The organism is Bradyrhizobium sp. 2TAF36 (assembly GCF_052114925.1).
Classification (GTDB): Bacteria; Pseudomonadota; Alphaproteobacteria; order Rhizobiales; family Xanthobacteraceae; genus Bradyrhizobium; species Bradyrhizobium barranii.
Genome location: NZ_JBFRFR010000001.1, coordinates 1 through 56,581 on the forward strand (window position 1 = coordinate 1; position 56,581 = coordinate 56,581).

General features: G+C 63.2%; 52 protein-coding genes (1 of these 52 cut by a window edge). 31 read left to right on the forward strand and 21 right to left on the reverse strand.

The genetic code is table 11. The features are described from left to right. Together AB4Z51_RS00005 and AB4Z51_RS00010 are read right to left on the reverse strand one after the other, a co-directional pair. Nucleotides 1–3,070 (reverse strand): CHAT domain-containing protein (locus AB4Z51_RS00005; protein ID WP_441496754.1); only part of this gene is annotated, 3,070 nt, incomplete at its 3' end. Nucleotides 3,071–5,079: 2,009 nt separating this feature from the next. After that, nucleotides 5,080–6,099, reverse strand: coding sequence for a helix-turn-helix domain-containing protein (locus AB4Z51_RS00010; RefSeq protein WP_441496755.1), 1,020 nt, complete (start codon nucleotides 6,097–6,099; stop codon nucleotides 5,080–5,082). A gap of 300 nt (nucleotides 6,100–6,399) precedes the next feature. Between AB4Z51_RS00010 and AB4Z51_RS00015 the strand changes: the two genes are divergently transcribed. The 11 genes from AB4Z51_RS00015 to AB4Z51_RS00065 all read left to right on the forward strand — a co-directional run bounded on the left by AB4Z51_RS00015 (nucleotide 6,400) and on the right by AB4Z51_RS00065 (nucleotide 17,210). Next, entirely contained in the window at nucleotides 6,400–6,933 is a 534-nt protein-coding gene (locus AB4Z51_RS00015) for a PaaI family thioesterase (protein WP_441496756.1), read from the forward strand. A gap of 157 nt (nucleotides 6,934–7,090) precedes the next feature. Beyond that, nucleotides 7,091–7,951, forward strand: a complete 861-nt coding sequence (locus tag AB4Z51_RS00020; RefSeq protein WP_441496757.1) for an SDR family oxidoreductase — start codon at nucleotides 7,091–7,093, stop codon at nucleotides 7,949–7,951. A gap of 141 nt (nucleotides 7,952–8,092) precedes the next feature. Next, a complete protein-coding gene (locus tag AB4Z51_RS00025) occupies nucleotides 8,093–8,515 on the forward strand; it encodes a tautomerase family protein (protein WP_441496758.1) in 423 nt (140 codons plus the stop codon). A 183-nt stretch (nucleotides 8,516–8,698) separates the two neighbouring features. Next, the gene (locus tag AB4Z51_RS00030) at nucleotides 8,699–9,025 is read left to right on the forward strand and encodes a hypothetical protein (RefSeq protein WP_071908529.1); all 327 of its coding nucleotides are present in this window, start codon (nucleotides 8,699–8,701) and stop codon (nucleotides 9,023–9,025) included. A gap of 170 nt (nucleotides 9,026–9,195) precedes the next feature. Further along, complete coding sequence (locus tag AB4Z51_RS00035; protein WP_441496759.1) at nucleotides 9,196–10,548, forward strand: nucleotide disphospho-sugar-binding domain-containing protein; 1,353 nt, start codon at nucleotides 9,196–9,198, stop codon at nucleotides 10,546–10,548. A gap of 131 nt (nucleotides 10,549–10,679) precedes the next feature. Next, nucleotides 10,680–11,888: a multidrug effflux MFS transporter gene (locus AB4Z51_RS00040; RefSeq protein WP_441496760.1), complete on the forward strand. Its 1,209-nt coding sequence runs from the start codon at nucleotides 10,680–10,682 to the stop codon at nucleotides 11,886–11,888. A 322-nt stretch (nucleotides 11,889–12,210) separates the two neighbouring features. Beyond that, entirely contained in the window at nucleotides 12,211–12,369 is a 159-nt protein-coding gene (locus AB4Z51_RS00045) for a hypothetical protein (RefSeq protein ID WP_441496761.1), read from the forward strand. 23 nt (nucleotides 12,370–12,392) lie between these two features. Next, on the forward strand, nucleotides 12,393–13,616 hold the full coding sequence (locus AB4Z51_RS00050) for a cytochrome P450 (protein WP_441496762.1): 1,224 nt from the start codon (nucleotides 12,393–12,395) through the stop codon (nucleotides 13,614–13,616). Nucleotides 13,617–13,663: 47 nt separating this feature from the next. Next, nucleotides 13,664–14,815, forward strand: a complete 1,152-nt coding sequence (locus tag AB4Z51_RS00055; protein ID WP_441496763.1) for an HAD family hydrolase — start codon at nucleotides 13,664–13,666, stop codon at nucleotides 14,813–14,815. 402 nt (nucleotides 14,816–15,217) lie between these two features. Beyond that, nucleotides 15,218–16,951: a long-chain-fatty-acid--CoA ligase gene (locus tag AB4Z51_RS00060; RefSeq protein WP_439033868.1), complete on the forward strand. Its 1,734-nt coding sequence runs from the start codon at nucleotides 15,218–15,220 to the stop codon at nucleotides 16,949–16,951. Further along, nucleotides 16,884–17,210: a hypothetical protein gene (locus tag AB4Z51_RS00065; protein WP_439033869.1), complete on the forward strand. Its 327-nt coding sequence runs from the start codon at nucleotides 16,884–16,886 to the stop codon at nucleotides 17,208–17,210. Before AB4Z51_RS00060 ends, AB4Z51_RS00065 begins: the two co-directional genes overlap by 68 nt. Nucleotides 17,211–17,305: 95 nt before the next feature. On the opposite strand, the gene AB4Z51_RS00070 is transcribed toward AB4Z51_RS00065, so the two are convergent. Continuing rightward, entirely contained in the window at nucleotides 17,306–17,866 is a 561-nt protein-coding gene (locus AB4Z51_RS00070; RefSeq protein WP_354180251.1) for a TetR/AcrR family transcriptional regulator, read from the reverse strand. Between the two features lie 100 nt (nucleotides 17,867–17,966). Between AB4Z51_RS00070 and AB4Z51_RS00075 the strand changes: the two genes are divergently transcribed. From AB4Z51_RS00075 to AB4Z51_RS00085, 3 genes are all read left to right on the forward strand, one after another. After that, nucleotides 17,967–19,376 (forward strand): amidase, encoded by a 1,410-nt coding sequence (locus tag AB4Z51_RS00075; RefSeq protein WP_441496764.1) that lies wholly within the window; start codon nucleotides 17,967–17,969, stop codon nucleotides 19,374–19,376. Nucleotides 19,377–19,604: 228 nt separating this feature from the next. Further along, entirely contained in the window at nucleotides 19,605–20,570 is a 966-nt protein-coding gene (locus tag AB4Z51_RS00080; protein ID WP_441496765.1) for a LysR family transcriptional regulator, read from the forward strand. 186 nt (nucleotides 20,571–20,756) lie between these two features. After that, nucleotides 20,757–21,191 (forward strand): cupin domain-containing protein, encoded by a 435-nt coding sequence (locus tag AB4Z51_RS00085; RefSeq protein WP_439033872.1) that lies wholly within the window; start codon nucleotides 20,757–20,759, stop codon nucleotides 21,189–21,191. Nucleotides 21,192–21,238: 47 nt separating this feature from the next. On the opposite strand, the gene AB4Z51_RS00090 is transcribed toward AB4Z51_RS00085, so the two are convergent. Next, complete coding sequence (locus AB4Z51_RS00090) at nucleotides 21,239–22,189, reverse strand: LysR family transcriptional regulator (protein WP_439033873.1); 951 nt, start codon at nucleotides 22,187–22,189, stop codon at nucleotides 21,239–21,241. Between the two features lie 98 nt (nucleotides 22,190–22,287). Here AB4Z51_RS00090 and AB4Z51_RS00095 point away from each other — a divergent pair, with 98 nt between their 5' ends. Then, a complete protein-coding gene (locus AB4Z51_RS00095) occupies nucleotides 22,288–23,469 on the forward strand; it encodes an MFS transporter (protein WP_439033874.1) in 1,182 nt (393 codons plus the stop codon). A 10-nt stretch (nucleotides 23,470–23,479) separates the two neighbouring features. After that, nucleotides 23,480–24,514 carry an aldo/keto reductase gene (locus AB4Z51_RS00100; protein WP_439033875.1) on the forward strand — a complete coding sequence of 345 codons (1,035 nt, stop codon included), beginning with the start codon at nucleotides 23,480–23,482 and terminating at the stop codon, nucleotides 24,512–24,514. A gap of 7 nt (nucleotides 24,515–24,521) precedes the next feature. Here the strand turns inward: AB4Z51_RS00100 and AB4Z51_RS00105 are convergent, their stop codons facing one another. Both AB4Z51_RS00105 and AB4Z51_RS00110 read right to left on the reverse strand, forming a co-directional pair. Then, nucleotides 24,522–26,132 (reverse strand): amidohydrolase family protein, encoded by a 1,611-nt coding sequence (locus AB4Z51_RS00105; protein ID WP_441496766.1) that lies wholly within the window; start codon nucleotides 26,130–26,132, stop codon nucleotides 24,522–24,524. Next, the gene (locus AB4Z51_RS00110) at nucleotides 26,129–26,947 is read right to left on the reverse strand and encodes a uracil-DNA glycosylase (protein ID WP_354246814.1); all 819 of its coding nucleotides are present in this window, start codon (nucleotides 26,945–26,947) and stop codon (nucleotides 26,129–26,131) included. Before AB4Z51_RS00110 ends, AB4Z51_RS00105 begins: the two co-directional genes overlap by 4 nt. A 250-nt stretch (nucleotides 26,948–27,197) precedes the next feature. On the opposite strand from AB4Z51_RS00110, the gene AB4Z51_RS00115 reads away from it, so the two are divergent. The 5 genes from AB4Z51_RS00115 (at nucleotide 27,198) to recQ (ending at nucleotide 34,411) form a co-directional block, all read left to right on the forward strand. After that, nucleotides 27,198–28,772 carry an amidase family protein gene (locus AB4Z51_RS00115; protein ID WP_439033877.1) on the forward strand — a complete coding sequence of 525 codons (1,575 nt, stop codon included), beginning with the start codon at nucleotides 27,198–27,200 and terminating at the stop codon, nucleotides 28,770–28,772. A gap of 306 nt (nucleotides 28,773–29,078) precedes the next feature. Beyond that, a complete protein-coding gene (locus tag AB4Z51_RS00120) occupies nucleotides 29,079–30,380 on the forward strand; it encodes an O-acetylhomoserine aminocarboxypropyltransferase/cysteine synthase family protein (protein WP_439033878.1) in 1,302 nt (433 codons plus the stop codon). 12 nt (nucleotides 30,381–30,392) lie between these two features. After that, nucleotides 30,393–31,394, forward strand: coding sequence for a homoserine O-succinyltransferase MetA (metA, locus tag AB4Z51_RS00125; protein ID WP_439033879.1), 1,002 nt, complete (start codon nucleotides 30,393–30,395; stop codon nucleotides 31,392–31,394). Nucleotides 31,395–31,500: 106 nt separating this feature from the next. After that, a complete protein-coding gene (locus tag AB4Z51_RS00130) occupies nucleotides 31,501–32,244 on the forward strand; it encodes a polysaccharide deacetylase family protein (RefSeq protein ID WP_439033880.1) in 744 nt (247 codons plus the stop codon). Nucleotides 32,245–32,545: 301 nt separating this feature from the next. Next, entirely contained in the window at nucleotides 32,546–34,411 is a 1,866-nt protein-coding gene (gene recQ / locus AB4Z51_RS00135) for a DNA helicase RecQ (RefSeq protein ID WP_166346308.1), read from the forward strand. Between the two features lie 104 nt (nucleotides 34,412–34,515). Here the strand turns inward: recQ and AB4Z51_RS00140 are convergent, their stop codons facing one another. Then, nucleotides 34,516–35,529 carry a 1-aminocyclopropane-1-carboxylate deaminase gene (locus AB4Z51_RS00140; RefSeq protein WP_439035695.1) on the reverse strand — a complete coding sequence of 338 codons (1,014 nt, stop codon included), beginning with the start codon at nucleotides 35,527–35,529 and terminating at the stop codon, nucleotides 34,516–34,518. Between the two features lie 163 nt (nucleotides 35,530–35,692). Between AB4Z51_RS00140 and AB4Z51_RS00145 the strand changes: the two genes are divergently transcribed. The 3 genes from AB4Z51_RS00145 to AB4Z51_RS00155 all read left to right on the forward strand — a co-directional run bounded on the left by AB4Z51_RS00145 (nucleotide 35,693) and on the right by AB4Z51_RS00155 (nucleotide 38,097). Then, nucleotides 35,693–36,157: an Lrp/AsnC family transcriptional regulator gene (locus tag AB4Z51_RS00145; protein ID WP_038943290.1), complete on the forward strand. Its 465-nt coding sequence runs from the start codon at nucleotides 35,693–35,695 to the stop codon at nucleotides 36,155–36,157. 106 nt (nucleotides 36,158–36,263) lie between these two features. After that, nucleotides 36,264–37,427, forward strand: a complete 1,164-nt coding sequence (locus AB4Z51_RS00150; RefSeq protein ID WP_439033881.1) for a PLP-dependent cysteine synthase family protein — start codon at nucleotides 36,264–36,266, stop codon at nucleotides 37,425–37,427. 109 nt (nucleotides 37,428–37,536) lie between these two features. Continuing rightward, on the forward strand, nucleotides 37,537–38,097 hold the full coding sequence (locus AB4Z51_RS00155; RefSeq protein ID WP_028149518.1) for a carboxymuconolactone decarboxylase family protein: 561 nt from the start codon (nucleotides 37,537–37,539) through the stop codon (nucleotides 38,095–38,097). Between the two features lie 15 nt (nucleotides 38,098–38,112). Here the strand turns inward: AB4Z51_RS00155 and AB4Z51_RS00160 are convergent, their stop codons facing one another. Together AB4Z51_RS00160 and AB4Z51_RS00165 are read right to left on the reverse strand one after the other, a co-directional pair. Then, nucleotides 38,113–38,316 (reverse strand): diguanylate cyclase domain-containing protein, encoded by a 204-nt coding sequence (locus AB4Z51_RS00160; protein WP_439033882.1) that lies wholly within the window; start codon nucleotides 38,314–38,316, stop codon nucleotides 38,113–38,115. Beyond that, a complete protein-coding gene (locus AB4Z51_RS00165) occupies nucleotides 38,313–38,609 on the reverse strand; it encodes a hypothetical protein (RefSeq protein WP_247314694.1) in 297 nt (98 codons plus the stop codon). The genes AB4Z51_RS00160 and AB4Z51_RS00165 overlap by 4 nt, the downstream gene beginning before the upstream one ends. Nucleotides 38,610–38,790: 181 nt before the next feature. On the opposite strand from AB4Z51_RS00165, the gene AB4Z51_RS00170 reads away from it, so the two are divergent. Then, the gene (locus AB4Z51_RS00170) at nucleotides 38,791–39,039 is read left to right on the forward strand and encodes a hypothetical protein (RefSeq protein WP_028149515.1); all 249 of its coding nucleotides are present in this window, start codon (nucleotides 38,791–38,793) and stop codon (nucleotides 39,037–39,039) included. Nucleotides 39,040–39,137: 98 nt separating this feature from the next. Here AB4Z51_RS00170 and AB4Z51_RS00175 read toward each other — a convergent pair whose 3' ends face one another. Beyond that, entirely contained in the window at nucleotides 39,138–40,073 is a 936-nt protein-coding gene (locus tag AB4Z51_RS00175) for an alpha/beta hydrolase (RefSeq protein WP_439033883.1), read from the reverse strand. Nucleotides 40,074–40,177: 104 nt separating this feature from the next. Here AB4Z51_RS00175 and AB4Z51_RS00180 point away from each other — a divergent pair, with 104 nt between their 5' ends. Continuing rightward, on the forward strand, nucleotides 40,178–41,065 hold the full coding sequence (locus tag AB4Z51_RS00180; RefSeq protein ID WP_441496767.1) for a branched-chain amino acid aminotransferase: 888 nt from the start codon (nucleotides 40,178–40,180) through the stop codon (nucleotides 41,063–41,065). A gap of 18 nt (nucleotides 41,066–41,083) precedes the next feature. Here the strand turns inward: AB4Z51_RS00180 and AB4Z51_RS00185 are convergent, their stop codons facing one another. Next, complete coding sequence (locus AB4Z51_RS00185) at nucleotides 41,084–41,701, reverse strand: class I SAM-dependent methyltransferase (protein WP_441496768.1); 618 nt, start codon at nucleotides 41,699–41,701, stop codon at nucleotides 41,084–41,086. 103 nt (nucleotides 41,702–41,804) lie between these two features. Next, complete coding sequence (gene phaR / locus AB4Z51_RS00190) at nucleotides 41,805–42,404, reverse strand: polyhydroxyalkanoate synthesis repressor PhaR (protein WP_071908507.1); 600 nt, start codon at nucleotides 42,402–42,404, stop codon at nucleotides 41,805–41,807. A 304-nt stretch (nucleotides 42,405–42,708) separates the two neighbouring features. On the opposite strand from phaR, the gene AB4Z51_RS00195 reads away from it, so the two are divergent. The 3 genes from AB4Z51_RS00195 (at nucleotide 42,709) to yddG (ending at nucleotide 45,829) form a co-directional block, all read left to right on the forward strand. After that, the gene (locus AB4Z51_RS00195) at nucleotides 42,709–43,887 is read left to right on the forward strand and encodes an acetyl-CoA C-acetyltransferase (RefSeq protein ID WP_063986017.1); all 1,179 of its coding nucleotides are present in this window, start codon (nucleotides 42,709–42,711) and stop codon (nucleotides 43,885–43,887) included. A 246-nt stretch (nucleotides 43,888–44,133) separates the two neighbouring features. Further along, entirely contained in the window at nucleotides 44,134–44,859 is a 726-nt protein-coding gene (gene phbB / locus AB4Z51_RS00200; protein WP_028149509.1) for an acetoacetyl-CoA reductase, read from the forward strand. A 100-nt stretch (nucleotides 44,860–44,959) separates the two neighbouring features. Continuing rightward, complete coding sequence (gene yddG, locus AB4Z51_RS00205) at nucleotides 44,960–45,829, forward strand: aromatic amino acid exporter YddG (RefSeq protein ID WP_354131693.1); 870 nt, start codon at nucleotides 44,960–44,962, stop codon at nucleotides 45,827–45,829. 51 nt (nucleotides 45,830–45,880) lie between these two features. Here the strand turns inward: yddG and AB4Z51_RS00210 are convergent, their stop codons facing one another. Both AB4Z51_RS00210 and gloB read right to left on the reverse strand, forming a co-directional pair. Then, nucleotides 45,881–46,303: a cupin domain-containing protein gene (locus AB4Z51_RS00210; RefSeq protein ID WP_441496769.1), complete on the reverse strand. Its 423-nt coding sequence runs from the start codon at nucleotides 46,301–46,303 to the stop codon at nucleotides 45,881–45,883. A 23-nt stretch (nucleotides 46,304–46,326) separates the two neighbouring features. Further along, nucleotides 46,327–47,094, reverse strand: coding sequence for a hydroxyacylglutathione hydrolase (gene gloB / locus AB4Z51_RS00215; RefSeq protein ID WP_063980560.1), 768 nt, complete (start codon nucleotides 47,092–47,094; stop codon nucleotides 46,327–46,329). 107 nt (nucleotides 47,095–47,201) lie between these two features. On the opposite strand from gloB, the gene AB4Z51_RS00220 reads away from it, so the two are divergent. Further along, the gene (locus AB4Z51_RS00220; protein WP_014490441.1) at nucleotides 47,202–47,942 is read left to right on the forward strand and encodes a class I SAM-dependent methyltransferase; all 741 of its coding nucleotides are present in this window, start codon (nucleotides 47,202–47,204) and stop codon (nucleotides 47,940–47,942) included. A 57-nt stretch (nucleotides 47,943–47,999) separates the two neighbouring features. On the opposite strand, the gene AB4Z51_RS00225 is transcribed toward AB4Z51_RS00220, so the two are convergent. Beyond that, nucleotides 48,000–48,782 (reverse strand): DUF4167 domain-containing protein, encoded by a 783-nt coding sequence (locus AB4Z51_RS00225; protein ID WP_441496770.1) that lies wholly within the window; start codon nucleotides 48,780–48,782, stop codon nucleotides 48,000–48,002. A 464-nt stretch (nucleotides 48,783–49,246) separates the two neighbouring features. Further along, entirely contained in the window at nucleotides 49,247–50,143 is an 897-nt protein-coding gene (prmC, locus tag AB4Z51_RS00230) for a peptide chain release factor N(5)-glutamine methyltransferase (protein WP_354246769.1), read from the reverse strand. Between the two features lie 97 nt (nucleotides 50,144–50,240). Here prmC and AB4Z51_RS00235 point away from each other — a divergent pair, with 97 nt between their 5' ends. Then, complete coding sequence (locus AB4Z51_RS00235; protein WP_166346284.1) at nucleotides 50,241–50,666, forward strand: HIT family protein; 426 nt, start codon at nucleotides 50,241–50,243, stop codon at nucleotides 50,664–50,666. A gap of 135 nt (nucleotides 50,667–50,801) precedes the next feature. Here the strand turns inward: AB4Z51_RS00235 and AB4Z51_RS00240 are convergent, their stop codons facing one another. From AB4Z51_RS00240 to AB4Z51_RS00260, 5 genes are all read right to left on the reverse strand, one after another. Next, nucleotides 50,802–51,743 (reverse strand): DUF5996 family protein, encoded by a 942-nt coding sequence (locus AB4Z51_RS00240; RefSeq protein WP_441496771.1) that lies wholly within the window; start codon nucleotides 51,741–51,743, stop codon nucleotides 50,802–50,804. A gap of 155 nt (nucleotides 51,744–51,898) precedes the next feature. After that, a complete protein-coding gene (locus tag AB4Z51_RS00245) occupies nucleotides 51,899–52,597 on the reverse strand; it encodes an ABC transporter ATP-binding protein (RefSeq protein ID WP_441496772.1) in 699 nt (232 codons plus the stop codon). After that, nucleotides 52,594–54,438: a branched-chain amino acid ABC transporter ATP-binding protein/permease gene (locus AB4Z51_RS00250; RefSeq protein ID WP_441496773.1), complete on the reverse strand. Its 1,845-nt coding sequence runs from the start codon at nucleotides 54,436–54,438 to the stop codon at nucleotides 52,594–52,596. The genes AB4Z51_RS00245 and AB4Z51_RS00250 overlap by 4 nt, the downstream gene beginning before the upstream one ends. A gap of 11 nt (nucleotides 54,439–54,449) precedes the next feature. Further along, complete coding sequence (locus AB4Z51_RS00255; RefSeq protein WP_014490434.1) at nucleotides 54,450–55,325, reverse strand: branched-chain amino acid ABC transporter permease; 876 nt, start codon at nucleotides 55,323–55,325, stop codon at nucleotides 54,450–54,452. 98 nt (nucleotides 55,326–55,423) lie between these two features. Next, on the reverse strand, nucleotides 55,424–56,581 hold the 3' portion of the coding sequence (locus tag AB4Z51_RS00260; RefSeq protein ID WP_441496774.1) for a substrate-binding protein. It continues 177 nt past the right edge of the window; 1,158 of the gene's 1,335 nt are visible here — the last part of the coding sequence; the start codon falls outside the window, past its right edge; it ends in the stop codon at nucleotides 55,424–55,426.

Genomic DNA, 56,581 nt, shown 5'->3' on the forward strand with positions numbered 1-56,581 from the left:
CACCTGCACCTGTACCCGTGTTACAGGCCGACAAGATGACCCAGTCGGCATCGAGCTTGAGGTTGAGAATCTCCTCCATGGTCAGGAGGCCGTCGCCGCCTTCGCCCGTCACCGTTGGTGACGATAAGGCGAGCGCCGGCTGCGTCAATCCGTTGAGCTCGCCCGGGACGAGACCGTGAGTGGCAAAGGCCAGGATTTTGAAGCCGGAAAGATTCATCGTCTTGACGGTGCTCTCGGTCGCCCTCTCGCCGAGAAACAACACTTTTGAGGGATCCGCCTGCAAGGCCACTGCGATCGATTTCAACTCGTCGGCGGTGTCTGGAAGCCGGGGCAGCAGACCGAGTTCCGCGCTATCGACCCCCTCTAGCTTCGGACTGTTGCGCCGCTTTAGCGGCCCGCCGCGCATGACGCTTCCGCTTGCGTCGGCGACCTGAACCTTGGCCCCACCGTCTTCCGCCTCGGCCTGCTGATCCTTGTTAAAGTAAGGATCGCCGAACGCCACGAGGTCGCCACGGCCGGGCTTGCCCGGCGGCAGCTGGCGCAGCGTGCGCAGGGCCGCCGCCGACGGGACTGTCGACACGGCATGGGTTCGCGCCAGCCATGGAACATTGCGGTAGCCGATGAACAGCGGATCCTCGTCCTCAGCTACCTGTGCGGGCGCCGTCGGCAGCAAGGACAGCGGCAACAGGCCCAGTGCGCCGTTGGTAACAACAATGAGGTTCTTCGCTGGCTTCCACCCGCTTTCAACCGGCTTGAGCAGCAGCTCATACAATTCGTAGCCGAGCTTGAGGTCAAAGGCCGGAATATCGGAGATCATCGCGGCCTGAGGCTCGAGGGCCTCGCGCAGTTTGCGAATCTTCGTTTCGATGTCGCCGATCCTCGCCTTGATAGCTGCGAACGCCACCGGGCCGGACTTCGGCACGGACCAGACGAAGCTGCCGTTCTGACCGAAATAGAAGGACAGCATCGCCTCATTGTCGCCAAGCGTCGCGCGGATCTCGGCGACGCTTGGGGGCTTGGGCGAGACGAGATCGGCGTACGTTGGAAACTTCTGCTTGATCTCTTGTCGTGCCTTGTCGCGCTCCCCACGCAAAGCCACGATCGAAGCCTGAATCTGCCGAACGCCCCTCTCATCACGTTCCGCCGAGGGGAGTGCCAGCACGTTATTGAGCGTGCCCAATTGGGCGTTGACTTGCTTGGTCAGATCCTGCTCTTTGCGCACGAGCTCGGCCAGCGCAGAATCCTTTGCCGCCGCGCGAGCGCTGGACGCCGCAAGCGCCTGCTGCACCGACCGGCCGCGAACGGCGTCGGCAAGACCAAAGGTTTCTTCGCCGATACTGGCGGTTCCGTCAGCCCGCCCGAGCAATAGCAGATAGCTCTCGACGATCGCTTGCAGCCGCTGGCTGCGCGCCGCCACCACACTCGTGTTCTCGTCATCCGCATTTTCGTTGGCGCTCGCCATCAGCACCGGGATGGCCGCCTTGAATTCACGGATCGCGTCGGCATCGCGCCGTGCCCGCATCAAACCGACCGCCAGCGTGCCGCGCGCCGAAGCGGTGTCAAAATGGTTCTCGCCGACGCGGCCGATCTGCTTCTTCACCAATTGCTCGGCAGCAGCGATGCCTGCGTCCAACTGCCCTGAACCGTAGAGCGACATGATGCGCGCCGGATTGAGCTCGAATACCTGGCGGCGCTGCGGCTCCCAATTGGCGATCGCCTTGTCGATCCCGGCAAACATCTCGTTTGCCTCAACGTTCTTGCGCTGCAGGTTCAGGATGCCCGCGAGTTGCGAGAGCAATTGCACGGTCACTTGGGAGTCGTCCGGGATCCCCACCGTCTTGTTGATCTCGAGAGCGACACGGCCTAGCTTCTCGGCTTCATCGTAGCGGCCCTGGTCAACCAGAATGCTGGCCAGCCCACCCACGTAGCGTGGCGTGACCGGATTGTACTTGCCGGTGTCCTTCAGACGCGCAAGCAGTGCCCGGCGGGCGTCGACCTCGGCCTCGGCTAGTCGGCCCTGCCTTGCCTTCATGCGCGCCTGATTTAGCACCAAGTTGTCGACTGCCTGGAGCATAACGGTCTCCGCGGGCGGATTGTCAGACTCCAACACGGCTTTGATGCCGGCACGCCTACGGATCTCCGCGGTGCGATAGGCGGCCTCCGCTTCCGCGAACTGGCCACGCGCCTCGAAGATCATGCCACGGGTGATCTCGATTTCGCCCTCCCAGCTCTGCCCGAAGCGGGCATAGGCGGCGCGCCAAGCTGGAATGCCGCTGGTCCTTGCCTCCTGAATGGCAGTCAAGCTGCGGCGCATATAGGTCTCGGCCTGCGCAATATCGCCCATCTGAATCAGGATCGCTGCAACAGAGCGGTTAGCGTTGAAGACGTAGCCCTTGGCGCCGGGCGCATTCGCCTCGCGCAGGATCTTCTGGCTGATCTCCAGCGCACGCTTAGGATCGCCTGCGGCGGCATATTGCAGCGACTGGAGCTGCATCATCCGCCCCATCATGGCGGGGCTGACAGCGCCGCGGCCGACCTCGACGGCCTTGTCGGCGTCGGCAACGGCTTGGGACAACCTGCCGAGCTGCGCGCGCGCGTTGGCACGGTCGAAATAGAATTGCGCAAGACCCTGGCGCGACTCCTTTCCTGTCGGCGTCGCATCGGCGTCCGACTTCAGGTCCGTGAGCATTTTCTCGTCGGGCCTTTCGCCATCGAGGATCGCGGCGATGTCGGAAATGGTGCGCGGCGGCGCGACGAAATCCTTCGGCAAGGCCGTACCTGGGTCGAGCTTCGGCGCGGCTTCCTTCGGAAGCTCAACAGCGACGTTGGCGCGGCCGTTGGCGGCGTTGAGGGCCGCCATCACACAGGCCCTGACCTGAGGCGTGGCCTTGGCGCGGCAGGCCTCGAGATTGGCGCCGCCCGCTGGTCCACCGCCGGCGCGCATGCAGGCCTGTACGATCGGTCTGCCAATCGTCATCCGGCAGTTCTCGATCGCCGCCTCCTTGGTCAGGGCGGCGGCTGGAGCGGTCGATCCGAGCAGGATTGCAAGTGTCAGCAGCTTCCGCGCCAAGCTAATATTCAGATGGATTTCAGACGGACTCGTGGCGTCTAAGCTCATCTTGAAACACCTTTGGGCAAAATGACTTGATCCAACGAGATAATTCTATCCTTATGGGTTGGGAGAACAAGCGCCATTCATCTGGGCCGGGATATGCCCAGAAGGGTTAGCGGCGGCGGGAGCGAGTTCCCGAGGCTGCGACAGGTTGTCCGGACGTTGGTCGCGCTGGTTCTGGCATGGGCGGCGGATTTTGGGCTCGCGGGATCGAATGCTCTGGGCGACCCGCAGCTCGAGGCTGCCATTGGGGATGCCGAGGCAATCCATCGCGGAGCAACTGGCTCTTCCCGACACGTCAGAGACTGTCGACCGACTTCCATCGCCGCCGCAGATCGCGTCCGGCTAACGTTTGTCGAGATCGAAGTAGTTTTGGGGCGGAAGCTCGCCAGCATCGGCCTACCTGCATTTCACTCACAACGGCGACACTCTGCATGGGGTGCGGTCGGCGGGATGTTTTGGATCGCGCAGGAGAGTGGAACGAGGTCAAAAGTTGCGCGCATTATCAAAACGCTCAGCACCAGCGCTGTCGAGGCGGACATCGCGTGCCGCTACAGACGTAAGGGCGCGCCAGGCCCTCTCCGATCAGTATCTGGCCGACGTCGCGACCGCCGACAGTCAGCGCGCCACAGCCTGCCGTAATTGCAGCGCGAGGTCCCCTCTTCACCGGGCCGGCGCGCGCACGCGAACCGCTGCAGGCGGGCATCGCCACTGGCGATCAGCTGACGCAGCCGGTTAGTTGCGGCCTCGGTCCGCTGCCGCTCCTCCTCGCATCGCGCCTTGTCGCCGCGCTCCGGCGCATCAAAGCCGAGGAGCCGATAGACTTGGCCTTGGTGCCGCACAGTGTCGCCGTCGACGGCGAAGATCGCGATCGGCGAGCTCGGCGAGGTCCAGACATGCCCGCGCCAAGCAGGATCGCAGCAAGTGCAACGGCAGTAGATCCCCAGCGCAAGGGTTTCGGCTTTCTCCGAACGGGACAACGGACATGCCTTACGCGTATACTAGGTGGGCAAGCCCGGCGATTGGTCAGCGGGATTATCTCGACCCCACTTTAGAGGTACCCTAGGCCTCTTGGACTCGAGCGCCGACTTCCCAGTCTTCGAGCTGGGACAACAAGCATGTTTGCATATTTTTTCTATATTGGTTTTCGATCATCGCGGCCAATGCGCGCGGGCGGGAAGGCATCGTATTTCTGGCGCTACTAATCTCGCTGCTGCTCGCGCTGGTGCCGCAACAGAAGAATGTGTCCCAAGCCGCGTCACATCCAATCTCGCGGCCATTTGATGCCGAGAACGTGCACGCTGGCATTCGAGTCGTTACTCCACGGCGATCGAAGCGTGATGCACGGCGCGCGGGTTCGGTTTGCCGACTACTCCAGTGTGCCGTCGCGATCGGGGCCCACTATCGGCCGTACCTCCCTAAGCTGCCAACCGACGCACGAACGGCTAGTTCACAAGTGGAAAACCTAAAGACGCGATGCGTCACCTCGTCGAGATCAGACTAAAGAAAAGAGGGGCTGACCACAGTGCGCATGCCGGCGCCTTTTCCTTTTCGGAGATAGGTCCTCTCGCCCGACCGAGGGCGCCTGAGACGCAGCATTTGAGCAAGTTTCTTTCTAGATTCTCTCCCTCCGCCAGCTCCTATCGAAATGTGAGGTAGATCTCTGTTTTCGACGGTCGACCCCCGGATTGCTTCTGGGCGCGACAGGGGTTGGAAAGCGAGATCCTTTCTGAATTCGGTCGAGAGCCGAGCTTAACTGCGCTTGCCTTTGTTTCTGCACCCTTCACACCAACGAGATACCGCGCAAAAACCCATTGTTACAGCTCGACTACGTGTGCGTCGTAGATCTGGATATTGGGGCGAGTAAATCGGACATCTGCACGATAGCAGTGGTCACCATTTCGGAGAGCGCCGGCAGAACTCGAGCCTGCAATCGCGGGTCGGTGTTGAGCAGCTATATGCTGAGTTTACGGGTCGTCCGGGGACTGAGGCTGGCTCCGAAGCGAATGCGGCGTGCATCCAGCGCGGACCCGTGCGCTGTCGTTACCGGTGGCGCCTGCTCCGACGGCGCCCGGCGCGGTGCCGAAACGCCGGCGGAAGCCGCGCGCAAAATGCGTGTAGTCGCGAAAGCCGCAGGCGTAGGCAATATCGCTGAGAGGCTGACCTGTCTTCATCAACGCGCGGCGTTCGATCAGACGCGCCGCATGATCCAGACGGGCCGAACATATGTGGTGACCGCATGTCGACCCACGGACCGTGAACAGCTTCTGCAAATAGCGCAGCGAAATTCCCGCCTCGGCAGCCACCTCCCGCGGAGAGATGTCCGGATCGGCAAAGCGGTCCTTTATGATGCCGCAGACGCGCATGAACAGCTTGTCGTTGTGACGCGAGCCAAGCGGGGCGGGAGGTGCAAACAGTGCGCCGAGGAGATCGTAGACCACCAGATGCATAAATTGGTCAGTCGACGCGAACGCCGGCTCTGCATCGCTGATCGGGTCAAGAGCGAGTTGACAGAGCAGACGTGACGCTTGCGCCTGCCGAGGACCGCACACGCCACCTTGCGGTTCGAAGCCGAGATGCGACGCCAGCTTCTGGYGTGGCACTTGCACACCAAGCCATCGCGCGCTGTCTTGGGCCCGTGAGATGAATGTCACGGGTTTTGTGGAATCGAGCAGGACGACATCGCCGGCAGTGATATTTACGACTCGGTCGTTGTGAATGATGATCGATTCGCCGGTATCCTGAACTGTGACGAAATAGTACTCCATGTTGTCACGGCGAATATCCAGTTCTGTCCGCTCAAGGCGGGTAGCGCTGCAGGTGAGATCCACTGCAGCGAATCCGAAGACGCGCCGCGTGCGCACCTTGCTGGCGAAGATGTTGGTTTCGCGAGCAGGAGTAAACCATCCCCAATCCTCGCGCATTGCAGATCGGAAACCGTCATAGTCCAATTCTGGAGCGCTGAGAAAATCGTCGTTCGGGCGCATCATCACCTCCACGGGTCTTGGTAAAACGAGTCTTGGCAAGCCTAATCGCACGGTTTGTAATGGCCTGCGCCGAAAACCACGGGCAGACGTTGATCAAGCTAGCGTGGCCCGGGACGAGTCCCGCTCAACTCTGCGTCACGCCAAATCACGCCCCCGAGATCGTGTCAGCATCGCCGCGAGGCGCGCCAGGCGGTGCGCGCCAGTACGGACGATTGGGCGCGATCGTCTCACGACACCTGAGGTCCAGCCGCCTAGATTCCGATCCTGGTAGTCACGCTTTGACGAGAATCGGAGGCAACAATGATTGCAGAAGTTCAGAATACAATGACGCTAACGGGAAACCGGGCTCTTGTGACCGAGCAGGCAACGCAAAACGAGTCCGATCCTGCCTTGGGAGTTGGGCGGCTTGGAATTCCGGTTCCGCTTCATTGTTTGCCCGTGACGGATGCCACCGTTCTTGAGTTGTACGAATATGTTTTCGCGCCTTGGGTGAAAATGCTCGGCCTTCGTGAGTTCAAGGTCTGCCCGGGCATCGTGTCCGCGATGCTTCCACAAAATGATGCGCTCAAATTGTCAAGCTGTGCGGTATGTGGCCAGGCAATTATGGCGGCCATTGACTCGGTTGCATCACTGTCTGTGGGCACGACGGGGCGTATCACCAAAGGCACCATGTATCAGCACACTCACTTCCTGCGTCCAGCCGTCAACGATGACTATCATGTAAGAGCAGAAGTATTGCGCTTTGGCAAAGCGTCGGCCTTCACGGAAACCCGCGTTTCGTTTGCGTCTACGGGAACGTTGGTTGCACACKCCAGCCTGGAATTCGCCTTCTGACTCGCATCCAAGGCTTCATCACCCCAACCCACCGCTCCCGACGTCTGTTCAAGCTCGTTCTCGGACATCCCGGTCGCGGTACCCCGCCAGTTCCTGACCAGCCATACCGGCTGATCATCTCGCATTGACCCGCAACCCTCACCACCGGAGGCAAACCATGACCAGGACTATTCTCATCACCGGCACATCGAGCGGCTTCGGCCGCGAAACCGCGGAAAGGCTGGCGCGCGACGGCTATCGCGTGTTCGCCGCGATGCGCGACATCGCCAGCCGCAATCGCAGCCACGCCGACGCGCTGCGAAGCCAGAAAATAGGCGTCGTGGAACTCGACGTTACCGATGACGGCTCGGTCGATCGCGCCATTGCTTCTATCCTCGCCGAGGCCGGCAAGATCAACGTGCTGGTCAACAACGCCGGCATTGCGTCGGTCGGCGTGACCGAAGCCTTCACGGCGAATCAGGCGAAGGCGATCTTCGACACCAACGTCATCGGGCTCCTCCGCGTTACGCCGGCAGTACTGCCTTCGATGCGTCGGGAGCGCGAAGGCCTCATTATCAACATGGGTTCGGTCCTCGGCCGGGTGACGTTCCCCTTCGTCGGCATCTACGGCGCGAGCAAGATGGCGATCGAAGCTTTGACCGACAGCATTCGGCTGGAGGTCTCCCAACTCGGCGTAGACGTGGTGGAAGTTCAGCCTGGCGCCTACCCGACAAGCCTGTACTCGAGCATCCAGAGGCCTGCCGACGGCGACATCACGAAGTCCTACGGCGAGGTCGGCCAGATTCCCGACGCCATCTACAAGACCTTCACGTCAATGCTGCAGGGAACGGACGCTCCGAAGCCTCACGACATTGCCGAGGCCGTCGCCAAGCTCGTCGGCCAGGCGAAGGGCAGTCGCGCCGCTCGGACGGTGGTGGGCACGTCGTTTGGTGCTGACAAGATCGATGCCGACATCGCGCCCGTCCAGAAGGCCGTCGTCGACGGTCTGGGCCTCGGGCATCTCGAAGAACTCGCGTGATGGAGCGTTCCGGGTCGGCGCCTGCCGTCGACCCGTCCTCACTCGGCAGCACGCTGGCGGGCGCGCCCTGCCCGGAATAGGCCCTCGAAAGAATGAAGAGGCCAGGACGAATATCGCCAAAGCCTAACAAGGAGAACTCAAATGCCTCTGTGGCATATTTACTGTCCGGAGAATGCGTACTCAGCCGAGGACAAGCGCGCGCTTGCGACGCGTATCACGGACCTCTACGCGGATGTCGGCCTGCCTCGGTTCTATGCAAGCGTTGTCTTTCACGAATTGCCAAGGAACTCGTTCCTTGTCGGCGGAAAGGCAACGAACGATTTTGTCAGGATTTGGATTGATCAGTTTGCTCGCGCAACTGCTCCCGAGCGGCGAGCGTGGTGGCTGGAGCGCGTCAACACTACACTCAATGCCTTCGCACGCGAGCGGGGTTATCGCTGGGAGGTCCACATTGACGAAACGCCAATCGATTTCTGGACCATCCAAGGAATGAAGCCGCCTGACCCAGATTCCGAGGCTGAAAAGCACTGGGTCAAAGAGGACCGCCCGTCAGCATATAGCTGAGTGTGGGCGCAGCCTTCAGCGAGCCGATCGCGGCGATGGTTATCAATCCGCCAAGCTTCGGCTGCGCGAACGCCTAAATGCCGAAAGGCGCGGGCGGATGTAATACCGCCCGGCCGGCTCGTCGCAGCGTTCTTCAGCCTCGACGCTTTACAGGTTTTATGTCGCAACCCAAAGGAGATCGCTATGCCGATCCGTAGCATGTTTGTAGCCGCAGCATTCGCCTTGGCCTCTCTGGAGGCCGCCCACGCCGCTAGCCTGCGTCCGATTGATGGTATGAGCATCGACCTCGGCGAAGTGTCCGGTGTCGCCTACTACACCGTCGGGCGCGACGGATTCCATGTTGTCACGACCCTCGCACAGGGCATGGCGGGAACGCCGATCCGTGTTGAGTGTGTTCTTGCACCGGGTCAGCGTGTGGCGTTCTCAACACCGTACCAGGCAGATGCGCTCGAAATCAGCCGGAACGGCGACAGCGTGCTCGTCCGCAAAGTGAAATCGGTCTCGAACTAATTTCCGGCGAATTGGCGCCTTCTCACGATGATTCCAATGCGGAAAGGGGCCGGGTGGACGCAATACCGCCCGGCCGGCCCGCCGCAGTGCTCTTCAGCCTCGACGCTTTACAGGTCTTGCGTCGCAACCCAAAGGAGATCGCTATGTCGACAATCGGACGAGACGATCATATGAAGATTCTCGTCGTCTCGACCCCCGGGACCGGCCATCTCAATCCGCTACTGGCGATCGGCCGTATCTTGATCGCGGAGGGCCACGAACTTGCCTTTTTGACGGGGACCTCCCTGCGTAGTCGTGTCGAACGGTTCGAAGCAAAATTCTATCCGCTCCCCGAAGAGGCGGATCTGACTGCGCAGGATGTCATCACGTCCGACGAGATGAAGGGCGTACCGCCCGGGCCACAATGGTTGCGCACATTAGTCGAGCGCTTCTTCGTCGATACCATTCCCGCTCAGTATAGCGGGGTGCACAAGGTCTTGCGGGAATTCCCTGCCGACATCATTATTGGCGACGATATGTTTTTTGGTGTCCTACCCATGCTGGTAGGACCGCGATCGAAACGCTTGCCTATTGTTCTTTGCGGCACATCCGTCTTGCACTGGCAACGCGAGGACAGAGCGCCGGCTTTTGCGGGTTTGCCGCCCGCGGCCACCCGAGCACACCTCGACGAATATGCTGCCTTCGCGCGAGAACACGACAAGATCGTCGACGGGCCTCTCGGCCTTTGCGTCAATCGGTACCTGAAGGACCTGGGCGTTGGATCGGTGTCCAAGCCTCTCTTCGAATCGGTCGTAGAGCTTGCAGATGCCTATATGCAGTTGACGGTACCGCGTTTTGAATTTCCACGCGATATCCCTTCCTCTGTGACTTTTGTCGGCACCCCTCCGATTATACCCAATCAGGTCCCGCTTCCGGCGTGGGCGCACGAACTGGACGGCTCGCGCAAGGTCGTGCTTGTGACGCAGGGTACGGTGGCAAACCACGATTTCGACCTTCTGATCGCGCCGGCGCTTGCGGGACTCGCGAACGAACCTGACTTGCTTGTGGTCGCCACAGCGGGCGGTCGCGCGGTCGGCGACATTCCTGGCCCAATTCCCGGCAATGCGCGTCTCGCCAGCTATCTGCCGTTCGAGTGGCTTCTGCCCAAGGTCGACGTGCTCGTCACYAACGGTGGATATGGGAGTGTCAACCAGGCGATGAGCTTTGGAATTCCGCTTGTGACCGCAGGGTTGACGGAAGACAAGGCGGACGTGAACGTGCATGTGGCATGGTCCGGTGTCGGAATCAATCTTGCGACCAACAATCCGACACCACAAGCGTTGCGCGAGGCCGTGCGCGTCGTGCTCGACAAACCGGACTATCGTTCAGGTGCCTCAGCTATGGCCGACGAGTTCAAGGCGATTGACACTCGTTCCGAGGTCCTGCGGATCATCAACCAAGTCGCGCAAGGGTCCAATGAGATAAGCGACCCGGGCGGCACCACGGTCGCTAAGCAAGGTCGACGTGTCGCCGCCAATCGGTGACTTGCTTCCGCTCCCGGGAAGGATGGAAGGCTGATTCTTCCGTCCTTCGTCTGGGAGGCGATCGATATCTCCGCGGACACGCGCCGCATCTGACGATGCGCGGGACCAGGAACGTATCGGATATTCAACCCATGCGTATTCAACCCGCATCGTTTGCCTTCACGCTGTTGCTGGGCCTTCTTGCCTCAGTTCCGTATTCGGGCATTGATATGAGCTTACCGGCACTGGCGGCCACTGGCGCCGCTCTCGGCGCGCCGCCCGCGGATGTCGGCTTTACGATGAGTGTTTTCATGCTCAGTCTGGCGACGGCGCCGCTTGTCTATGGGCCGGTATCCGATCGGTACGGTCGTAGGCCCGTCGTGGTATTCGGCGTCACGCTCTTTGTCGTCGGCAGTCTCGCTTGCGCGCTCGCCCAATCATTGCCGGTGCTGCTGGTGTGCCGCTTCAGCCAAGGCTGCGGCGCGGCCAGTACGACGTTGACGTTTGCAATCATCCGCGACCTGTTCGAGGGGGATAATGCGCGTGCGAAGATGGCCAACGTCGTCATTGCCATAAATGTAGTCACATTGATCGCACCGACCGCTGGCGCGGCTCTACTGGGCCTGGGCAGCTGGCGCCTGATTTACACGATTCAGTTCGTGATGGGTCTGGCTTTGTTGATCGCATTGGTCACCGGCTTTGCCGAAAGTGCAAAGATCGATCAGACCAATCGCCTTGCACCATCAATCATTGGCCGCAGCTATCTTCAAGTCCTGACGCATCCGATCTCCTTCGCATACATTCTGGTCGGTGCAGCCGCCGGCGGGACCGTTATGGCTTATGTCACCGGGTCCTCCCTGTTCTTCATCAACAGCATGGGGCTACGGCCTAATCAGTATGGCCTGATTTTCAGTGCATGTTCCGGATCGGTCATGGCCGGGGCTTTCCTCGATCGGCGGCTCGCCGCTTGGAATTTCTCACCAGCTCATGTGCTGATGATGGGCTTGACGGTCTCTGCTGCGGCGTCAGGGCTATTCCTCGCCACGACACTTGTCGGCTGGGTATCGCTACCCCTTGTTGTTTCACTTCTGGTCGCTGTTGCCGTTGCCTTCGGATTGAGCATACCGAACGCCATGAGCGCGACGATGCATCCGTTGCCGCAGATCGCCGGCGCGGTAGGCGCCGTGTCCGGAAGCATTCAGATGATGGCAGGCGCCGTCTCAAGCGGGCTCGTTGCGTGTCTTTACGACGGACGATCAGCGCTATCGATGGCCGCGGTCATGACGCCGTGTTCGCTTCTGGCGCTGGCCTCTTATCTGCTGATTGCCCGTCGCGCCGAGCGTCGCGTTTTCGCAAGTTAGCGTCATGCCCGCGCTGGGCGCGAATATCCCTCAAGTTTAGGCTGCGCCCAGGGCATGCGCAGCAAGTCCACTAAAACCTTCCGAACAAGGCTCTCCACCGCGGTGCGAGGTATTTCGCAAACACGAGGATGGTCTTCATCGAATTTCCCGACTTAGAACCTGAACGATACCGTTCGGTCTGATCAGCCTCAGTACCGCGGCACGGCTCGCCAGGCGGTGCGCGCTAGTACGGACGATTGGGCGCGATCGCTTCACGACACCTGAGGTCCAGCCGCATAGAGTCCGATCTGGCAGTCACGGTTGCAGAGATCGGAGACAAAGAATGCAAGTTTCCAAGCTCAAAAGCTGGGTGTTGGTGCCCTCGACGCGCGCCGGCCCGGACAGCGGCTTTCTGATGGAAAGCCCGATGGCGTCGATCACCTTAGGCGACGATGACTGCCATGCGCGGAGGCTTCGCTCGTTCCAGGCCGATCGGAACTAAACCCTAGCGAAAGGACGAGATCCATGAGTAACGACGAGACTGCGGTGCCAACGGGAATTTCCCTGACCCACTTGGATCCCGTCTTTCGGGAGCGGCCAGACGAATATCTCGATATGCTGAGGTCGCGCGAGCCGGTGCACCAGGACCGGATGTTCGATCGGGTGGTGCTGACCCGTGCGGTCGATGTCGATGCCGTCATGAATAATCGCGATCTGGCCTCCGATCCACGGAAATCCCGCCCGGGTTCGTTCTCTCGGGTGCAACTGAAGGTGGATGAGACATTTCGGCCGCTCATACTGCATATGGATGACCCGGACCATAAGCGCCTGCGCTCCCTGGTCGTCAAGGCGTTCAACCAGGTCGCGGTCGATGCGATGCGCCCGCGTATCACCGAGGTCGCATGCGGCTTGCTGGACGACATCGACGATCCATCCTGCTTCGATATTATGGACGCTTATGCCCGACCGTTGCCGACGATAGCCATCGCGCTGATGTTGGGCGTCGATACCGCCCGCTGCGACGACTTCAAGCAGTGGTCTGACGGCAAACTACAGATGTTCAACCCGCAACGCACGCCGGAGCAGGAGGCCATCCTGGCATCCTGCAATGCTGCTCTCACCGGTTACTTCACTGAGGTGATCCAAAAGCGTCGTAAAGAACGACGGGCCGATCTGATCAGCAGCCTGATCGACGCCGAAGAGGACGGAGAGCAGCTCGACGAAGCGGAGATCACAAACGTTTGCCATAGTTTGCTCTTTGCGGGCAACGTGACGACGACCGATCTTATCGGTAACGCCGTACTAGCCCTGCTGCAGCATCCCGGTGAACTCAGCAAACTGCTCGCTAATCCGAACCTGGTTCGTAGCGCCGTCGAGGAAGTGTTGCGCTATGACACGCCAGTCGTGCAAGGCACTCGGATCGCAACCGAAGCGATGCAGATCGACGGGTGCCCGGTCGCGGCGGGGCAAACGATCAATGCCGTGCTCTACGCAGCGAACCACGACTCAGAGGCGCATCCCGACCCAAAGCGGTTTGACATCGAACGGCCGGATAAGCGTCACATCTCATTTGGCGGCGGCGCCCATTTCTGTCTTGGCGCGCCATTGGCCCGGGCCGAGGCACAGATCGCCCTTTCGATGCTTTTCGAGCGGTTCCCGATGCTCCGCCTGAGTGCCGAGCACCCCTTGGAGCGCCGGACGATGCTGAACTTCAATGGATTAGAAGCGCTTTGGGTGCGCGCGGACTAGCACTGCGTTCCAGTCACCATGACCCTTTGTCCCCCACGGCCGACCTGATGGCGCTTGCGAGCCCCATCAGCAGCAGTGCGGACCGTCGCATTTCGCCGAACATGCTCACACCCGATTTATTTGAACTAGGAATAGCCGACCATGAAAGAACTATTCTGCGCTCCGGCATCGACCGTCGCACCCTGCTCACGACGTTGGCGTTGCTTCCAGCCCTATCCGCGCCGCCCTTATCCGTCTCCGCGTCGGCCCTGACCGTTTCGAGCGGCCCATTGCCATCGTGGAATGAGGGGTCCGCCAAACAGGCGATCCTCGACTTCGTCCGAGACACGACAGACCGGGCAAGTCCGAAGTTCGTGCCTCCCGAGGAACGCATTGCCACTTTTGATCAGGATGGCACGCTTTGGGTGGAGCAGCCGATTTATAGCCAAATGGTGTATTGCCTCGACCGGGTCCCGGTATTGGCCGCGCAAGAGCCGGCGCTAAGGGACGTTGAGCCATTCAAGACGGTGCTCTCGGGAAACCGGGAAGCGATAGCCGGGCTTTCGATGCGAGACCTCGAAAGGATCGTCCTTGCCACGCTCGCCGGCATAACAACTGACGAGTTCGAGGCAGAAGGAAAGAAATGGCTTGCCTCCGCGAAGGACCCACGCTGGAAGCGGCCCTATACCGAACTCGTCTACCAACCGATGCTGGAGGTGATGACCTACCTGCGGGCGAATGGCTTTAAGACCTACATTGTCACAGGCTTCGGTCAGGATTTTGTGCGCCTGTATTCACAGCAGGTCTACGGCATCCCGCCGGAGCAGGTGGTCGGGTCGGCGCTTGCCGTCAAATATGATTATGACAAGGACGGCAAGCCGGTCCTCATTAGTGAACCCAGGCTCATGCTGTATGACAGCGCTGCCGGGAAACCGGAGGGAATTCACTTGATGATTGGTCGGCGTCCGAACGCTTCATTTGGCAACTCGACTGGAGACCAGCAGATGCTGGAATATACGGGTGCCGGGGAGGGCGCGCGACTATCGATGCTTGTACTGCACGACGATGGAATACGTGAGTACGCTTATGGTCCGGCGCAGGGGCTGCCCTATACCAAGATCGGTTCCTTCACCCCCGCGCTCTACGCTGAGGCCAGGAAGAAAAACTGGACCATCATCAGCATGAAGAACGACTGGAAGAATATCTTCTCGTTCCAATAGCTGATGACCGAGTTGGCGGCGCGATGTGGCAGTGAGCGGTGCGTGCCAGTACCGGTGAAAGGGCGCCGGCGGCTCACGACATCCAGCTTCCAGAGTCTTAGCTTCATTCACAGCATCGAATCTAAATCGTGTTTGGAAGACAAATGCCCCTGTCAGTCATATGGCTCGTCACGTCCTTTGCGATCAGGCTGCTAGTCGTTCACTTCAAGCTCGCCATCCTTCTCAGGTCTCGCGCGAAGGCGCGTGTTCGGGGACCGGGCACCCAAGGGCGAGAGGGCGGGCGAGTCGTCCTGGCTGATGAAGACCTCTCGCCAAATGGATACCCGTGCGGACCATCTCCTGCCCGCACGAACAGTCGCTTGCGGCTGAAGTGAAAGCGTTGAAACCGAGGGAACATTCGCCATGCTTGGCTTAATGATGCAAACTCCGTTGCTCCTGTCGTCCATTCTCATGCACGCGGCGCGCTCCTTTCCCGATGTCGAGATCGTCTCCCGAACTCCCGACAGGCCCGATCACATCACGAGCTACAGCGGCCTTCTCGAGCGCAGCTCTCGGCTCGCAAATGCATTGGATTCGATCGGCATTAAGCCAGGCGATCGCGTGGCGACCTTAGCCTGGAATAGCTATCGGCATCTGGAGCTATACTTCGGCATTTCCGGAATGGGAGCCGTTTGCCACACGATCAATCCAAGGCTGTTCGTGGACCAGGTCATATACATCATCAACCATGCCGAAGATGTGGTTGTATTCTTCGATCTGGCTTTTATCGATCTCGTACACTCTTTAATGCCGCAATGTCCGACTGTTGAAGCGTGGATATATCTGGGCGAGGCGGGCGACGCAAAGATCGTGGGAGCCAAAGGCTTCCCATCCTATGAAGGATTTCTCTCCGGGTGCTCGGAAGCTTATGCATGGCCCGAGTTCGACGAGAACACGGCATGCGGACTGTGCTATACGTCGGGAACGACAGGAAACCCAAAGGGTGTGCTGTATAGCCATCGCAGCGCCGTGCTGCATTCCTGCGCCGCAGCGCTCCCAGACGCTTGTCGCATTTCTCTGGATGACACGGTCGCGCTTGTCTCGCCGATGTTCCACGCAATGTCTTGGGGAATGCCGTATTGTGCAACGGCGACGGGTTCGAAGCTGGTGATGGCCGGACAAAACGTCGACGGTGAGAGCCTGCACAGGTTGTTCGAGGACCACGGGGTGACTTTCGCCGGCGGCGTGCCGACGGTCTGGCTGGGCTATGTTCGATACCTGCAAAGCGCCGGCGTGAAGCCGACGACGCTCAATCGCGCGCTGATCGGTGGCACGGCATGTCCGGCCTCCCTGATGGAAACGCTGCAGGACGGATACGGAGTAGAAGTTCTGCATGGCTGGGGCATGACGGAAACCAGCCCGCTCGCGACGATCTCGAAGCCACTGCGCAAGCACACGACCTCGTCGAGAGCTGAACGGCGGTCTCGCCAGGTCAAACAAGGACGTGCGCTTTTCGGGGTCGAGATCGGCATTCGCGATGGCAACAACAGAAAACTCCCCCACGATGGCAAGGCAGTTGGCGACCTCGTGGTTCGGGGGCCCTGGATTGCCCGCACGTATTACAAGATGCCGGAAAGCGAGCGTGCCGATGGTTGGTTTTTCACGGGTGATGTCGTCACGATCGACAGCGACGGTTATATGCAGGTTACGGATCGCTCGAAGGACGTCATCAAGTCCGGAGGCGAATGGATATCGTCTATCGAGCTCGAAAACCTGGCGATGGCCCACCCCGAAATCGTCGAAGCGGCGGTGATTGGTATTGCGCATCCAAAATGGGACGAACGCCCGCTCGTGCTTGCGGTCCGGCGCCAGGGATCGAGGCTCGAGGCGCAAGATCTCCTGACCTTTTACGAGGGCAAGATCGCGAAGTGGTGGATGCCGGACGATGTTCTGTTCGTCGACGAGCTTCCGCACGGGGCGACCGGAAAAGTCCTGAAGACCAAATTGCGCGAGCTTTACGGAAACCGCGATTCCGCCGCGATCAGCCAGACGGGCAACCCGCCCGCCGCCGAAGCCAACGGAGGTTCCTATGTCAGTCCGCAGCTCGCTTCTCGCAGCCGCCGTCACCTTCGCCTCACTCGGGGCCGCACACGCTAACGGCCTGCGGCCGATCGAGGGCCTGCGCATCAATCTCGGCGATGTATCCGGCGTCGCCTACTACACGGTCGAGCCCGATGGATTCCGCGTCGTCACGACTCTTGCACAGGGTGAAGCGGGAACGCCGATCCGCTTTGTGACAGTAYTGGCGCCCGGTCAGCGCGTCGTTGTCTCAACGCCATACCAGGCCCCCGCGCTCGAAGTCAGCCGAAAGGGCGATGAACTGCTCGTCCGCAGGGCGAGCACGTTCTCCAATTGACTGTCAATTGGCACGCAAGCGCCGACGTGAAGAAGCCAAAGATGTCCACGATTCATCTCCACCAGCCGTTTGGGCGGCGCAGGCAGGATCGGCTTTCAAGTCGGGATCAAGCCCGATCCCCGATAGCTTTCGATCAGCGCATCGAACAATTTCAGGTCGGCGCGGCTCCGCGCCATCAGCTGCGCGCCGGCAACGGCCGCGTAGATCGCGCGCGCTTTTGCTTCACGCTTGCTGGCGGGAATTGAAGCCGCAGCGAGCATCCTGGTCAGCCATGCCACGTTGACATCGGCGAAAGCCTGCACCTCGGTTTTGACGGCGTCCGGCAGATCATCATATTCGGCTGCCATGAAGCTACAGAGGCACATGCGATTGTCCTGCTCGAGCGATCGACGAAAAAGTCCCGGATAGGCGCGGAGCGCCTTTCTTGGATCTCCGTTCGCTTTTGAAAGAGCTTCGAGGTTCGCCGCCGTATCCTCCCAGTAGCGTCTCGCCACCGCCGCACCCAGCTCGGCCTTGCCGGGGAAGTGATGATAGATGCTCGCAGCCTTGATGCCGACTTCAGCCCCGATGTCGCGGAAGTTCAACCCGCCATAGCCGTGGGCCTGCGCTGTCCTGCGCGCCGCGGCCAGGATTGCTTCCCTCGCATTTTCGCTCATCGTGATCACCTCAACGTGTCCCTACCAAATGGCAGGTAGGGATTGAAGTCCGTAAATGCGAGGGACATGTCCAGCCTACCAAATGACAGGTAGGATCGATATGACTGATGACATCGTTAGAATGGACGCCACCCGCATCTCCCAGCTCATTGCCCAACGGGAGCTTTCGCCCGTCGAGGTCATGCGGGCGCATCTCGACCGCATCGCGGCGGTCAATCCCAGGCTGAACGCGATCGTGACGCTGGCCGACGGCGCGATCGAAGGCGCCAGGACGGCCGAAGCGGCGGTGATGTCGGGCGCCCAGCTCGGCCCTCTCCATGGCGTTCCGTTCACGGTCAAGGACGGAATCGACACGGCGGGTGTGCTGACACAGCGCGGTTCGCCGATTTTCAGGGGGCGCGTGCCTGATATTGATGCCACCGTCGTGGCCAGGCTGAAGGCCGCCGGCGCCATTCTCATCGCAAAGACGAACCCGCCCGAATTTTCCTATTCGATCGAAACCGACAATCTCCTGACGGGCCAAACCAACAACCCTTGGAACCTCGACTACACGCCGGGCGGATCGAGCGGCGGTGAATCCGCTGCCATCGCGGCGGGCATGTCGCCACTCGGTGTGGGCAGCGATCTCTCGATCTCTTTGCGCGGCCCGGCAGCGCATACCGGTGTCGTCGGATTCAAGGCCACTCACGGTCGAATGCCGATGACAGGCCACTGGCCCCGGGTGCCACGTCGCTTCTGGCATATCGGTCCGATGGCACGTTCGGTTCGCGATGTGGCGCTCGCTTATTCCTTGATGGCAGGACCCGACGGCGCCGACGGCTTCTCGGTCAGCTCGCCCAGCCTCGATACAGGGCTAGGTACGAAATCGACCCGTGAGCTTCGCGTGGGCTGGATGGCCTCTCCGGGCTTCTTCGGACCCATCGATCCGGAAGTGGTCGCGACCGTGAAGGCAGCGGCACATGCGCTGCGCATTGCCGGCTACCACGTCGAACAGGTCCGGTTGCCGGTGGTGGAGCAGACCGATGCCAACAGCGTCCTCTGGCAGCTCCAGCAGATGGAATCCCGGAGCGAGTTCGAGAAGGTCACCGCCGGCCATGAGGCCGAGATCTTCAGGCACGCCAAACTGGTCCTTGATGCACCCGATACGCCGATCGCCGATTTCGTCGCCGCCGAGCAGGCCATAGAGCGCCTTCGCGACAGCTTCGCCGAATACTTCCAGCGGTACGATGTGCTGCTATGTCCGGTGACCCCGTTCCCGGCGACCAAGCATGGTCTCAACGACCTCGTGGTCGATGGTGTGACGGTTTCACCCTTTCACGTCATGAGCGCCACATCACCGTTCAGCTTGACGGGAATGCCCGCTCTATCAATGCGGTTTGGAACGAGCCATGACGGTCTTCCGATCGGCGTGCAAATCGTCTCCTCCTGGCTGGCGGAATCGACGGTGCTCAAGATCGCCTCGCTCCTCGAGGAGGTGAGCCCGGTCCGCAACCTTCATCCGACTATCTGACGATGAAAGGGCGGGATTCATCCCGCCCTCTCCCCTGAGAGCATCCACCATGAAGGATGAGCTGACGATATCGCGGCTTGCTCAATCAACCGACGGTCACGTTCAATTGCGTCGCAAATCCTGGTGCGCTCCGGTCATTGTTCCCGCCCATAGGTTCGCTATCGGTTGCCGCTCCCTTCCCTTATGAAGTTCCCGCGCGCGCCGGACCATCACCGGAAGCAGGACGTCATGAAGGCACACAGCAGCGCTCTCGAAGAGGCCGAGAAGGATGATCAGAATGAACATTCAAGTCTCGCTCACACCGACGCGCAGCCGATCGACTTGAATTCCCTGCAGACATTCGTCGCTGTCGTGCGCGCCGGCGGATTTGCGGCGGCAGCCCGCGAAACCAACACGCCGAGGTCGTCCGTCAGCTTGCGCATCCGCAGCCTGGAGGCGGCGCTCGGTGCGCGGCTCTTCAAGAGGTCCACGCGCGCTTTTGCCCTCACGGCCGCAGGACGAGAACTCTACCAGCGTTCGGCTGGCGCGCTTGCCCTGCTTGTCAACGCGCTCCGGGGGGTAAGCGGTGCTGACGACCCATATGCCGGCGAAATCCGCATCACGCTGCCGGCCGACTTTCYGGTCAGGATCGTGGCAGCCGCGATCGGGGATTTCAGAAACGAACACCCCAATGTGCGCTTTGAGGTGTCGCTCACGAACGACGTGCTCGATCTCATCTCCCAGGATATTGATATTGCGCTCCGCATCGGAGCGGCCAAWCCTCAGGAAGCCCTGATCAAGGGCGCAATCGACATGAAGTTTGGTCTTTATGCGAGCGCAGACTATGTGAGCAGTCACGGGATCCCCGTCGATATTCGCGACGCGTCGACCTTGATCGGGCCATCGAGGCGTGAATTGCTGCGCCTTCTATCCCGCTCCTTGCCGGGCGGGGCGACGTGGCCCGCCTTTCATGTCGCGGTCGACTCCTTCGCTCTTGCTCGTGAGCTTGTGCTGGATCACCAGGGGATTGGTCTGCTTCCGGAAGCCCTCTGCAGAGTGGAATACGCATCGGGGCTCGTCGTGCCGGTTTTGCCAGAGCAGTTCTCCGGGACGATCCGCCTGCATCTCACATATCCGTCGCGGGCCGATCTAAGCGCCAAGGTCGCGGATTTTACCCGTGTGTTCGAGCGACACCTTGCAGCTGCGGGGCGGTGATCTCCGTTGTTGTCGTTGTTCATGCCGACAGTTTGAGGTGGACCGTTCGGGCAGCAGAACTGGTCTTCGGGAAACTCCGATGCCAATTGGCCAGAACTACAGCCGCTGTGGCTTGCGGAAGGGGACTAATCCGCAGCCCTCCCGCATGCAATCTATGGAGCTCCGAAGTCAATGGAGCCTTGGCCAATGCAGAGCGTCATCACGACGAAGTTCGAAACGACCGAATTTGCCGGTCTCACGACGAAAATTATCAATCCGCAGGAAAGCCCGTTCACGGTGCTGGACATGACCATCAAGCCGGGCTTCGGCGCACCCGCCCACATCTCCGAGGAGGAGGACAAGCTGTTTGTCCTCCTGGAGGGCGAGGTGAAATACCTCGTGGGAGACCAGACCGAGGTCGCTGGACCCGGTTCGCGGATTCTCGTGCCGAGAGGAGTTGTTCACGGCTTCACCAATGAGGGGCCGGCCGACGCGAGACACATCCTCGTCTCCACGCCGCGTCGTCACGAGGAATTCTTCCGCGATCTGCACAGGATCCCCGAGCCGCGCGAGCAGCACATGGACATGCTGCCGACGATCGCAGCGCGCAACGGCCAACGGATTGTTGGTCCGCTCCCATGACACGATGGGCAGCACCGAACGCGCGCATCGCCGCGATTTCGACGTCCCTAGGCCACCCTCCACCTCCCGTCCCCCGCGCGCTTCAGCGCGGGGTCGCTCACCCGCACATGCTCGGCGAGAAAATCGATGAACGCGCGCACGCGCGCGGGCAGGGGCGCGGTGTGGCCGACATAGACGGCGTGGATGTCTTCGCGGTCGCCGGGATTGTAGCCTTGCAGCACCGGGACGAGGCGGCCCGATTCGATGTCGGGGCCGATGTGGAAGAGGGCGAGGCGGGCGAGGCCGACGCCGCCGAGGGCGAGGCGGCGGGCGATTTCGCCGTCGCTGGCGCGGGCGGCCGGTGGCGGCATGGCTTCCTCGGTGCGGTCGCCGCGCCGGAATGGCCAGCCGCCGCGGATGCGCGGAAAGGTCCAGCCGATGCCGCGGTGCTCGGTGAGATCCGCCGGAATCTTCGGCGTGCCGAAGCGCGCCAGATAGTTTGGGGTGCCGACGACGACCATGCGGCTGGTGCCGAGCTTTCGCGCGACCAGACGTGAAGCTTTCAGGGGCCCGACGCGGATGGCAATATCGGCCCGTTCCTGCATCAGGTCGATCAGCGTATCGGTCAGCACGAGGTCGAGTGTGACCTCGGGATGCCGTTCCAGGAAGCGGGGAATCAGCGGTAGGACGTGCAGCATGCCGAAAGGGATGTTGCAGTTGACCGTGAGGCGGCCGCGCGGCGCGGCGCCTGAAGCCGCCTCGCGCTCGGCCTCTTCCATCTCTCCGAGAATGCGGACGGCGCGCTGGTAGAAGGCCTGGCCCTCCTCCGTCAGTGTCAGCTTGCGCGTGGTGCGGTTGATCAGCCGTGAGCCGAGGCGCGTCTCCAGCCGCGAGATCAGCTTGCTGACGCCCGACGGGGTCAGGCGCAGTTTTCGCGCGGCCTGGGTGAATCCGCCGAGATCGACGACGCGGACGAAAACCTCCATCTCGGCGGAGCGGTTGGTGTCGAAGCGGGCCATGTTGAATTCACGTCACAAATGATTGGATTGCKGACATCCTAATGGTTTTGTTGCGCTGCGGCTATCTGCATGGCTCGTCCCTCGCATTGGAGCCACGCATGCCTCCCGCCGTCCTCGCCCTCACCGCCGGTGCCTTCGGCATCGGCACCACCGAGTTCATCATCATGGGCCTGTTGCTCCAGGTCGCCGCCGACATGCACGTCACCGTGCCGGTCGCGGGGCTGCTGATCTCCGGCTATGCGCTCGGCGTCTTCGTCGGCGCGCCTGTCCTGACGCTGGCGACGCGGCGGATGCCGCGGAAAACCGTTCTTCTCGCGCTGATGGCGATCTTCACGCTCGGCAACGCGGCTTGCGCGCTGGCGCCGAACTACGAATGGCTGATGGCGGCGCGGGTGCTGACCTCGCTCGCCCACGGCACCTTCTTCGGCGTCGGCTCGGTGGTCGCCACCAGCCTCGTCGCCGAGGACAAGCGCGCGTCGGCGATTGCCACCATGTTCATCGGCCTGACGGTCGCGACACTCCTGGGCGTGCCCTTCGGCGCCTGGTTCGGCCTGATGCTCGGCTGGCGCGCCGCATTCTGGGCGGTGACGGTGATCGGCGTGATCGCCTTCGCAGTGGTGGCCACATTCGTGCCCGGCCATGTAGGCAATGGCGACAAGCCAGTATCGTTGGCCGAGGAGATCGCGGTGCTTGGCCGGCCGCAGGTGCTGCTCGGTCTTGCCATGACCGTGTTCGGCTTTGCCGGGCTGTTCGTCGTCTTCACCTATATCCAGCCGCTCCTGACGCGCTTCACTGGTTTCTCGGAAGCCGCGGTCTCTCCGATCCTGCTGGTGTTCGGCGCAGGTCTCGCGATCGGCAATGTCGCCGGCGGCAAGCTCGCCGATCGCGGCCTTGCGCGTGCCCTGATCGGCACGCTCGCTGCGCTCGCCATCGTGCTGCTTGGCCTTGCTGCAGTGCTGTCGGTCAAGATCGCAGCCATCGCGCTGATCCTGCTGCTTGGCATTGCGGCCTTTGCGACCGTCGCGCCGCTCCAGCTTCGCGTGCTGGAAGCCGCCGGCCCCAGCGGCCGCACGCTCGCCTCCAGCCTCAACATCGCCGCCTTCAATCTCGGCAACGCGCTCGGCGCCTGGGCGGGCGGCGTCACCATCGATCGCGGGCTCGGTCTCTCCGCGCTGCCGCTGGTCGCGGCCGGCATCACGGCCGTCGGTCTCGTGCTCGCGCTATGGAGCCTTCAGCTCGATCGAACGCAGTCCGCAGTCGCGGCGTGCCCGGCGGAATAGGAGAATGATCATGGAATATCGCAATCTCGGCGCTTCCGGCCTCAGGGTACCCGTCCTCAGCTTCGGCACGGGCACGTTTGGCGGCGAAGGCCCGCTGTTCTCGGCCTGGGGCCGCAGCGGCGCTGACGAAGCGCGCAGGCTGGTCGATATCTGCCTCGAGGCCGGCGTCAATCTGTTCGACAGCGCCGATGTCTATTCGAACGGCGCGTCAGAGGAAATCCTCGGCGCCGCGATCAGGGGACGCCGCGACAAGGTGCTGATCTCCACTAAGATGAGCCTGCCGATGGGCGACGGTCCGCTCGATGCCGGCTCTTCGCGATATCGTCTGGTCGCCTCGGTCGAAGCAGCGCTGCGGCGGCTCGGCACCGATTACCTCGATCTGCTCCAGCTCCATGCCTTCGATGCGTTCACGCCGATCGAGGAGGTGCTGTCCACGCTCGATACGCTCGTACGTGCCGGCAAGCTGCGCTATGTCGGTGTTTCCAATTTCGCCGGCTGGCAGCTGATGAAGTCGCTCTCAATTGCCGAACGGCACGGCTGGCCGCACCATGTCGCGCATCAGGTCTATTATTCGCTGCTCGGCCGCGACTATGAATGGGAACTGATGCCGCTCGCTCGCGACCAGGGCGTCGGCGCGCTGGTCTGGAGCCCGCTCGGCTGGGGCCGGCTCACCGGCAAGATCCGGCGCGGCGAGCCGCTCCCTGCGAACAGCCGTCTGCACGCCACCGCGCAGTTCGGCCCGCCCGTGGATGATGAGCGTCTCTATGCCATCGTCGACGTGCTTGATACAATCGCCGCGGAGACCGGCCGCACCGTGCCGCAAATCGCGATTGCCTGGCTGCTGTCGCGTCCGACCGTATCCTCGGTGATCATCGGTGCCCGCGACGAAGCGCAATTGCGCGACAATCTCGGCGCGGTTGGCTGGTCGCTGAGCGCTGCGCAGATCACGCGTCTCGACGAGGTCAGCGCCGTGATGCCGCCTTATCCCTACTACCCCTATCGCATCCAGGAAGGCTTTACGCGCCTCAATCCGCCGCTGGTGTGACGAACGACTAGTAAAAAGCCGCGATCGCCGTCGCGATTCCCGCTGGAAGATTCGGCTCGTTCTTCAGCGTGTCCAGAAACGCGGGATCGCCTGATACCGTGAGGCCATCCAGCTTGATCGGATGCAGCGGCTCGGCCGCTGCCGCGACCGCCGCCAAATCCGGACCGGTCCTGACACCGTTGAATTCGAGCCGCGGGCGCAGTTGGACATTGTTGCCGAACTGCTCGTCCAGCGCGAGGCGCCATCCGGTCCGCGACACCGCTCCGCGGGCGATCGCATCGCTTATGGCGAGGCTGTGCGGTTGCAAGGTGCCGAGATTGCCGAGCGCGGCACGGAGGCGGCTCGTCGCCTCCGCCAGTGTGATCCTCTCGATCCCGGGATCCTGGTCGGGCGAGGTGAAGTCGATCACCCGCGCGCTGCTGCCGATCCTGAGCGCCTCGCCGCTTCCGCCCGCCTTCTGCATGACCGTCTTCGTCCCATAACGGGCTCGTCCGCCAATGGTGACCAGAACGATGTCCTGCTCGCGCGATTTGATCAGATGAGCGTAGGGATCGCCGGTGACTCCCTTCACGACCAGAAGGTCGGCGAACTTGCCATTGGCGATCGTTCCCAGCTTCGCATCCCACTTGAGGATCGAGGCCGGATTGCGCGTCGCCATCGAGACGATGTCGTAGTCGCTGAAGCCGAGATTGAAATGCGCGGACACGACCTTGGCCGCCTTCAGCTCGCCGAGCAGGTTCTTGCTGCCGGACGGCGACCAGTCCGAGCCGAGCGCAATGATGAGGCCGGCCGTGCGCGCGGCAACGACATTGGTCGTCTTTCCGTAGAGCAGGAGATTGCTCAAGGGGGACCAGACCACCTTGGCATGGTTTTCCGCCATCGTTAAGAAGTCGGTCGCATCGAGTGCCGTGCAATGAATGCCGGCCAGCGACGGTTCGATCGCCCAATCGCCCTCGGAATTGCGCAAGGCGAGGAAGTGGCTATGCGCCTTGGTGTCGATGCCTTCGCTGAGATGCAGCAGGAAGCACGATGACGATTTCAGCTCGTTGTCGAATTTCGCCCAATCCTCGGCATCGATGTCGGGAATCTTCGAGTGTGCCCGCGGCAGATCGGGCGGGCTGCCGATCTCGGCGGCGCGCAACGCGCCCTTGTAATATTTGTGGATCGTGCCGCTCCAGTTCGACAGCGTGATCCCCTGGCTCGTCGTGGTACCCGCGACCATGCACTTGGCTTCGACATAGCGAACCAGGGCCGGCAGCAGCGAGCCGTCGTCGGCCAGTGCGATCGCGCTCATGGGGCCGGTTACGGACGTCTTGTACGATTTGGCATTCTGCCATTGGTCGCGATTGCCGTAGGACTGCGGCACGCGCCAGAGCGGCAGGATGTTGTAACTCAGGTGATTATGCAGCTCGATCAGGCCGGGATAGATGGTGCCGCCGGTCGCCACTGCAACGACGGCCTCGAAGCCGACCGGGGTCGGCTGCCCCTTGGGTACGACCGCGGCGATGCGATTGTCCTCTATGAAGATCGTCCCGCTCTTGATGACGTCGCCCTCAGTGGTCATAGTCACGATCCGCCCGCTCAGGGCCCATCGCTTCGGGTTGGCAGCCGGGCTCATGGGATCACTCCGTCGGGGATGGTGATCGTGATCGTGCGTCGCTTGGTGGTCGCGTCGGCGCCCTGGCGCACGGCCCATGGCGTGTCTCCGCGCATCCACGCCGGCAGTCCCGCCGGGAGATCCTTTGCGATGATGTCGAAGAGCTCGGTCGGTTTGAAGGCATCGCCATATGGCACAAGCGTCGTCGGCACGTCGGGATGCTGGATCTCAGGTGCGAGAGCCGCGAGCGCGGCGTTCCACTTCGTCAGCATGATCTTGGTGTTCGCGGCCCGCGTCGCGTTGTCATGGGCCGAGCTTTCCGGCCAGGTCGGGTGCGTGATGTGCTGATACGCGAGGGTCTTGTAGGCCGCGCCGTCGGGCGTCTTGAGCCAGGCCTTCCAGGCCTCGTCGGCGAGGCCGCCAAGCGAGACGACGGCCTCGATATTGCCCGGCGCGAGCACGGCCTTGAACCATTTGTTGCGATAGTCGACGATACCGGGCTCGTTCTTGTGCTTGTTGCCGCCGCTCTGCCCGTAGACGCTGTACAGGAAGGTGTTCACCATCACGTAGCTCTGCGTGATCCCGAGCTTCGCCAGGAAACCTTGCGTCCGGCGGCCCGCAGTGCCGACCAGAATTCTGCGCACGATCGTCTCGTGCTGAGCGGGATCCTGACCGACGACGAGCACACGCGCCGATCCGTCGAGCCGGCCGCGATGAAAGATCGGCCCCCATTCAATCCGGAAATCGTTGGGATCGTAGGCTTCAGCGCCCGGGTAGTCGGCGCACAGATCGCGAAATGGCTGCTGGTCGTATCCGCTGTCGAATTCCACGAGCATGGCAAATGCTCCGATGCGTCGCTGTCAGAATAGCTACGTCAAAAACCTAATCGCCATGGCACAATCTTGGCGGTGGTTTGTTCTCCCATTCAACCAGTATATGGGTCAGGAGAGCGGGGCCAAAGGTTCATGCGCGTCTCTCACGCCGGCCCGTGGCAGAGCGTCGCGGCAACGCGCCATGCAGAAACGCACCTGTACACGCTCGCGTGACCTCCATAACCTCCGCGGCGTAATTTTTTGGAGATGCGGCGTGGCGAAGAAGACGGCGACCAAGAAGAAAAGTGTTGCAAGGAAAGTAACGAAGACCTCGGTCAAGACGAGCACCGCCCGCAAGGGGGCCGTTGCAAAGGCGGCCAAGAAGACAGTCAAGAAGCCGGCACCGCGCAAGGCGGCCGCGGCACGCCGTCCGAAAGGTCCGGTCTGGCAATGGTCCGCGGTCGACACCGCGGCCGCGATCCGCAACGGCGCGATCTCCGCGGTCGAGACCGTCGAAGCACATCTCGAACGGATGCGCGCCGTCAATCCGCGGCTGAACGCGGTTGTCGTCGATCTCTCTGAAGAAGCGCTTGCCGCTGCGCATGCGGCCGACAAGCAGCGCGGCAGGGGCGGTGAGCTCGGCCTCCTGCACGGCGTGCCGATCACCATCAAGGAAAACGTCGATTACGAGGGCCGGCCCAATTTCAACGGCGTGCCCGCCAACAAGGATCTCGTCGCGCCGTCGGATTCGCCGGTCGTGCGTAACCTGAAGAAGGCCGGCGCGATCGTTCTCGGCCTCACCAACACGCCGGAATTTTCGTTCCGCGGCTTCACCGACAATCCGCTGCACGGGTTGACGCTGAACCCCTGGGACCCGAACATCACCTGCGGCGGTTCCTCGGGCGGCGCGGGCTCGGCGGTCGCCGCCGGCATCGGCACCATCGCCCATGGCAACGACATCGGCGGCTCGCTGCGGTGGCCGGCGCATTGCAACGGCGTTGCCACCATCAAGCCGACGCAGGGCCGCATCCCCGCCTTCAACGGAAGCGCCACGGCCGAGCGTCCGATGCTGGCGCATCTGATGTCGGCGCAGGGCCCGCTCGCCCGTCACGTCGGCGACGTCCGCCTCGCGCTCGATGTGATGAGCCAGCGCGATCCGCGCGATCCTTGGTGGGTGCCGGCGCCGCTGGCCGGGCCGAAGCCGAAGGGACCGATCAAGGTCGCACTGGCCAGGATTCCGGAGGACATGGACGTCGATCCGTCCGTCCGCGCGGCGCTGCGTCAGGCCGCCGATCACCTGGAGCGCTCCGGCTATCGCGTCAGCGAAGTCGATGTCCCCGACATCGACGGCGTCTGGCAGACCTGGTGCGACATCATCACCAACGAGACCGTGGTGATGCAGGAGGCCGGCATGCTGAAGGTGACGTCCGAGGACTTCCACAAGGCCTGGGGCGGCATGAAGACCAAGGCCAATGTGCTCGATCTCAAGGCCTGGATGCAGGCGACGGCCGCACGCAACGGCCATATCCGCGCCTGGCAATTGTTCTTCGAGGAATATCCTGTCGTGCTGGCGCCGACCACGGTGAAACCGACGCCGGGTCCGCGCGACGACACCGTCAGTGCCGATCGCGTGAAGGAAATCTTCTGGGGCGAGATCCGCTTCATCTCTGCCATCAACGTGCTGGGCCTGCCCGGCGCGGTGGTGCCGGTGTCCTTGCATGACGGCAAGCCGATCGGCGTGCAGCTGATCGCCGGCCGCTATCGCGAGGACCTCGCGCTCGATGCGGCGGCCGCGATCGAGAAGCGTGCCGGAGTGCTCGCTCACCGGCTCTGGGACACGATGGAGTAAGGTGAAAATGCCACCCTCTCCTACGACGAGGGGAGAGGGTGGCATAGGCGGCCTTCGGCCGCCGTCCTTGGAACGCCGATGCTTTGCATCGGCTATGGCGCAGCGGCGAGGCTAAGGCGTACGAATTCATTAATCCAATTCGATTCAAGTTTTAGCCAATTCACCAACAATCGTTAGGGTTACTTCCTCGATCTCTAGGCGAATTATTGTCCGCTTTACCACCCGCCTCTAACAGAGGAACGGCGGACAACGCACGTGCCTCATACAGGCCAATAAGTGCGGCCCGCTCCACGCGGAGGTGGCACGATGCGCAACGAGACGATCGCTATTCACGCCGGCTACGAGCCCGAAGCCACCACGCACGCGGTTGCGGTGCCGATCTACCAGACCGCGGCCTATGCCTTCGACAGCGCCGATCACGGCGCCGCGCTCTTCAATCTCGAGGCTGAGGGTTTTCGCTACAGCCGCATCGCCAATCCGACCAGCGCGGTGCTGGAGAAGCGTATCGCGCAGCTCGAAGGCGGCGTCGGCGCGCTCGCGGTTGCGACCGGCCAGGCTGCGCTGCATTTCGCCTTCGTCAACGTCGCCGATCACGGCGGCAACATCGTTTCCGTGCCGCAGCTCTACGGCACCACGCACACGCTGCTCTCGCACATCCTGCCGCGGCAGGGCATCACCGGCCGTTTCGCCGAGAGCGACAAGCCGGATGCGATCGCAAAACTGATCGACGAGAACACACGCGCCGTGTTCGCCGAGACCATCGGCAATCCCGCCGGCAATGTCTGCGACATCGAGGCTCTCGCCAAGATCGCGCATGCGCACGGCGTGCCGCTGATCGTGGACAACACGGTTGCGACCCCGATCCTGCTCAAGCCGTTCGACTACGGCGCCGACATCGCCGTGCATTCGCTGACCAAGTTTCTGGGCGGCCACGGCACCACGCTCGGTGGTGCGATCGTCGATTCCGGAAATTTCCCCTGGGCGAAGCACGCCGACCGCTTTCCCGGCTACAACAAGCCGGACGCCTCCTATCACGGCCTTGTCTATGCCGAGCGCTTCGGCAAGACCGCCTATATCGAGCGCGCGCGGAGTATCTATCAGCGCACCATGGGCTCGGTGCTGTCGCCGTTCAACGCCTTCCTGCTGCTCCAGGGCATCGAGACCGTCGCGCTGCGTATGGAGCGCCATGTCGAGAACGCCCGCAAGGTCGCCGAATTCCTGCGCAAGGATTCGCGCGTTGCCTGGGTCAACTACACCGGCTTTCCGGACAGCCCCTATTACCCGCTCGTTCAGAAATACCTCGACGGTAATGCCTCCTCGCTGTTCACCTTCGGCATCAAGGGCGGCATGGAGTCCGGCAAGACCTTCTACGATGCACTGAAGCTGATCACACGCCTGGTCAATATCGGCGATGCCAAGTCGCTGGCGTGCCATCCGGCCTCGACCACGCATCGGCAGATGTCGGCGGAGCAGCAGCGCGTCGCCGGCGTGCTGCCGGAGACGATCCGCCTGTCAATTGGCATCGAGCATTCCGCAGATATCATCGAGGACATCGGCCAGGCGCTAGAGAAGGCCTGCCCGTCGGCACGCCTCCAGGCCGCGGAGTAGGCGACCGCGCCGATGACGATCTTGATCGACAGGGATCAAGGTATATCGAGCCCGGCGCTGGTGCCGGCCGAGGGCGATCTCGCGCGCGACCACGGTCTCGCCGATCTCACGATCGGTCTGATCAACAACATGCCGGATCCGGCGCTGAAGGCGACCGAGCGGCAGTTCATGCGGCTGCTCCAGGCGGCTGCAGGTCCGCGCCGCATCCGTTTCCATTGTTTCTCGCTGCCCTCGGTGAAGCGGTCGCCCGAGGCGAAGTGGCATGTCGAAAGCGAATATTCGGAGCTCAGCGAGCTCAGGCACCACAAGTTCGACGGGTTGATCGTGACCGGCGCCGAGCCGGTCGCGCCCGAGCTCGACCAGGAGCCGTATTGGCGCGACCTCACCGACCTGATCGACTGGGCCAAGGTCAACACGCGCTCGACGATCTGGTCGTGCCTCGCCGCGCATGCGGCGGTGCTGCATCTCGACCGCATCGCGCGGCGGCGGCTCCCGGCTAAATGTCACGGCATTTTCGACTGCGAAGCTGCGACGAACGATCCGCTGACGCGCGCTGCGCCTGCGCCCCTCAAGGTCTCGCATTCCCGCCTGAACGAGATCGCCGAGAGCGACCTCACGCAGGCCGGCTACCAGGTGCTGACCCGTTCGGCAAAGGCCGGCGTCGATATCTTCGTCAGGCAATATGCCAGCCGCTTCGTCTTCTTCCAGGGCCACCCGGAATACGATGCGCTGTCGCTTCAGCGCGAATATCTGCGCGATATCGGCCGCTATCTCGCGCGCGAGCGCGAGGCTTATCCGCACCTGCCCGTGAGCTATTTTGACGCAGCGACCGAAGAGAAGCTCGCCCGCTTCGAGAAGAAGGCGACCCAACAGCGCCACCCCGCGCTCACCAACGAACTGCCTGCGCTGAATCTGCGCGCCGATATCGCCGCCGGCAGCGCCGCGGCGGCGCTTTTCCGCAACTGGCTGCAATGTCTCGGTGCGGAAGCCGATATTTCGGTCCTGGCACGCTAGACGAAGGGCGTTGGTTCCGCGTTAGGATTACCCGGGCGTTAGGCTTGCCTCTACCAGCGCACGAATGTTTCAGTAGAGAAATAGGGAATCGCAGGAAACGCAGTCGGTGTGGTCGGCACTCCAGGGACGCGTGAGCAATCGGCTGGCCCGGCATTTCCGTGCCGCGCCGCACCGGCTGCCTGCGCATGCGCCGATGGTGAGCTTCACGTTTGACGACGCGCCCGATAGCGCCGCAGGCGAGGGCGCCGCGCTTCTGGAGACGCATGGCGGCCGCGGCACCTATTACCTCGCCGGCAGCCTGATCGATCGTCCGTCGGATCACTGGCACGGCCTGTCGAACGACGCGATCGTGCGGCTTCACCGGGCCGGTCACGAGATTGCTTGCCATACCTTTTCGCACCAGAGCTCGGCCGATCTCGACGAGGCCGCCATGGCGCGCGAGATCGAGCGTAACCGCAGCCATTTCCACACCATCGATTCCTCGATCGTGCTGGAGAACTTCGCCTACCCCTATGGAATCGCCTCTGTCTGGCGCAAGCCGCAGCTTGCAAAGGCCTTTCGCTCGGCGCGCGGCATCCTTCCCGGCGTCAATCGCGACGTCATCGACCTCCAGTTCCTGCGCGCCTCGCCTCTGGTCGATCGCGAGATCGATATTGCTGGCGTCGATCGCTATTTCGACGAGGCGGTGGCGAGCGGCGGATGGCTGATCTTCTACGGCCACGACGTCGCCGACGCGCCAAGCCCCTACGGCTGCACGCCGCACCTGATGCGCCATGCGCTGGAGGCGGCCGGGAAGCGCGACATGCCGATCGTGACGGTGGCGGAAGCGCTGCGACGAATCGGGGCGTAGCTTCTTCTTCCTTCTCCCCTTGCGGGAGAAGGTGGCATAGGCGGCCTTCGGCCGCCGTTCCTAGGAACGCCGAAGCAAAGCTTCGGCTATGGCGCCGGATGAGGGGTATGTCTCCACAGAGCAAGCTTTACCGAATCCGTGGATAGATACCCCTCACCCGTCTCGCGCTACGCGGCGATCCACCCTCTCCCGCAAGGGGAGAGGGGAAGAGTCCTGCCTGCCATCCAAACAGTCTTGCCATGCCCGCGCGGTCATGCGACTGGCCTTGTGACGAATCCTACGGCCTTGTACCGACACACCCATGTCCGCACCTTCCACCGCCCCGCTGCCTGCGCCGGCCAACGGCCGCGACGCGCTGTCGGTGCTGCATTCGGTGTTCGGCTTGCCGGGGTTCCGCGGCGCGCAAGGCGAGATCATCCGGCACGTCACGGATGGCGGCAATTGCCTGGTATTGATGCCGACCGGCGGCGGCAAGTCGCTGTGCTATCAATTGCCGTCACTGCTGCGCGAAGGCTGCGGTATCGTGGTGTCGCCGCTGATCGCGCTGATGCGCGACCAGGTCGCCGGCCTGCTCGAGGCCGGGGTCAATGCCGCCGCGCTGAACTCGTCGCTGACGCTGCAGGAAGCTTCCGACATCGAGCGCCGCCTGATCGCGGGCGATCTCGACCTGCTCTATGTCGCGCCGGAACGCCTGGTGACGCCGCGCTGCCTGTCGCTGCTGGCGCAGGCGAAGGTCGCGCTGTTCGCGATCGACGAGGCGCATTGCGTCTCGCAATGGGGCCATGACTTCCGCCCCGAATATGTCGGCCTCTCCATCATCGCCGAACGCTTTCCGAACGTTCCGCGCATCGCGCTGACCGCGACCGCCGACGAGCTGACGCGCAAGGAGATCGTCGAGCGCCTTCGGCTCGCCGACAGCCCGCAATTCGTCTCCAGCTTCGATCGCCCGAATATCCGCTACGAGATCGTCGACAAGCGCAACGCAGTGTCGCAGCTGAAAGAATTCATCCGGGAGCGGCATGCGGGCGACGCCGGCGTGGTCTATTGCCTGTCGCGCAATCGCGTCGAGGAGGTTGCCGCCGCGCTCGACGACGCCGGCATTGCGGCGCTGCCCTATCACGCCGGGCTCGACAGCAGCATACGCTCGCGCAACCAGGACCGGTTCCTCAACGAGGACGGCATCGTCATCGTCGCGACCATCGCCTTCGGCATGGGCATCGACAAGCCCGACGTCCGCTTCGTCGCCCATCTCGATCTGCCCAAGAGCATCGAGGCCTATTATCAGGAGACGGGGCGCGCCGGTCGCGACGGCAAGCCGTCGGCGGCCTGGATGGCCTATGGTCTCTCCGACATCGTGCAGCAGCGCCGCATGATCGACGAGTCCAGCGGTTCTGACGATTTCAAGCGGGTGTCGATCGGCAAGCTCGACGCACTGGTCGGCCTCGCCGAGACCGCGCAGTGCCGGCGCAAGCGGCTGCTCGCCTATTTCGGCGAGGCCGAGACGGCGAACAATTGCGGCAATTGCGACAACTGCCTGACGCCGCCCAAGATGCGCGACGGCAAGGTGCTGGCGCAGAAGCTGTTGTCCTGCGCCTATCGCACCGGGCAGCGTTTCGGTGCGATGCAGCTGATCGACGTCCTGATTGGCCGCCTCACCGAAAAGGTGACGCAGTTCGGACACGACAAATTGTCCGTGTTCGGCATTGGGCGCGAGCTGAACGAGAAGCAGTGGCGGACCGTGCTGCGGCAGCTGGTGGCGATGGGGCATTTGTACAGCGACAGCGAGGCGTTCGGCGCGCTGAAACTGACGGAGAGCGCGCGCGGTGTGCTACGCGGCGAGACCGAGGTCTGGCTGCGCGAGGAAGCACCGGGCACGCGTGTTCGCGCGAGCCGGACAAAATCGCGCCGTGGTGACCTCGCGCCTGCGGCCAACGCGCCGCAGGGCGATGTCGATCCCGAATTGCGGGCGCGGCTGAGGTCCTGGCGTTCGGACATCGCGCGCGAACGGGGCGTGCCGGCCTATGTCGTGCTGCACGATGCGACCATCGACGGCATCGTCCGGGCGTGGCCGACGACGCTGGACGAGCTCCGCAACGTGCCCGGCATCGGCGACAAGAAGCTCGAGCATTACGGCGACGAGCTGCTCCAGATCGTCAAGACGCGGTAGGGCATCCTGACCCGTAGCCCGGATGGAGCGAAGCGCAATCCGGGGAAGTCTTTCCGTATTGTACAAGTCCCGGATTACGCTTCGCTCCATCCGGGCTACAGACCTCAGCCGTTCCGGAACGCGTACCCATACCCGTTGAGCGCCGGCGCGCCGCCGAGATGGGCGTAGAGAATCTTTGCGCCCTTCTCGAAATGGCCCTTTTGGGTCAGGTCGATGAGGCCTTGCATCGATTTGCCCTCATAGACGGGGTCGGTGATCATCGCCTCTAACCGTGCGGTGAGGCGGATCGCTTCCTTGGTCTCTTCCGACGGCACGCCATAGGCGGGATAGGCGTATTCCTCGATCAGCACGACGTCGTCTTCGACGATATCCTTGCCGAGCTCGACGAGCTTGGCGGTGTTCTGCGCGATCGAGAGCACCTGCGCTTTCGTTTGCGCCGGCGTGAACGAGGCGTCGATGCCGATCACCTTCCGCGCGCGGCCGTCGGCGGCGAAGCCGACCAGCATGCCGGCATGGGTCGAGCCGGTGACGGTGCAGACCACGATGTAGTCGAACTTGAAGCCGAGCTCGGCTTCCTGCTTGCGCACTTCCTCGGCGAAGCCGACATAGCCGAGGCCGCCGAATTTGTGCACGGAGGCACCGGCGGGAATCGCGTAGGGCTTGCCGCCCGCCGCCTTCACCTCCTCGATCGCCTGCTCCCAGCTCTTGCGGATGCCGATGTCGAAGCCGTCATCCACCAGGCGCACGTCGGCGCCCATGATGCGCGACAGCATGATGTTGCCGACGCGGTCATAGACGGCGTCCTCGTGCGGGACCCAGGCTTCCTGCACCAGGCGGCACTTCATGCCGATCTTGGCGGCGACCGCCGCGATCATGCGGGTGTGGTTGGACTGCACGCCACCGATCGAGACCAGCGTGTCCGCGTTCGAGGCGATCGCGTCCGGGATGATATATTCGAGCTTGCGCAGCTTGTTGCCGCCATAGGCGAGGCCGGAATTGCAGTCCTCGCGCTTGGCATAGATCTCGACATTGCCGCCGAGATGCTTTGACAGCCGTTCCAGCTTCTCGATGGGCGTCGGGCCGAAGGTCAGCGGATAGCGCGCGAATTTGTCCAGCATCATTGGGTCATCCCGATTGGCGTTGAATTGGCTCTAGCGCCTAGCACTGCCGTGGACAAATGTGCTTTCAAATATTGCGCAACAACTTCCACAAAGCTTGCGCTCTGGCGTCGAATAGATCTACTTTCTTCCGAATTGAAGCCAAAGATCGAAAGCTTCTTCCATGGCTGCCCGACTCGATCGCACCGACCTTAAAATGTTGAGATTGCTGCAAAATAACGGCCGGCTGAGCAACGCCGAGCTGGCCGAAACCGTCGCCATCAGCCCCGCCACCTGCCATCGCCGCACCCAGCGCCTGTTCGAGGACGGCTTCATCGCCGCGGTCCGCGCCATGGTTGCGCCGAAGAAGGTGGCGAAGGGCACGCTGGTGATGGTCGGCGTCGTGCTCGACCGCTCGACCCCGGAGAGTTTTGCCACCTTCGAGCAAGCGATCACCCGGCTGAAATGCGTGCTCGACTGCCACCTCGTCGCCGGCGACTTCGACTATTTCCTCAAGATCCGCGTCGGCGACATGGAGGATTTCAACCGCATCCACGGCGAACAGCTGATCGCGCTGCCCGGCGTGCGCCAGACCCGGACCTTCTTCGTGATGAAGGAGGTCGTCGACAACGCGCCGCTGGAGTTTTGAGCCATAGCGTTTTCCAGCGAAGTGGAAACCGGTTCGCGTCATAAAACGCGTCAAAACAAAATCCAGTGCACTTGATGCGCGATCCGCATCATGGGAGATTCGTTCGATGCAGACATTCTCCTTCCGCCACCTCAATCCGGCCGGGCCGGCCTATCGGCGCGGTTGGGTGGACGAGGCCGTCGCCGCGATCGAGGCCGACCAGTGCCGCACGGCCGACACGCATCTGATCCGGCTGATCGTGCCGGCGCTATCAGGCATCGACATCTATCTGAAGGATGAGTCCACGCATCCGACCGGCAGCCTGAAGCACCGCCTTGCGCGCTCGCTGTTCCTCTACGCGCTCTGCAACGGGCACATCCGCGAAGGCACGCCTGTGGTCGAGGCCTCGTCGGGATCGACGGCGGTGTCGGAAGCCTATTTCGCGCAGATGATCGGCGTGCCCTTCTACGCCGTGATGCCGCGCACGACCTCGGCGGAGAAGATCGCCGCGATCGAGCATTATGGCGGCAACTGCCATCTGATCGACGACGGCCGCGCGCTCTACGCGGAAGCCGCCGCGCTCGCTACCCGGCTGAACGGCCACTACATGGACCAGTTCACCTTTGCCGAGCGCGCCACCGATTGGCGCGGCAACAACAACATCGCCGAATCGATCTTCACGCAATTGCAGGGCGAGCCGCGTCCGATTCCCGACTGGATCGTCATGGGTGCCGGCACCGGCGGCACCTCGGCCACCATCGGACGGTACTTGCGTTATCGCCAGTATCCGACACGGCTGTGCGTCGCCGACGTGGAGCATTCCGCCTTCTTCGATTGCTTCCGCACGCAGGACCGCTCTCACGTTTGCGAACGCCCATCGCTGATCGAGGGCGTCGGCCGGCCGCGCTGCGAACCCTCCTTCGTCCCCGGCGTGGTCGACCGCATGATGAAGATCCCAGATGCGGCAACGATCGCGGCGATGAACGTGCTGTCGCGCCGGCTGCGCCGCGCGGTCGGCGGCTCCACCGGCACTAACTTCCTGGCACTGTGCCGCCTCGCCTCGGAGATGCGACAGGCGAACGTATCAGGGTCGCTGGTGACGCTGATCTGCGATTCCGGCGAGCGCTACCGGCAGACCTATTACGAGCCCGAATGGCTGAAGGGGCGCGGCCTCGATCCTGGGCCGTTCGAGGCGGCCCTGTCGTCGTTCCTCACGACGGGTGAGCCACTGACGCTCGATGTCGACGACGTCGCAAATCCGCAGATCGTACCAAGCCCCGAGGCATCCTAGCCGACGTTTTCCTGCCACTTCCAAAATGGCACGATCGTCACGGCAACTTCACTTGCCTTGCACGCACACGCGGGTGAGCTTCGCCTCTTCTCAACGAGGAGATCATGCCGTGCGCCTTCCCATTCTCGATCCGAAAGATCTGACCGACGAACAGAAGCCGCTCTATGACGACATGCGAGCCGGCATCAAGGACCACTTCAAGGGCTTCGTGAACATGCGCGACGACGGCGCGCTGCTGGGGCCGTGGAATCCCTGGATCCGCGAGCCGCGCTTCGGCAAGCCGGTGTGGGAGCTGGTCAAGGCAATCGCGTCGAACCCGCTGCTGCCGGCGCCGGTGCGCGAGGTCGCGATCCTCGTCACCGGCTCGCATTTCCGCTCCGGCTACGAGCTCTATGCTCATGTGCTCGTTGCCGAGCAGCGCGGCCTCTCCGACGAGAAGCTCGCGACCATCGTCGCGGGCCAGCGGCCGGTCGATCTCACCAAGCAGGAGGCCGTCGCCTACGACGTTGCGTCCGCGTTGGTCAGCGGCGGCGTGCTGCCGGAATTGACCTGGCGCGCCGCGGTGAAGGAGTTCGGCGAGCACGGCGCGGCCGAGCTGTCCTATCTCGTCGGCGTCTACTGCATGGTCTCGGTCACGCTCAACACGTTTGACGTGCCGGTGCCGGAGTAGACGCTGCTTCGACGATCACTCCGCCGCCTTGCTTACAGGCGGCGGGGGCGCCCAGGCGATGCAGCGATTGCGGCCTTCGGCCTTGGCCTGGTAGAGCGCATGATCGGCCGCGCCCATCGGCGCGTCGATGCCGGAAATGCTGACGGTGGCTGCCGCCATGCCGATGCTCATGGTGAGGCCGAACTGAACCTTGTCGGCAAAGACCTGCGCGCTCGTCACGCGCTTGCGGACGCCGCCGGCAAACCGCTCGGCAGCGTCGTGCCTCTGCGTACCGCCAGCGCTTCGAATGCGGCCGACAATGATGTGTTGCCGAAGCCGAGCCCGAGCGTGACGGCGGGGATGGTCGCATAGATCGTGCGAAGATCGAGGTAGATGTTGGGGACATCGGGCTTTGCCGGCGCGTCGTCCTCATCGTCGGCAGCGAAGGCAGTGCCTGCCGAGATCGTCAGACAAAGCAGTCCCATCGCGACAGCGCGCGAAGCCTGGCGATGCGATGGGTTGTGATGGGACACGTGACAATCCGACGCGTGGCGATTTGATGACGGAACCGTTGTTGGATGGAACGTGATCGCTCGGGTGGTCAAGCGGTATCCGTAAGCGATGGACGGCACGGATGTGCGCGGCTACCCTGCCGTGATCGCACTGACACACGCGCCGGCCGGAGTGCGGGCCGGACATTGGAAGGACACAGCCATGAACACGTCACGCCGCATCCTGCTCACTGGTCTGGCGGGCCTCGCTGTCGCTCCGACCGCGGTGGCGGCTAGCGTACCGTCGGCCGAGCCTGGTGACGTGACGGTCGCTGAAGAGCGATTCGCGCGCACGATTGCCGCCGCCCATGCCCCTGACGTCACCTGCGCACGGCAGGCCGAACGCTATGCGGATGCGCATTGGCTGGAATATGTCGTGGCGGCGCGGGCCGTGCTCGGCGCGCGCGCGTGATGCTTTCTTCCCTTCTCCCCCAGTGGGAGAAGGTGGCGCGAAGCGCCGCTACGCGGCGATCCACCCTCTCCCACAGGGGGAGAGGGTAAGAAAGCGCCTCATTTCTCCACCGCCCGCCGAACCTGTTCGCCGATCTGCGACAGCACGAGCTGCGCCTGCGGCAGGATCGCGCCCATGGCATGGAAATTGTGGACCATGCCGTCATGGCAGACGTGCTCGACCGCGACGCCCGCGGCGAGCAGCTTGCGCGCATAGGCATTGCCCTCGTCGCGCATCGGATCGAATTCGGCGGTGTGGATGATCGCGGTCGGCAGGCCTGCAAGCCGCGTCGCGCGCAAGGGCGAGATGCGGGGATCGGCGGTGTCGATGCCATCAGGCAGATAATCGGCGAGATCGGCTTCGATGGTGGCGCGATCGATCAGATGGCCTTCGGCGAATGCCTCGCGCGAAGGCGAGGTCTCCTCGAAATCCAGCACCGGGCAGATCAGGCATTGCGCGACGATCGAGAGGCCGGCGGTCTGCATCGCTTCCTGGCACACGATCGCAGCGAGCGTGGCGCCGGCGGAATCGCCGCCGACCACCAGCCGTTCGGCGTCGATGCCCAGCGACGAAGCTTGCCGCGCGACCCACTCCGTGGCCGCGATCGCATCAATGACGGCAGCAGGAAATTTGTGCTCAGGCGCGAGCCGGTAATCGACCGAGACGAGGCGACAGCCGGTTACATGCGCCAGCGCCGCCGCGATGCGGTCATGGGTCGCAATGCTGCCGGCCACGAGCCCGCCGCCATGAAAGAACACAAAGCCCGGCGCGTGGTCGCCGGCTGATGCGGGCGAATAAAGGCGATAGGGCAGCTCTCCGCCGGGACCCGGAAACGTGCCGTCGGCGGTGGTCACATCCGGCGCATCAGTGCGTGCAAACTGCATCAGCTTGGCCAGCGACTGCCGCCGTGCCTCGACGCTCGGCCGGCTCCGCCCCTGCGGGGCGGCCGCAGCCATCATGGTCAACAAACGCCTTGCAAGCGGATCGAGCGGCATGGATCCTTCTCCCCTCGTCGGAGAGGGTAACGCACCATATCCCAGCAGGGAATCATTTAGACATTGGGACAATAGTGCCCGGATATTTCCAAGGGAGGCCGGTCATGGCCGAGATCAAGAAACCGATCGAATATTCGTCGAGCTGGACCTTCTTCGAGGGCAAATGGCACGACGGCAACGTGCCGATCATGGGCCCGCGCACGCATGCCGCCTGGCTCGGCTCGGTCGTGTTCGACGGCGCGCGCGCGTTCGAGGGCGTCGCGCCCGACCTCGACCGTCACGTCGCCCGCGCCAACCAATCCGCGATCAATTTTGGCCTGAAGCCGGTGGTCGACACCGGCACCTGGCTTTCGCTCGCACACGAAGGCATCGCGCGCTTCGCCGCGAATGCCGAGCTGTACGTCCGCCCGATGTACTGGGCGCAGAACGGTTCGGGCGGCGGCGTGCTGTTCGACCCCGAGACGACCAATTGGTGCCTGTGCATCTACGAGGCGCCGATGCCGAAACCCGTCGGCAACGCCATCACGCTGTCGCCGTTCCGCAGGCCCACGGCCGAATGTGCGCCGGTCGAGGCCAAGGCCGCCTGTCTCTATCCGAACAATTCGCGCGCGCTCGCGGAAGCCGCCGGGCGCGGCTTCCAGAACGCGCTGATGCTCGACATGCTCGGCAATGTCGCGGAGTTCGGCAATTCCAACGTGTTCATGGCCAAGGACGGCGTGGTCTACACGCCGGTCCCGAACGGCACGTTCCTGAACGGCATCACGCGCCAGCGCGTCATCAGCCTGCTGCGCGGCGACGGCGTTACCGTGGTCGAGAAGACGCTGAGCTATGCCGACTTCCTCGCTGCCGACGAAATTTTCTCGACCGGCAATTTCGCCAAGGTCGCCCCCGTCATCCGCATCGACGATCGCGAACTGAAGCCGGGCCCGCTCTACACCAAAGCGCGCAAGCTCTATTGGGACTTTGCGCATGCGGTGAAGCTGGCGGCTTGATCCGCGCTTTTCGGCGTCCTAGCCACGTCGCTTAAACCGGCTGAACTGAAACGCCTGGGTCGACTTCCACGGCGTGTGATGCGTCTCGCTCCGCGTCTCGATCAGCTCGAACTCCGGCCCAAGCTCCGCAGCAAGACTCGCGCTGTCGTGCCGCTGCACCGGCAGGCCGCTGCATTTCTCCGGGCCATCAAGCGCAAATGTCGCGATGATGACGTGGCCGCCGGGCGCAATCGCCGACCGCAGGCGCTCGACGTAAGCGGCCCTGTCGCGCGGATCGGTCAGGAAGTGAAATGCCGCGCGATCGTGCCAGACGTCGTAGCTGTGCCCCGGCCGCCATGTCGTGGCGTCGGCAACGATCCAGTCGACTGCTGAAGCGGCGCGGCCGATTCGTCTCTTCGCCGCTTCAAGCGCGTTGGCGGAGAGATCCAGCACGGCGAGGTCGCGGTATCCGTCCTGCAGGAGAGCGTCCACCAGCCGCGAAGCACCGCCGCCGATGTCGATGATGGCGGCGCCATGGTCAGGACAGGCCGAGCGGATCATCTCGAGCGAGATCGCCGGGCTGTCCTGAAACCAGCTTACCTCGGCCTCGCCCTTGGTGGCGTAGACGTTGTCCCAGTGGGTGCTGCGGTCGGACATGGCGGCTCCGGCCTGGCCGGGACGACAGCGCGCAAGTCGCGCCGTTACGAACCGGCGGCCCGCGCGCCCGCCGCAGGTGGACGCGCCGGCGCGAACGAAATCCCTACTCGTCCTTCTTCGACATCCGCTCGAGGCGTTCCTGCATGTCCTTCATCTGCTGACGCAGGTCGTCGATGTTGCTGGTGTCCGTCGGCGCCGCAGCGCTTGCGTCGGCCTCCGGTTCGGGGCTGGTCGCCGGACGGCCCGCGTTGGGGGCAAACGGCTTGAACATCGAGAAGGTCTGCTGGAACAGCTCCATGTTGCGGCGGACCTGTTCTTCCAACGGAGCAAAAGGAGTGCCGGAGAGCGAGTTGGCGATCTGCTTGCGGAACTTCTCCTGCTCCTGGGTCAGCGTCGCGATCGACTGCTCCAGATATTTCGGCACCACCATCTGCATGCTGTCGCCGTAGAAGCGGATGAGCTGGCGCAGGAAGGTGGTCGGCAGCAGGTTCTGGCCGGCCTTGTTCTCCTGCTCGAAGATGATCTGGGCGAGCACGGAGCGGGTGATGTCGTCGCCGGTCTTGGCGTCGTAGACCAGGAAATCCTCTCCGTCCTTGACCATGGCGGCGAGGTCTTCGAGCGTCACGTAGGTGCTCGTTCCGGTGTTATAGAGCCGGCGGTTCGCGTATTTCTTGATGGTGGTGGGTTGGTCTGATTTCGCCATGGGCTCTCACTTGCAAGCGCGGAGAACGGGAACCCGGCGGATAATGCCGCAGGGCGGGAAGAGTACGCAACGCAACAAAATAAGCATTTTCAAAGGGGTCACGCTACCGTTTTGTGCGCCACGGTTAATCGGGCAGCAAAAACGTGCTTGCGAAAGCGCCAAGAACGCTATTTTGAATGCGTTGCGGCATGAATTCGGTCGCCGGCCGATTGACATGCCTCAACGACGTTAACAGGATGCCATTCGAGACTGGCGAGCCGTTTCCCCAGCCCCGCCTGCCCCCTTTCAACACCAGGAGATGCCCATGTCAGACGATGTCGTCATCGTCAGCGCCGCCCGCACCCCGGTCGGAAGCTTCAACGGAGCGTTCGCGACCCTTCCCGCCCATGACCTCGGCGCCATCGCCATCAAGGCCGCGCTGGAGCGTGGTGGCATCGAGCCCGGCCGGGTCTCCGAAGTCATCATGGGGCAGATCCTGACCGCGGCTCAGGGCCAGAACCCGGCCCGCCAGGCCTCGATTGCCGCCGGCATTCCGGTGGAGAGCCCGGCCTGGGGCGTCAACCAGCTTTGCGGCTCGGGCCTGCGCACCGTCGCGCTCGGCTACCAGGCGCTGCTCAACGGCGATTCCGAGATCGTGGTCGCCGGCGGCCAGGAATCCATGAGCATGGCTCCGCACGCCCAGTATCTGCGCGGCGGCGTCAAGATGGGCCCGGTCGAGTTCGTCGACACCATGATCAAGGACGGCCTGTGGGATGCCTTCAACGGCTATCACATGGGGAATACGGCCGAGAACGTCGCGCGCCAGTGGCAGATTACCCGCGCCCAGCAGGACGAGTTCGCGGTCCACTCGCAGCAGAAGGCCGAGGCGGCGCAGAAGGCCGGCAAGTTCAACGACGAGATCGTTCCCGTCACCATCAAGACCCGCAAGGGCGACATCGTCGTCAGCGCCGACGAATATCCGCGTCATGGCGCAACGCTCGACGGGATGGCGAAGCTCAAGCCCGCCTTCGAGAAGGAAGGCACGGTCACCGCGGGTTCGGCCTCCGGCATCAACGACGGCGCCGCTGCCGTTGTGCTGATGACGGCGAAGCAGGCCGCCAAGGAAGGCAAGAAGCCGATCGCGCGCATCGTGTCCTGGGCGCAGGCCGGCGTCGATCCGAAGATCATGGGCTCGGGCCCGATCCCGGCCTCGCGCGCCGCGCTGAAGAAGGCCGGCTGGAGCGTCGGCGATCTCGACCTGATCGAGGCCAACGAGGCCTTCGCGGCGCAGGCCTGCGCCGTCAACAAGGATCTCGGCTGGGACACCTCGAAGGTCAACGTCAACGGCGGTGCGATCGCGATCGGCCATCCGGTCGGCGCTTCCGGCGCACGCGTGCTGGTGACGCTGCTGCACGAGATGCAGAAGCGCGATTCGAAGAAGGGCCTCGCCACGCTGTGCATCGGCGGCGGCATGGGTATCGCGATGTGCCTGGCGCGCGACTGAAGCTGACATCTAACTTACGTGTCACTTGCGCGTGCGCTGCACACATAGATGAGTGCATCGCACGCGACTAAAAAGGCGGCGGTTGCAAATCAAATATTCTTCGCAACAGCGCCAGCCTCGACTAAATACAAACGCCCGGCTCGACGCCGGGCGTTTTGTTCTTGATGTCCGTCAAACCAACCGCATAATCCGCATCTAAAACGATCACTCAGAAACGTCCGCAGAGTCCAAGGGAAGGAATACGATATGGCACGTGTTGCACTGGTGACGGGTGGTACGCGGGGCATCGGAGCTGCGATCAGCAAGGCGCTGAAAGCGGCCGGCTACAAGGTCGCGGCGAGCTATGCCGGCAATGATGCGGCGGCGGAGAAGTTCAAGGCCGAGACCGGCATCGCCGTCTACAAATGGGACGTCAGCAATTTCGATGCCTGCGCCGAAGGCGTGAAGAAGGTCGAGGCCGAGCTCGGCCCCGTCGACGTGCTCGTCAACAACGCCGGCATCACCCGGGACACCGCCTTCCACAAGATGACGCTCGAGCAGTGGAACGCCGTGATCAACACCAATCTTGGGTCGCTGTTCAACATGACGCGCCAGGTCATCGAGGGCATGCGCGCGCGCAAGTTCGGCCGCGTCATCTCGATCTCGTCGATCAACGGCCAGAAGGGGCAATTCGGCCAGGTCAACTATTCCGCAGCAAAGGCCGGCGACATCGGCTTCACCAAGGCGCTCGCGATCGAGAACGCCAAGGGCGGCATTACCGTCAACGCGATCGCACCGGGCTACATCAACACCGAGATGGTGCAGGCGGTGCCGAAGGACGTGCTGGAAAAGAACGTGATCCCGCAGATCCCGGTCAATCGTCTCGGCGAACCCGAGGAGATCGCGCGCGCCGTGGTGTTCCTCGCCGCCGACGAGGCCGGCTTCATCACCGGCTCGACGCTGACCATCAATGGCGGCCAGTATCACGCCTGATAGGGCGTCAAGCCTGTAGATTCAGGCGCGACAAGGCGATAGTGAAGACGAAATGCCCGGCCTCGTGCCGGGCATCATCGTCCTCAGGGCCTTTCGATTGATGACCCCGCGCACAGCCACACTGATCGGATTGACCGCGATCCTGATGTGGTCGCTGCTTTCCGTGATGACGGTGGCGACCGGAAAGATTCCGGCGTTCCAGCTCGCCGCCATGACGTTCGCGATCGGCGGTCTCGTCGGCCTCCTCACCTGGGTCGGCCGCGGCGATGCAGCGAGGAGCTTGCGTCAGCCGCTGGTCGTATGGGTCGTCGGCGTCGGTGGCCTGTTCGGCTATCACGCACTGTATTTCCTGGCGCTGCGCTTTGCGCCGCCGGCCGAAGCCGGTCTCTTGAATTACATGTGGCCGCTCCTGATCGTGCTGTTCTCGTCGTTCCTGCCGGGCGAGCGGCTTGCCGTGCATCACATTATTGGTGCCGTGCTCGGCCTCGTCGGCACCGTGTTGCTGTTCGCCGGGAGCACCTCCGGCTTCGCGCCGGGCCAGCTGCCGGGATTGATCGCGGCGTTCATCGCGGCGTTCGTCTGGGCGACCTATTCGGTGCTGTCGCGGCGATTGAAGGCGGTGCCGACCGATGCGGTCGCGGGCTTCTGCCTTGCCACCGCCGCGCTTGCCGCGCTGATGCATGGTCTGCTTGAAACCACGGTGTGGCCGGAGACGACGCTGCAATGGCTCTCCGTGGCCGCGCTCGGCATCGGCCCCGTCGGCGCCGCGTTCTACGCCTGGGACATCGGCATGAAGCGCGGCGACATCCGCGTGCTCGGCGCCGCATCCTATGCGACGCCGCTGCTCTCGACCGGATTCCTCATCGCCGCCGGTTTTGCAAAAGCCAGCGCCAACATCGCCATCGCCGCGATCCTGATCGCCGGCGGCGGCCTGATCGCGGCGAAGGATATGGTGCTGCGGAAGCGGTGACCGTCGTTCTCGGGTTCGCCGCCATGCGGCGCCCCGGAATGACAGTGCGCCTTACGGCTCCCAGCCCTTCGGCGCGAGCTCGAATTTCGCGAACTCGAATGCGGGCGCCACGGTGCAGCCGACCAGCGTCCACTCTCCGATGCTCTCCGCCATCTGCCAGGCATTCGCCGGCACGATTCCCTGCGGCCGTTCGCCGCTCACAAGGTCCGCGCCGAGCCGCACCTCGTGTTGCGAGCAGCCTTCATGCGCGATGCGCAGCGTCAGCGGGCTGCCGGCGTAGTAGTGCCAGATCTCCACGGCGTCGATGCGATGCCAATGCGAACGTTCGCCGCGCGCGAGCAGGAAATAAATGAGGGTCGAGCGCGACCGGCCGTTGGTATCAGTGGTCTGGTCGCGAAACGTCTCGCGGTAGTGGCCGCCTTCGGGATGCGGGCGGAGTTCGAGGCGTGCGATGATCTCGGCTGCGGTCGGCATCGATCCCCGTCAGGATTTGCTCTTCAGGACTTGTTCTTGCGCTCGCGCAGTTCACCGAACACCGCGGCGGCGTCCGCGCCCTTCATGTGTAGCCTGGTTGCGACCGACGGTTCATCAGCACGCAGGAACACGTTTGCTCGCTTCTCGTCACCAAGCAGTGATGGAATGGTTGGCCTATTCTCGGCCCGCAGCTTCGCCACTTCCGCCGCGCGTGCCTGGAGCGCCACATTGTCGGGGTCGATGGTGAGCGCGAACTTGACGTTGGACGCGGTGTATTCGTGCCCGCAATAGAGCTTGAAGTCGTCAGGCAGCGCCCGCAGCTTCAGGAGCGAGTCCCACATCATCGGGTAGTCGCCTTCGAACACGCGGCCGCAGCCGATCGAGAACAGCGTGTCGGCCGCGAACAGCGTCTTCTCGTTGTCGAACACGTAGGAGATGTGGTCGAGCGTGTGGCCGGGCGTCTCCAGTACGCGCCCCAGCAAGCTGCCGACCTTGACGATGTCGGCATTGGCGACGCGCAGGTCGACGTTGGCGATCTCAGTCGTCTTGTCATGCGGCGCGACGACGCGGCAATTGTATTTCTGCTTGAGTTCGGCGACCCCGCCGACATGATCGCCATGATGATGAGTGATCAGGATGTCGGTGAGCTGCCAGCCCTCGCGCTCAAGCGCCTTCAGGATGGGGCCGGCCTCCGGCGCGTCGATCGACGCCGTCGCCTTGGTTTCCACATCGTGGATCAGATAACCGAAATTGTCGTTTAAACAGGTGAAAGTACGAATTTCGGCGGCCATGTCATCTCCATCGCGCTCAGCCCCGCAGACAAATATGGCGTTAACGTTGCGCAGGCAATGCAATATTCCGCGCGCGGGAGCCGCCTCGTGCATGTTACATTGCCGTCATGACCATTGATGTCGTCGACCTCCGCGAGTTCTACTCCCGTCGCCTCGGGATTGTGGCGCGGCAAATGATCAATCGCGGCATCAGGGAGCGCTGGCCGACCGCCGCGGGCCAGCGTGTGCTCGGCATCGGCTATCCCACCCCCTATCTCGGCCTGTTCCGCGAGGACGCGGAGCGCTGCATCGCTTTCATGCCGTCGGCGCAGGGCGTCTTGAAATGGCCGACGGGCCGGCCGGCGCTGGCCTCGCTGGTCGATGAATTCTCGCTGCCGCTTCCTGACGCCGCGGTCGACCGGATCCTGCTGATTCATGCGCTGGAGATGTCGGACGATCCGGCCGCGCTCTTGCGCGAGGTATGGCGGGTGCTGTCGCCCTCCGGCCGCGTGATCGCGGTGATCCCGAACCGGCGCGGGGTATGGACCCGCACCGACAGCACGCCGTTCGGTCACGGCCGGCCCTATTCGCGCTCGCAGATCACCGACCTGTTGCGCCAGACCTGGTTCACGCCGACCGCCTGGGGCGAGGCGCTGTTCATGCCGCCCTATGCCGGCGGCTGGGTGCTGAAATCGGCGCAGGTGTGGGAGCGTGCGGGCGCGGCGCTGTCGTTGCCCTTTGCCGGCGTGCACATTGTCGAGGCGACCAAACAGGTCTATCGCGCGATCCCCGCCAAGCGCGAGCGCGCGCGGCTGATTCCCTCGTTGAAGCCGGTGCTGGTGCCGTCCTCGACGGTGACGCGCACCTGAAAACAAATCGTCCCGGCGCGAGGCCGGGACGATGCAGATCAGAATATCGGAAGAAGCTTACTCGCCGGAGGCGACTTCGTCGCTGGAGCCGGCCGGAGCCGCCTCGCGCTCGGGGCGCGGACCGTGCGGCCGGCGGCGCCGCCGCGGAAAGCGTTCGCCGCCACCGCCGCCTTCCAGGCCACCCTGACCGCCATTCGCGGCACTATTCACTTGCGGCTGTGCGCCGGTGATGAAGGAGGGAAGGCGATCGACGCTGCCGGTGTCGGCAACGACGGGCTGCGGCTGGTTCAGCGGCAGCGGCTGCGGCTGATATGGCGGCTGCGCACGATGGTCGCGTTCGCGATGTTCGCGGGGCTGCTGGTTGTCGCGCTGATAGGGCTGCTGGCCGTCACGCGGCTGATGATCACGCTGGCCGTCGCGGTCGCGCATGAAGGGCTGTTGCTGCTGCGGCGGCTGCGGGACGAAGCCCGGCTCCTGGCCGAAATTCGAGAAATTCTCGCCGTCGTCCTCGCTGTCGTCGCCGCTGTTGCTGACGGGCTCGTCGCCGCGCGGCTGCTGGTTCTGGCGGAACTGTTCCTGGGCCGCCGCGATCAGGCGGAAATAATGCTCGGCGTGCTGGTAGTAGTTCTCGGCGGCGACCGGGTCGCCGGAAGAGCGCGCATCGCGCGCGAGCTGAAGATATTTTTCGGCGATGTGCGAAGCCGTGCCGCGGATCTTGATGTCGGGTCCGTTCGATTCGTAAACCCGGGTCATCGGGTTCTGGCCGCGCCGGTTGTTGTTGTTGTTATTATTATTGTTATTGCGGTTGCGCATCCGCTGCTTGTTCTGACCGTTTCTCATGTCCTGCCTTTAATTCCAGCCCTAAAGGTTGCACGCATTACTGATTGCTCGGAGTGACCTGATGACAGCGGTTCACATCTCTCATGCGCACCGCGCGCAAGAGCGGCTTGAACCCTGCCGATGTCCGTCGACCGTCGCGTTCAACAAAGACGCGTTCCCCACCCGCCAGCATCCATTGCCAGCGAACCCATTCATATCGCCTGCCGAAACAAGCCCAGCTTTGTTGCGTAAGTCTTCAAGCGCAATATCAGGCTTTCGTTCACTTTGCGGTCGGAGAGCAGCGCAGCTCCAATGGCCATCGCGCTCAACAGGACCTGCGGCTTGGAACCTTTAAATCAGTAAAGCTCTCGCCCGAGAGCCCGGCTTTTGCCCGTAGGTCTACGGGGCCGGCACCGATGTGTTGACCGGAACGTAGTCGTTCCCAAGGGATATTCCAAGAGGTTTTTTGCAACCCAATCCGGCTTTTATGGGGGCATTTTTCGGGCCGAAACCGCCCGCGGGATGCCCGCCAAATCGGCCTTGGGCGGCCTGTCCACAGACAACGCGGCGGCCGTCATCAAGGTTTCAATATCGCGGGCCTGCCCTTGCCCCGCCTCGACGATCAACGCCCCGCCGGGGGCGAGCCGCTCGGCCGCCTGCGGGATCAGGGCGCGGTAGGCGTCATAGCCGTCATTGCCGCCGTCGAGCGCCAGATGCGGATCGTGCTCGCGCACGTCGAGGCTCAGTTTCGGAATTTCCCCTGAGGGAATATAGGGCGGATTCGACACGATGAGATCGAACGGGCCGCGCAGCGCCGCCGCATAGGAGCAGGCGACGAAGCCGGAACGGTCGGCGAGGCCCAGTGCTGCGGCATTGCTCCGCGCGGTGTCGAGCGCGGAGAGGCTGAGATCGGTTCCGACACCGAAGGCATCGGGAATTTCGTGCAGCAGCGCGAGCAGGATCGCGCCGGATCCGGTGCCGATATCTGCGATTCGCGGGCGCGGCCCCGATATCGTGGCCTCCCGAAAGATCTCCAGTGCCAGTTCGACCACGGTCTCGGTGTCCGGCCGCGGCACCAGCGTCGCTTCGGACAGTTGGAACGGCAGGCCCCAGAATTCGCGCGCGCCGAGAATGCGGGCGACCGGCTCATGCGCGAGACGGCGCTGCGCATAGGCTTCGAGCCGCGCGGCCTCTTCGGGCGTGAGCTGGCGCGCCGCCTGCGTGACGATGCCGGTCAAATCAAGCCTCAGCGCGGCTCCGACGAGCAGGCGCGCGTCGAGGGCGGGCTCTTCGATGCCGGCCGATTGCAGCCGCGCCGCAAGCGCGCGCCGCGCACTCTCGATGCTGTGTCCGGAATCGAAACCTGTCGCCAATGGAGCCATCCTGCCTGGTGTCGTGGATAGATCGGCGGCATTGCTTGCGTCAACGGAAAGGAGCGCGTCTGATCGCACCTCGCACCTCGCAGCGAGCGAGGGGTTCATGACGGCTTACGACGATCAGAACGTCTTCGCAAAGATCCTGCGCGGCGAGATTCCCTGCTTCGAGGTTTTCAGGGACGACCGCAGCCTCGCCTTCCTCGACATCATGCCGCGCTCGCCTGGACACACGCTGGTCATTCCCCGGGCGCCGGCGCGTGGCATCCTCGACATCGCGGATGACGATCTCGCCGCGGTCGCCCGAACCGGCAAGCGCATCGCGATTGCGGCGATGAAGGCGTTCGACGCCGAGGGTATCATCCTGCAGCAGTTCAGCGAACCGGCGAGCGGGCAGGTGGTCTTCCACCTGCACATGCACGTCATGCCGGTCAGGGCCGGAATCGAGCTGCTGCCGGCGCAGACGCGCAAGGAAGACATGGCCGTGCTCGCCGATCACGCGAAGCGGATGATTGCGGCACTTGGCAGTTGATCGAGATAGCGCTGCAGCAAGACCGTAGGACGGGTAGAGCTGTTGCGAAATCCATCATCGAGACAATCTCGAAATCGACTGGCGCAGCTTCGCTCCACCGAAACTGCGAGCCAGCGATCTTTCATCGAACCTTCATCAGTTCCTGTTCAGCGGGCGGGGTCGAAGGGGAGAGCCAATCGGACATTCGAGCGCGGCACGATCCCAGCGTCCGACATCAGCTGYCGCCTGATAGGTGGTTTGCAGAAACGCCATGAGCGCGGCCTCTGGCTCGCTGGATTTTCGCACAAGGTCGTAGGGCAGGAGATATTCGCCGAGCTTCCGATCGAAGTATGCGCCCGCCGGCATGACCTGTCCGTCAGCAAAGCCATTCGGGGTGGGGTAGGCATAGGAGTAGAAGGCCGCAAAGTCTGTACCACCTCCGCCCGGCCAAAAGCCGGCGGACGAGACCTCATCGCTATAGGCCTCGCGTGTCACGACGTCCGGCAAACCCGGGACGCCACCCGGGTGAAGCGGAGCGGAACGCCCAGAGAAGCGCGTCACCGCGAGATCGAAGCTGCCCCAGAAGAGATGGACCGGACTGACTTTCCCGATGAACCCCGTCCGAAACCGATAAAATACTCCGCTGATCGCGACGAGGGCGCGGAAGAACCGCGTCACGGCGTCTGCGTCATAGGGCCTGATTTGGCGGTCCTCCGTGAATGGGATCGGATCTGGAACCTCACTGGGCCGACCGTCAAATTCTGGTGTTCCGCCGAGATGTCCTACCAAATCACAGAACCGGGCGTGAAATTCGGCGACGGACATTCGCCCGAGCGGCATTTCCGCCCTGCACCCATCAGCTGCTTCTCCGATCAGGACGTGACGGGAGAGATCGAAGACGATCTCGATACCTGATGCGTCTGGAATCAGCGAAGTCGTGAGCCCGCGTGCATTCACGTAGAAGGTCGCGTGCCAGGAATGGTTGACCCATGGCGTTCTCGCGAGCCGATACTTGCCGACAATCTGGCAATACAGATGAAGCGCGGAACAGGTTTCGCGCCATGCCTCGAAGGGAATCTCCGGCCAGATCGCGCTCATAGCGTCTCCTCCCTCAGGTTCGGTTCGGCTTGGCAAGGCCTCACCTCGGCTAAAGGCGACCCTGTGTCCGCTTTGGGCCCAAGGCGACATTCCGGGGGCGAGGCCGCATGCTGCGCCCTCGAAAGCAGATATCCCGGAGTTTAGGGGGACTCGACCTAGACGCCAAGGTATCGCTGCAGCAGCTCCGGCTGGGCCTTGAGCTCCTGCGCCGCCCCCTCGTGCACGATGTGGCCGTTGTTCATGATGTAGATCCGTGTCGCCAGCGCCAGCGTTGCTGCCAGATTCTGCTCGACCAGCACGATGGTCTGGCCGGCGGCCGCGAGCTCGCGGCAGGCCTTGACGAGATCGTGGACGATGACGGGCGCGAGCCCCTCGAACGGCTCGTCCAGCAGCACGATCTTGGGATCGCGCACCAGCGCCCGGGCGATCGCGAGCATCTGCTGTTCGCCGCCGGAGAGCTCGGTGCCGCGGTTGTTGCGCCGCTCCTTCAGCCGCGGAAACATCTCGTAGATGCGCTCGAGCGGCCAGCGCTTCGGTGCGGTGATCCCAGCGAGGACGATGTTCTCCTCCACCGACAAGCTGCCGAAGATCCGGCGCTCCTCGTGCACGAGCTGCATGCCGGCCTGCGCGATTCTGTGGCTCTTGCGTCCGGCGATATCGATGCCGTCGAACTTCACGCTGCCGCTGCGGGGCGTTACGACGCCCATCAGGCTCTTGAGCGTCGTGCTCTTGCCGGCGCCGTTCCGCCCGAGCAGCGCCACCACCTCGTGCCGTTCGACGCGCATGGCGACGTCGAACAGGATGTGGGAGTCGCCGTAGTAGCTATTCAGGCCGTTGACCTCGATCAGGCTCATGCGGCGATCTCTCCGTGAACGCCGCCGAGATAGGCTTCCTGCACCGCGGCGTTGGTCCTGATTTCCTCCGGTGTGCCGTCCAGCAGCACCTTGCCCTCCTGGAGCACCGTTACGCGCTCGACCAGCTCGAACAGCGAGTCCATGTCGTGGTCGATGATGATCATGGTGCGTCCGCGCGCGATCGATTTGAGCAGCTTGACGGTCTCGACCCGCTCGCGCGGGCTCATGCCCGCGAGCGGCTCGTCGAGCAGCAGCAGGCGCGGCGAGGTGGCGAGCGCAAGCCCGATCTCCAGCCGGCGCTTCTCGCCATAGGCGAGCTCGGATACCGGCGTGTCGGCGCGGCGGGTCAAATTGACCAGGGCAAGCGTGTGCGCCACCTGCTCCGTCAGGCCCTTGACGTCCGAGAGCTTGCGGAACAGGTCGAGCCGGAACTTGCCGCGCAGCTCGGCGAGCGCCGCGATCGTCAGGTTCTGTCGCACCGTCAGGCCCGTGAAGAGCTGGTTGACCTGGTAGCTCTTGGTGAGTCCGAGCTGGCAGACCTCGGTGACCTTCAATCCCGTGATGTCGCGGCCCTCGAACACGATCTGGCCGGAGGTCGGCGCGATCTCGCAGGTCAGCATCTTGAAGAAGGTCGATTTGCCGGCGCCGTTGGGGCCGATGATGCCGCGCAGCTCGCCCTGATTGACGCTGAAATCGATGTCGCTGTTGGCGACGAGACCGCCATAGCGCTTGGTCAGGCCGGTGGCTTTCAGGATCGGCCCGGAATAGGCGGGGTGCGCGACCTCCCTGGCCTGCATCGGCGCAGGCGGAGCTTGCTGCGGCGTCTCGATCTCAGCCTCCTCCTCCGTCTCCGCAGCCCTTCGCGCTCGCTTGCCGGACACAAGGCCGTAGAGATCGACGAGGCCGCCCACAATGCCGCCGCGCAGGAAGCAGACCAGCACCACGAACACGACGCCCAGCACGAGCTTCCAGGCCGCTCCGAGGCCCAGCGCGGACTGAAGGAAATCCTGAAGGAAGAGCCAGACTGTAGCGCCGACCAGCGGTCCAAACAACGTACCCCTGCCGCCGATGGCAGTCTGCATCACGAGCTGGCCCGAGGTGTCGAAGGTGAAGGCGTCGGGCGGCATGAAGGCCTGCAATACGCCGAGCAGGCCGCCGGCGAAGCCCGCATAGGCCGCAGCGATCACGAAGGCGGTCAACTTGTAGCCGTGGATATTGTGGCCGACGGCGGTGGCGCGCAGCGGATTGTCCCGGATCGCGCTGAAGATGGCGCCGACAGGCGAGCGGACGATCCTGAGCGCGATGATGACGCCGACGAAGTAGCACAGCGCGATGAACTGATAGAGCGACCAGCCATTGGTGAAGTGGATGGTGGTGAAGCCGAGATTGAAGCTCGGCGTCGGTACGCCCGGCAGGCCGTTCTCGCCTCCGGTGAAATCCGAGAGCGGATTGAACTCGACGAAGAAGAACACCTCCGCGATCGCCACGGTGATCATGGCGAAATAGATGCCGGTGCGGCGCAGCGCGATCAGGCCGATCAAATAGCCGGTCGCCGCCGCCGCGATCATGCCGATGATCAGTGCGCCCAGCACGTTGCCGAAACCCGCGCGGGTCAGGAGGTAGGCCGCGACAAAGCCGCCGGTGCCGTAGAAGGCGGACTGGCCGAACGACAGCAGGCCGGTGAATCCGAACAGGATGTCGAAGCCGAGCCCGAACAGGCCCCAGACCAGGATCCGGTTCACGGTGTTCGGGGCGAAGCCGAGATGTGGCAGCACGAACGGGGCTGCGATCAAACCGATCGCGGTCAGGGTCTCGATCAGGAACGGGCGTTGCTTGAGCATCAGGAAATCGCTTACTCGCGGCCCTGGACGCCGAGCAGGCCATGCGGTCGCACCACGAGCACGAGCGTCATCGCCGCAAACAGCATCACATAGGCGTAGCCGGGGTTGAACATGGAGGTGACGCTGATGATCTCGCCGGCGATCAGGCCGCCGAGGATCGCGCCCGGAAACGAGCCGACGCCGCCGATCACCACCACCACGAAGGTCTGGACCAGGATGTCGTCACCGATGCCCGGTGTCAGCGACACCACCGGCGCATTGACGATGCCGGCAAATCCGGCGGCCATTGCGCCGATGCCGAACACGACCATGAAGACGCGGTAGACGTTGATGCCGAGCGAATCGACCATCACCGAATCCTCGATGCCGGCGCGCACGATCATGCCGAGCCGGGTCCGGTAGAGCACGATGAACAGTGCGCCGAGGGCGACCGCGACGATGCCGACGACGGCGAGGCGGTAGGTCGGATAGAACATGAACCCGAGATTGGTGATGCCCTGGAACAGGGCCGGCGGCGGCACCAGCTGCGACTGGCTCGAGAAGATCAGGCGCACCAGCTCGACGAAACAGATGCCGAGCCCGAAGGTCACGAGCAGCTGATCCTCGTGCGGGCGATGATAGAAATGGCGGATGATGACGCGTTCCATCGCGACGCCGAGCAGCATCACGAACAGCGAGCCCGCGATGACGGCGATGATGAAGGACTCCGTGTACTGGTAGGCGACGAAGCCGGCATAGCCGCCGATCATGAACATCGCGCCATGCGCGAGGTTGAGCACGCCGAGCGTGCCGTAGATGATGGTCAGGCCGGAGCTGATCAGCGCGAGCAGGGCGCCGAGCGCGAGCCCGTTGAAAAGCTGCGAAACGAGGTTGGGCCAACTGATCATGCGACAATCGCCGTTGTGACGCGCCATGGTGCGCGTCAGAAAAAGGTGACGCCGCAGGACCAGAGTGAGCCCGCGGCGTCACAGGGGTTAGCGCGGGCTCAGCTGTAATCGCCGGGATGGCAGCCGAACGCGTCCGGCTTCTGCATCAGCCCCTCACCTGGGACGATCTCGACAACGTCGTACCAGTCTTCCTTGTTCTTCATGTCCTTCTGCTGCTTGCCCTTCACGATGATCACCGGGCGGACGCATTGGTGATCCTCGGGGCGGTAATGTACGTCGCCGACCAGGGAGGGGATCGTCTCGCCCTTCTCGTAGGCCTTGATCACGTCGGGCGGATTGAAGCTGCCGRCCTGCTCGCACATGTGGGCCCAGTGCGCGAAGCTGACATAGGCGTTCTCGGCGCCCCATTCGGGCTTGTAGCCGTACTTCTTCTCGAAGGCCTCGTTGAACATCTTGGCGAGCGGGAACTTGTCCTCGATCGTCCACCAATAGTCGGTGGCGGCATAGACGCCCTGCATCAGGCCGCCGGTCTCGCGCGCGATGAAGGGCACCTGGTAGGGAACGACCAGCTTCATCTTGTCGAGCACGCCGAACTGCTTGGCCTGCTGGGTCGACAGCACCGCGTCGTGGCCCCAGTTGACGTTGATGAGCACGTCGGCGCCGGAATTCGCGACGTTCAGCAGATACGAGGAGTAGTCGGGCGCGCCGAGCGGCGCGACCTGGTTGGTCACCGTCGTCCAGCCTGCAGTTGCGAGGAAGTCCTGCATCGACTTGGTGACGGTGTGGCCGTAGGTGTAATCGGGCGTCAGGTAGGCGGCCTTTTTGTTCTTGCCGAACTCCCTCACCATCACCGGGCCGATCGCCGCGGCGGCGGTCTGGCCGAAGAAGTTCTGGCGGAAGCCGTAGCGAACGCAGTCCTTGCCGGTGGTGTCGTTCGAGCCGGAAATGCCGCACACGAACAGCACGTGTTCGCGCTGCGCGAGCTTGTTGAGTGCGACCGCGACGGCGCTCGRCGTGCCGCCGGTGATCATGATCGCCTTGTTCTCGCTGATGAAGCGCTGCTGCGCCTGCACCGCCTCGTTCGGCTTGGCCGCGGAATCCGCGACGCCGAACTTCAGCTCCTTGCCGAGCACGCCCTTGCCGGTCTTCGGCGAGATCCTCTTGATCAGGTCATGGCCGCTGTTGATGTGCTCGATCGCGAGCTGGTAGCCCTTGAGCTCGTCCTCGCCCTGCACGGCGTAGGTGCCGGTGCGCGG

What these genes read in the sequence shown, in the direction of transcription:
- AB4Z51_RS00095 (WP_439033874.1), top strand. Translation starts at nt 22,288, where the DNA reads ATGCCTCCCGCCGTCCTCGCCCTCACCGCCGGTGCCTTCGGCATCGGC.
- AB4Z51_RS00175 (WP_439033883.1), bottom strand. Translation starts at nt 40,073, where the DNA reads ATGCCGCTCGATCCGCTTGCAAGGCGTTTGTTGACCATGATGGCTGCG.
- AB4Z51_RS00110 (WP_354246814.1), bottom strand. Translation starts at nt 26,947, where the DNA reads ATGCTCGTGGAATTCGACAGCGGATACGACCAGCAGCCATTTCGCGAT.
- AB4Z51_RS00170 (WP_028149515.1), top strand. Translation starts at nt 38,791, where the DNA reads ATGAACACGTCACGCCGCATCCTGCTCACTGGTCTGGCGGGCCTCGCT.
- AB4Z51_RS00060 (WP_439033868.1), top strand. Translation starts at nt 15,218, where the DNA reads ATGCTTGGCTTAATGATGCAAACTCCGTTGCTCCTGTCGTCCATTCTC.
- AB4Z51_RS00045 (WP_441496761.1), top strand. Translation starts at nt 12,211, where the DNA reads ATGCAAGTTTCCAAGCTCAAAAGCTGGGTGTTGGTGCCCTCGACGCGC.
- AB4Z51_RS00220 (WP_014490441.1), top strand. Translation starts at nt 47,202, where the DNA reads ATGACCATTGATGTCGTCGACCTCCGCGAGTTCTACTCCCGTCGCCTC.
- AB4Z51_RS00090 (WP_439033873.1), bottom strand. Translation starts at nt 22,189, where the DNA reads ATGGCCCGCTTCGACACCAACCGCTCCGCCGAGATGGAGGTTTTCGTC.
- AB4Z51_RS00245 (WP_441496772.1), bottom strand. Translation starts at nt 52,597, where the DNA reads ATGAGCCTGATCGAGGTCAACGGCCTGAATAGCTACTACGGCGACTCC.
- AB4Z51_RS00140 (WP_439035695.1), bottom strand. Translation starts at nt 35,529, where the DNA reads ATGCTGGACAAATTCGCGCGCTATCCGCTGACCTTCGGCCCGACGCCC.
- AB4Z51_RS00040 (WP_441496760.1), top strand. Translation starts at nt 10,680, where the DNA reads ATGCGTATTCAACCCGCATCGTTTGCCTTCACGCTGTTGCTGGGCCTT.
- AB4Z51_RS00195 (WP_063986017.1), top strand. Translation starts at nt 42,709, where the DNA reads ATGTCAGACGATGTCGTCATCGTCAGCGCCGCCCGCACCCCGGTCGGA.
- AB4Z51_RS00070 (WP_354180251.1), bottom strand. Translation starts at nt 17,866, where the DNA reads ATGAGCGAAAATGCGAGGGAAGCAATCCTGGCCGCGGCGCGCAGGACA.
- metA (WP_439033879.1), top strand. Translation starts at nt 30,393, where the DNA reads ATGACGATCTTGATCGACAGGGATCAAGGTATATCGAGCCCGGCGCTG.
- gloB (WP_063980560.1), bottom strand. Translation starts at nt 47,094, where the DNA reads ATGGCCGCCGAAATTCGTACTTTCACCTGTTTAAACGACAATTTCGGT.
- prmC (WP_354246769.1), bottom strand. Translation starts at nt 50,143, where the DNA reads ATGGCTCCATTGGCGACAGGTTTCGATTCCGGACACAGCATCGAGAGT.
- AB4Z51_RS00055 (WP_441496763.1), top strand. Translation starts at nt 13,664, where the DNA reads ATGGCGCTTGCGAGCCCCATCAGCAGCAGTGCGGACCGTCGCATTTCG.
- AB4Z51_RS00145 (WP_038943290.1), top strand. Translation starts at nt 35,693, where the DNA reads ATGGCTGCCCGACTCGATCGCACCGACCTTAAAATGTTGAGATTGCTG.
- AB4Z51_RS00235 (WP_166346284.1), top strand. Translation starts at nt 50,241, where the DNA reads ATGACGGCTTACGACGATCAGAACGTCTTCGCAAAGATCCTGCGCGGC.
- AB4Z51_RS00030 (WP_071908529.1), top strand. Translation starts at nt 8,699, where the DNA reads ATGCCGATCCGTAGCATGTTTGTAGCCGCAGCATTCGCCTTGGCCTCT.
- AB4Z51_RS00225 (WP_441496770.1), bottom strand. Translation starts at nt 48,782, where the DNA reads ATGAGAAACGGTCAGAACAAGCAGCGGATGCGCAACCGCAATAACAAT.
- yddG (WP_354131693.1), top strand. Translation starts at nt 44,960, where the DNA reads ATGACCCCGCGCACAGCCACACTGATCGGATTGACCGCGATCCTGATG.
- phbB (WP_028149509.1), top strand. Translation starts at nt 44,134, where the DNA reads ATGGCACGTGTTGCACTGGTGACGGGTGGTACGCGGGGCATCGGAGCT.
- AB4Z51_RS00050 (WP_441496762.1), top strand. Translation starts at nt 12,393, where the DNA reads ATGAGTAACGACGAGACTGCGGTGCCAACGGGAATTTCCCTGACCCAC.
- AB4Z51_RS00185 (WP_441496768.1), bottom strand. Translation starts at nt 41,701, where the DNA reads ATGTCCGACCGCAGCACCCACTGGGACAACGTCTACGCCACCAAGGGC.
- recQ (WP_166346308.1), top strand. Translation starts at nt 32,546, where the DNA reads ATGTCCGCACCTTCCACCGCCCCGCTGCCTGCGCCGGCCAACGGCCGC.
- AB4Z51_RS00100 (WP_439033875.1), top strand. Translation starts at nt 23,480, where the DNA reads ATGGAATATCGCAATCTCGGCGCTTCCGGCCTCAGGGTACCCGTCCTC.
- AB4Z51_RS00210 (WP_441496769.1), bottom strand. Translation starts at nt 46,303, where the DNA reads ATGCCGACCGCAGCCGAGATCATCGCACGCCTCGAACTCCGCCCGCAT.
- phaR (WP_071908507.1), bottom strand. Translation starts at nt 42,404, where the DNA reads ATGGCGAAATCAGACCAACCCACCACCATCAAGAAATACGCGAACCGC.
- AB4Z51_RS00075 (WP_441496764.1), top strand. Translation starts at nt 17,967, where the DNA reads ATGACTGATGACATCGTTAGAATGGACGCCACCCGCATCTCCCAGCTC.
- AB4Z51_RS00120 (WP_439033878.1), top strand. Translation starts at nt 29,079, where the DNA reads ATGCGCAACGAGACGATCGCTATTCACGCCGGCTACGAGCCCGAAGCC.
- AB4Z51_RS00250 (WP_441496773.1), bottom strand. Translation starts at nt 54,438, where the DNA reads ATGCTCAAGCAACGCCCGTTCCTGATCGAGACCCTGACCGCGATCGGT.
- AB4Z51_RS00025 (WP_441496758.1), top strand. Translation starts at nt 8,093, where the DNA reads ATGCCTCTGTGGCATATTTACTGTCCGGAGAATGCGTACTCAGCCGAG.
- AB4Z51_RS00085 (WP_439033872.1), top strand. Translation starts at nt 20,757, where the DNA reads ATGCAGAGCGTCATCACGACGAAGTTCGAAACGACCGAATTTGCCGGT.
- AB4Z51_RS00255 (WP_014490434.1), bottom strand. Translation starts at nt 55,325, where the DNA reads ATGATCAGTTGGCCCAACCTCGTTTCGCAGCTTTTCAACGGGCTCGCG.
- AB4Z51_RS00150 (WP_439033881.1), top strand. Translation starts at nt 36,264, where the DNA reads ATGCAGACATTCTCCTTCCGCCACCTCAATCCGGCCGGGCCGGCCTAT.
- AB4Z51_RS00180 (WP_441496767.1), top strand. Translation starts at nt 40,178, where the DNA reads ATGGCCGAGATCAAGAAACCGATCGAATATTCGTCGAGCTGGACCTTC.
- AB4Z51_RS00020 (WP_441496757.1), top strand. Translation starts at nt 7,091, where the DNA reads ATGACCAGGACTATTCTCATCACCGGCACATCGAGCGGCTTCGGCCGC.
- AB4Z51_RS00105 (WP_441496766.1), bottom strand. Translation starts at nt 26,132, where the DNA reads ATGAGCCCGGCTGCCAACCCGAAGCGATGGGCCCTGAGCGGGCGGATC.